General features: G+C 60.7%; 54 protein-coding genes and 1 pseudogene (1 of these 55 only partly in view). 30 read left to right on the forward strand and 25 right to left on the reverse strand.

Going from position 1 to position 51,755, the window contains the following annotated elements; translation table 11 throughout:
* From BMY36_RS07155 to BMY36_RS07185, 7 genes are all read right to left on the reverse strand, one after another.
* Window positions 1–307 carry the beginning of a fatty acid desaturase gene (locus tag BMY36_RS07155; protein ID WP_050520488.1) on the reverse strand. 590 nt of this gene lie to the left of the window's left edge, so only the first 307 of its 897 coding nucleotides appear in the window; it begins with the start codon at window positions 305–307; the stop codon falls past the left edge of the window.
* 60 nt (window positions 308–367) lie between these two features.
* The gene (locus BMY36_RS07160; RefSeq protein WP_050520489.1) at window positions 368–856 is read right to left on the reverse strand and encodes a lipocalin/fatty acid-binding family protein; all 489 of its coding nucleotides are present in this window, start codon (window positions 854–856) and stop codon (window positions 368–370) included.
* Window positions 844–1,302, reverse strand: a complete 459-nt coding sequence (locus tag BMY36_RS07165) for a hypothetical protein (RefSeq protein WP_050520490.1) — start codon at window positions 1,300–1,302, stop codon at window positions 844–846. The genes BMY36_RS07160 and BMY36_RS07165 overlap by 13 nt, the downstream gene beginning before the upstream one ends.
* A gap of 2 nt (window positions 1,303–1,304) precedes the next feature.
* Entirely contained in the window at window positions 1,305–2,348 is a 1,044-nt protein-coding gene (locus tag BMY36_RS07170) for an aldo/keto reductase (RefSeq protein WP_050520491.1), read from the reverse strand.
* 66 nt (window positions 2,349–2,414) lie between these two features.
* Window positions 2,415–3,011, reverse strand: coding sequence for a nucleoside/nucleotide kinase family protein (locus BMY36_RS07175; protein ID WP_050520492.1), 597 nt, complete (start codon window positions 3,009–3,011; stop codon window positions 2,415–2,417).
* Window positions 3,008–4,012: a type I glyceraldehyde-3-phosphate dehydrogenase gene (locus tag BMY36_RS07180; RefSeq protein WP_050520493.1), complete on the reverse strand. Its 1,005-nt coding sequence runs from the start codon at window positions 4,010–4,012 to the stop codon at window positions 3,008–3,010. Before BMY36_RS07180 ends, BMY36_RS07175 begins: the two co-directional genes overlap by 4 nt.
* 104 nt (window positions 4,013–4,116) lie before the next feature.
* Window positions 4,117–4,314 (reverse strand): heavy-metal-associated domain-containing protein, encoded by a 198-nt coding sequence (locus tag BMY36_RS07185; protein ID WP_050520494.1) that lies wholly within the window; start codon window positions 4,312–4,314, stop codon window positions 4,117–4,119.
* 142 nt (window positions 4,315–4,456) lie between these two features.
* Here BMY36_RS07185 and BMY36_RS07190 point away from each other — a divergent pair.
* Both BMY36_RS07190 and BMY36_RS07195 read left to right on the forward strand, forming a co-directional pair.
* Window positions 4,457–6,865: pseudogene (locus tag BMY36_RS07190) on the forward strand (heavy metal translocating P-type ATPase).
* Window positions 6,862–7,269, forward strand: coding sequence for a MerR family DNA-binding protein (locus BMY36_RS07195; protein WP_050520495.1), 408 nt, complete (start codon window positions 6,862–6,864; stop codon window positions 7,267–7,269). The pseudogene BMY36_RS07190 and the gene BMY36_RS07195 overlap by 4 nt, the downstream one beginning before the upstream one ends.
* Before the next feature lie 77 nt (window positions 7,270–7,346).
* Here the strand turns inward: BMY36_RS07195 and hemE are convergent, their stop codons facing one another.
* Window positions 7,347–8,378 (reverse strand): uroporphyrinogen decarboxylase, encoded by a 1,032-nt coding sequence (hemE, locus tag BMY36_RS07200; RefSeq protein ID WP_050520496.1) that lies wholly within the window; start codon window positions 8,376–8,378, stop codon window positions 7,347–7,349.
* A gap of 121 nt (window positions 8,379–8,499) precedes the next feature.
* Here hemE and hemC point away from each other — a divergent pair, with 121 nt between their 5' ends.
* Window positions 8,500–9,444, forward strand: coding sequence for a hydroxymethylbilane synthase (gene hemC / locus BMY36_RS07205; RefSeq protein WP_050520497.1), 945 nt, complete (start codon window positions 8,500–8,502; stop codon window positions 9,442–9,444).
* Window positions 9,431–10,153, forward strand: coding sequence for a BUD32 family EKC/KEOPS complex subunit (locus BMY36_RS07210; protein WP_050520498.1), 723 nt, complete (start codon window positions 9,431–9,433; stop codon window positions 10,151–10,153). The genes hemC and BMY36_RS07210 overlap by 14 nt, the downstream gene beginning before the upstream one ends.
* On the opposite strand, the gene BMY36_RS07215 is transcribed toward BMY36_RS07210, so the two are convergent.
* Together BMY36_RS07215 and BMY36_RS07220 are read right to left on the reverse strand one after the other, a co-directional pair.
* On the reverse strand, window positions 10,134–11,549 hold the full coding sequence (locus tag BMY36_RS07215) for an FAD-binding oxidoreductase (protein WP_050520499.1): 1,416 nt from the start codon (window positions 11,547–11,549) through the stop codon (window positions 10,134–10,136). The genes BMY36_RS07210 and BMY36_RS07215 overlap by 20 nt on opposite strands.
* On the reverse strand, window positions 11,546–12,181 hold the full coding sequence (locus tag BMY36_RS07220) for an arylesterase (protein ID WP_244888662.1): 636 nt from the start codon (window positions 12,179–12,181) through the stop codon (window positions 11,546–11,548). Before BMY36_RS07220 ends, BMY36_RS07215 begins: the two co-directional genes overlap by 4 nt.
* Window positions 12,182–12,233: 52 nt before the next feature.
* Between BMY36_RS07220 and BMY36_RS07225 the strand changes: the two genes are divergently transcribed.
* From BMY36_RS07225 to mnmH, 4 genes are all read left to right on the forward strand, one after another.
* On the forward strand, window positions 12,234–12,926 hold the full coding sequence (locus BMY36_RS07225; RefSeq protein ID WP_050520501.1) for an ABC transporter ATP-binding protein: 693 nt from the start codon (window positions 12,234–12,236) through the stop codon (window positions 12,924–12,926).
* On the forward strand, window positions 12,923–15,442 hold the full coding sequence (locus BMY36_RS07230; RefSeq protein ID WP_050520502.1) for an ABC transporter permease: 2,520 nt from the start codon (window positions 12,923–12,925) through the stop codon (window positions 15,440–15,442). The genes BMY36_RS07225 and BMY36_RS07230 overlap by 4 nt, the downstream gene beginning before the upstream one ends.
* A gap of 63 nt (window positions 15,443–15,505) precedes the next feature.
* Window positions 15,506–16,681: an acetylornithine deacetylase gene (argE, locus tag BMY36_RS07235; RefSeq protein ID WP_050520540.1), complete on the forward strand. Its 1,176-nt coding sequence runs from the start codon at window positions 15,506–15,508 to the stop codon at window positions 16,679–16,681.
* A gap of 111 nt (window positions 16,682–16,792) precedes the next feature.
* Window positions 16,793–17,839 carry a tRNA 2-selenouridine(34) synthase MnmH gene (mnmH, locus tag BMY36_RS07240; RefSeq protein WP_050520503.1) on the forward strand — a complete coding sequence of 349 codons (1,047 nt, stop codon included), beginning with the start codon at window positions 16,793–16,795 and terminating at the stop codon, window positions 17,837–17,839.
* 33 nt (window positions 17,840–17,872) lie between these two features.
* On the opposite strand, the gene BMY36_RS07245 is transcribed toward mnmH, so the two are convergent.
* From BMY36_RS07245 to metG, 3 genes are all read right to left on the reverse strand, one after another.
* Complete coding sequence (locus BMY36_RS07245; protein ID WP_139193962.1) at window positions 17,873–18,526, reverse strand: glycosyltransferase family protein; 654 nt, start codon at window positions 18,524–18,526, stop codon at window positions 17,873–17,875.
* 38 nt (window positions 18,527–18,564) lie between these two features.
* Window positions 18,565–19,020, reverse strand: a complete 456-nt coding sequence (locus BMY36_RS07250) for a hypothetical protein (protein ID WP_050520505.1) — start codon at window positions 19,018–19,020, stop codon at window positions 18,565–18,567.
* Between the two features lie 138 nt (window positions 19,021–19,158).
* Window positions 19,159–20,868 (reverse strand): methionine--tRNA ligase, encoded by a 1,710-nt coding sequence (gene metG, locus BMY36_RS07255; RefSeq protein WP_050520506.1) that lies wholly within the window; start codon window positions 20,866–20,868, stop codon window positions 19,159–19,161.
* A 125-nt stretch (window positions 20,869–20,993) separates the two neighbouring features.
* Between metG and BMY36_RS07260 the strand changes: the two genes are divergently transcribed.
* The 3 genes from BMY36_RS07260 to BMY36_RS07270 all read left to right on the forward strand — a co-directional run bounded on the left by BMY36_RS07260 (window position 20,994) and on the right by BMY36_RS07270 (window position 22,942).
* Entirely contained in the window at window positions 20,994–21,671 is a 678-nt protein-coding gene (locus BMY36_RS07260; protein ID WP_074818552.1) for an AzlC family ABC transporter permease, read from the forward strand.
* Window positions 21,664–21,957: a branched-chain amino acid transport AzlD family protein gene (locus BMY36_RS07265; protein WP_050520508.1), complete on the forward strand. Its 294-nt coding sequence runs from the start codon at window positions 21,664–21,666 to the stop codon at window positions 21,955–21,957. The genes BMY36_RS07260 and BMY36_RS07265 overlap by 8 nt, the downstream gene beginning before the upstream one ends.
* Window positions 21,958–22,024: 67 nt before the next feature.
* Window positions 22,025–22,942 (forward strand): DUF1963 domain-containing protein, encoded by a 918-nt coding sequence (locus tag BMY36_RS07270; protein ID WP_050520509.1) that lies wholly within the window; start codon window positions 22,025–22,027, stop codon window positions 22,940–22,942.
* Window positions 22,943–23,371: 429 nt separating this feature from the next.
* Here the strand turns inward: BMY36_RS07270 and BMY36_RS07275 are convergent, their stop codons facing one another.
* The 4 genes from BMY36_RS07275 to puuE form a co-directional block, all read right to left on the reverse strand.
* Window positions 23,372–24,859 carry a nucleobase:cation symporter-2 family protein gene (locus BMY36_RS07275; protein ID WP_050520510.1) on the reverse strand — a complete coding sequence of 496 codons (1,488 nt, stop codon included), beginning with the start codon at window positions 24,857–24,859 and terminating at the stop codon, window positions 23,372–23,374.
* Window positions 24,860–24,938: 79 nt separating this feature from the next.
* Window positions 24,939–25,463: an ureidoglycolate lyase gene (locus BMY36_RS07280; protein ID WP_050520511.1), complete on the reverse strand. Its 525-nt coding sequence runs from the start codon at window positions 25,461–25,463 to the stop codon at window positions 24,939–24,941.
* A gap of 121 nt (window positions 25,464–25,584) precedes the next feature.
* Window positions 25,585–26,418, reverse strand: coding sequence for a bifunctional allantoicase/(S)-ureidoglycine aminohydrolase (locus BMY36_RS07285; RefSeq protein WP_050520512.1), 834 nt, complete (start codon window positions 26,416–26,418; stop codon window positions 25,585–25,587).
* Entirely contained in the window at window positions 26,415–27,830 is a 1,416-nt protein-coding gene (gene puuE, locus BMY36_RS07290) for an allantoinase PuuE (RefSeq protein WP_050520513.1), read from the reverse strand. The genes BMY36_RS07285 and puuE overlap by 4 nt, the downstream gene beginning before the upstream one ends.
* 153 nt (window positions 27,831–27,983) lie before the next feature.
* On the opposite strand from puuE, the gene uraH reads away from it, so the two are divergent.
* The 10 genes from uraH to BMY36_RS07340 all read left to right on the forward strand — a co-directional run bounded on the left by uraH (window position 27,984) and on the right by BMY36_RS07340 (window position 36,741).
* Entirely contained in the window at window positions 27,984–28,343 is a 360-nt protein-coding gene (gene uraH / locus BMY36_RS07295; RefSeq protein WP_050520514.1) for a hydroxyisourate hydrolase, read from the forward strand.
* 102 nt (window positions 28,344–28,445) lie between these two features.
* Window positions 28,446–29,006 carry a NifU family protein gene (locus BMY36_RS07300; protein WP_050520515.1) on the forward strand — a complete coding sequence of 187 codons (561 nt, stop codon included), beginning with the start codon at window positions 28,446–28,448 and terminating at the stop codon, window positions 29,004–29,006.
* A complete protein-coding gene (tsaB, locus tag BMY36_RS07305) occupies window positions 28,996–29,640 on the forward strand; it encodes a tRNA (adenosine(37)-N6)-threonylcarbamoyltransferase complex dimerization subunit type 1 TsaB (protein ID WP_050520516.1) in 645 nt (214 codons plus the stop codon). The genes BMY36_RS07300 and tsaB overlap by 11 nt, the downstream gene beginning before the upstream one ends.
* The gene (locus BMY36_RS07310; RefSeq protein WP_050520517.1) at window positions 29,637–30,098 is read left to right on the forward strand and encodes a GNAT family N-acetyltransferase; all 462 of its coding nucleotides are present in this window, start codon (window positions 29,637–29,639) and stop codon (window positions 30,096–30,098) included. The genes tsaB and BMY36_RS07310 overlap by 4 nt, the downstream gene beginning before the upstream one ends.
* A gap of 139 nt (window positions 30,099–30,237) precedes the next feature.
* Entirely contained in the window at window positions 30,238–31,233 is a 996-nt protein-coding gene (locus BMY36_RS07315; protein ID WP_050520518.1) for a BMP family lipoprotein, read from the forward strand.
* Window positions 31,234–32,802: an ABC transporter ATP-binding protein gene (locus BMY36_RS07320; RefSeq protein ID WP_050520519.1), complete on the forward strand. Its 1,569-nt coding sequence runs from the start codon at window positions 31,234–31,236 to the stop codon at window positions 32,800–32,802. It abuts the gene before it with no gap.
* Entirely contained in the window at window positions 32,799–33,893 is a 1,095-nt protein-coding gene (locus BMY36_RS07325) for an ABC transporter permease (protein ID WP_050520520.1), read from the forward strand. Before BMY36_RS07320 ends, BMY36_RS07325 begins: the two co-directional genes overlap by 4 nt.
* A complete protein-coding gene (locus BMY36_RS07330) occupies window positions 33,893–34,858 on the forward strand; it encodes an ABC transporter permease (RefSeq protein WP_050520521.1) in 966 nt (321 codons plus the stop codon). The genes BMY36_RS07325 and BMY36_RS07330 overlap by 1 nt, the downstream gene beginning before the upstream one ends.
* A gap of 183 nt (window positions 34,859–35,041) precedes the next feature.
* Complete coding sequence (locus tag BMY36_RS07335) at window positions 35,042–35,962, forward strand: sulfite exporter TauE/SafE family protein (RefSeq protein ID WP_050520522.1); 921 nt, start codon at window positions 35,042–35,044, stop codon at window positions 35,960–35,962.
* The gene (locus BMY36_RS07340) at window positions 35,959–36,741 is read left to right on the forward strand and encodes a TIGR02186 family protein (RefSeq protein ID WP_082224898.1); all 783 of its coding nucleotides are present in this window, start codon (window positions 35,959–35,961) and stop codon (window positions 36,739–36,741) included. The genes BMY36_RS07335 and BMY36_RS07340 overlap by 4 nt, the downstream gene beginning before the upstream one ends.
* 95 nt (window positions 36,742–36,836) lie before the next feature.
* Here the strand turns inward: BMY36_RS07340 and BMY36_RS07345 are convergent, their stop codons facing one another.
* From BMY36_RS07345 to BMY36_RS07355, 3 genes are read right to left on the reverse strand one after another with little or no spacing between them, the layout of a single operon-like run.
* Window positions 36,837–38,147 (reverse strand): MATE family efflux transporter, encoded by a 1,311-nt coding sequence (locus BMY36_RS07345; RefSeq protein WP_050520523.1) that lies wholly within the window; start codon window positions 38,145–38,147, stop codon window positions 36,837–36,839.
* 5 nt (window positions 38,148–38,152) lie between these two features.
* On the reverse strand, window positions 38,153–38,677 hold the full coding sequence (locus tag BMY36_RS07350; RefSeq protein ID WP_050520524.1) for a PaaI family thioesterase: 525 nt from the start codon (window positions 38,675–38,677) through the stop codon (window positions 38,153–38,155).
* Window positions 38,674–39,108, reverse strand: coding sequence for a PaaI family thioesterase (locus tag BMY36_RS07355; RefSeq protein WP_050520542.1), 435 nt, complete (start codon window positions 39,106–39,108; stop codon window positions 38,674–38,676). Before BMY36_RS07355 ends, BMY36_RS07350 begins: the two co-directional genes overlap by 4 nt.
* 126 nt (window positions 39,109–39,234) lie before the next feature.
* On the opposite strand from BMY36_RS07355, the gene BMY36_RS07360 reads away from it, so the two are divergent.
* The 8 genes from BMY36_RS07360 (at window position 39,235) to BMY36_RS07395 (ending at window position 47,049) form a co-directional block, all read left to right on the forward strand.
* On the forward strand, window positions 39,235–39,600 hold the full coding sequence (locus BMY36_RS07360) for a MerR family transcriptional regulator (protein ID WP_050520525.1): 366 nt from the start codon (window positions 39,235–39,237) through the stop codon (window positions 39,598–39,600).
* 158 nt (window positions 39,601–39,758) lie between these two features.
* The gene (locus BMY36_RS07365; protein ID WP_050520543.1) at window positions 39,759–40,169 is read left to right on the forward strand and encodes a MerR family transcriptional regulator; all 411 of its coding nucleotides are present in this window, start codon (window positions 39,759–39,761) and stop codon (window positions 40,167–40,169) included.
* 27 nt (window positions 40,170–40,196) lie between these two features.
* Window positions 40,197–41,972 carry an acyl-CoA dehydrogenase C-terminal domain-containing protein gene (locus BMY36_RS07370; RefSeq protein WP_050520526.1) on the forward strand — a complete coding sequence of 592 codons (1,776 nt, stop codon included), beginning with the start codon at window positions 40,197–40,199 and terminating at the stop codon, window positions 41,970–41,972.
* A gap of 57 nt (window positions 41,973–42,029) precedes the next feature.
* Window positions 42,030–42,242, forward strand: coding sequence for a hypothetical protein (locus tag BMY36_RS07375; protein ID WP_050520527.1), 213 nt, complete (start codon window positions 42,030–42,032; stop codon window positions 42,240–42,242).
* A gap of 276 nt (window positions 42,243–42,518) precedes the next feature.
* Window positions 42,519–43,154, forward strand: a complete 636-nt coding sequence (locus BMY36_RS07380; RefSeq protein WP_050520528.1) for a glutathione S-transferase family protein — start codon at window positions 42,519–42,521, stop codon at window positions 43,152–43,154.
* An 11-nt stretch (window positions 43,155–43,165) separates the two neighbouring features.
* Window positions 43,166–44,377, forward strand: coding sequence for an acetyl-CoA C-acetyltransferase (locus tag BMY36_RS07385; RefSeq protein WP_050520529.1), 1,212 nt, complete (start codon window positions 43,166–43,168; stop codon window positions 44,375–44,377).
* Between the two features lie 36 nt (window positions 44,378–44,413).
* Complete coding sequence (locus BMY36_RS07390; RefSeq protein ID WP_050520530.1) at window positions 44,414–44,860, forward strand: hypothetical protein; 447 nt, start codon at window positions 44,414–44,416, stop codon at window positions 44,858–44,860.
* On the forward strand, window positions 44,857–47,049 hold the full coding sequence (locus BMY36_RS07395) for an FAD-dependent oxidoreductase (RefSeq protein ID WP_050520531.1): 2,193 nt from the start codon (window positions 44,857–44,859) through the stop codon (window positions 47,047–47,049). Before BMY36_RS07390 ends, BMY36_RS07395 begins: the two co-directional genes overlap by 4 nt.
* A gap of 1 nt (window position 47,050) precedes the next feature.
* Here BMY36_RS07395 and BMY36_RS07400 read toward each other — a convergent pair whose 3' ends face one another.
* Genes BMY36_RS07400 through proC form a run of 4 tightly spaced genes read right to left on the reverse strand, consistent with a single transcriptional unit; the run spans window position 47,051 to window position 49,820 of the window.
* On the reverse strand, window positions 47,051–47,734 hold the full coding sequence (locus tag BMY36_RS07400) for a sulfotransferase family 2 domain-containing protein (protein WP_050520532.1): 684 nt from the start codon (window positions 47,732–47,734) through the stop codon (window positions 47,051–47,053).
* 3 nt (window positions 47,735–47,737) lie between these two features.
* On the reverse strand, window positions 47,738–48,691 hold the full coding sequence (locus tag BMY36_RS07405; protein ID WP_050520533.1) for a 2-hydroxyacid dehydrogenase: 954 nt from the start codon (window positions 48,689–48,691) through the stop codon (window positions 47,738–47,740).
* The gene (locus BMY36_RS07410; protein ID WP_050520534.1) at window positions 48,688–49,020 is read right to left on the reverse strand and encodes a tRNA-binding protein; all 333 of its coding nucleotides are present in this window, start codon (window positions 49,018–49,020) and stop codon (window positions 48,688–48,690) included. Before BMY36_RS07410 ends, BMY36_RS07405 begins: the two co-directional genes overlap by 4 nt.
* Window positions 49,017–49,820, reverse strand: a complete 804-nt coding sequence (gene proC / locus BMY36_RS07415; protein ID WP_050520535.1) for a pyrroline-5-carboxylate reductase — start codon at window positions 49,818–49,820, stop codon at window positions 49,017–49,019. The genes BMY36_RS07410 and proC overlap by 4 nt, the downstream gene beginning before the upstream one ends.
* A gap of 90 nt (window positions 49,821–49,910) precedes the next feature.
* On the opposite strand from proC, the gene BMY36_RS07420 reads away from it, so the two are divergent.
* Window positions 49,911–50,939 carry an NADPH-dependent curcumin/dihydrocurcumin reductase gene (locus BMY36_RS07420; RefSeq protein WP_050520536.1) on the forward strand — a complete coding sequence of 343 codons (1,029 nt, stop codon included), beginning with the start codon at window positions 49,911–49,913 and terminating at the stop codon, window positions 50,937–50,939.
* Window positions 50,940–51,411: 472 nt separating this feature from the next.
* Here BMY36_RS07420 and BMY36_RS07425 read toward each other — a convergent pair.
* The coding region (locus BMY36_RS07425) for a transposase domain-containing protein (RefSeq protein WP_139193965.1) at window positions 51,412–51,755 on the reverse strand (344 nt) is incomplete at its 5' end.

Genomic DNA, 51,755 nt, shown 5'->3' on the forward strand with positions numbered 1-51,755 from the left:
GATCATCATAGGGATCGGTCAAAACCGGGTCATGGTGATGCGCCAAATGCGTATCGCGAAACCGCCCGTAAGGTACGGTTAACGTCAACGCGGGCGACACAACCGTCTCATTCAGCCAGCGAATACGGAAGGGGTGGCCGTGCAACGCCTCATGTTGCAAGGACGAAAACTGCACGATCGCCAACCCTGCCAGAACAATTCCCAAGGCAGGCGACAGCGCATAGCCCAAAGTGGTCGCCCCCCCCCACACCGCATAGGTCAGCGCCAGCAGTGCCAACGTTCCCCCTTCAATGCGCGCAATCTTCATATCGCCCCCCATTTGCGCCGATATACGCCATATCGCGGCCCACAGGCAAAAGTTTTTGCGTCATCGCAGCCGCGCCAGCGCATAGCCGTTCCAATCCAGCACCTCGCGCGCGGCGGCCAGCCTGTCGCGCGGCAGATCGCCGCCCCGGTTCAGGATGAACCCAAACCGCCCGGATGGCGTGCCAATTGCCAGCGTGAGATAGCCCATATCGGCCCACAGCACCCACCACGCCTCACCACCCGGCGTGGCAAACCGGCCCGGTCCCACCGCCGCAAGCGGCCCCGAAAACGCGGTAGCGACACCGTTCAGGCATAAATTCGCATCCACCCGCAGGCCATTTGCGGTCTGCACAATCCGCGCTTTGCCTTTGCGACAGGCGGGTGCCGCCGCCGTAGCAAATTCCGCCACTTGGACCCATTCGCCCACCAGCCCCGCGTTTTCCAGCACCGCGTTGGAATACATCTGCACCCCAGGTTTGCGAAATCCCTCGACCTGCGTGGGGGCTGCAACACAGCCTGCCAACAGCATCAGCGCCATCAATCGATACATAAGTCCACCCTGCGCCCATCGTTTTGCAACACAGCATTGCACCCCAGCAAGGGCTTCACGGGCGCGCAAGTCCTTGACCTTGCAAGGCAAACCCCATCACAATCGCTTTCGCGCTTGCATTGCTTGCCACTGTCACGGGTGGGGGTTTGGCAGGTCATCAGCCCAGACGCCCCAAAGGCCACAAAGCTGCCGCCTCGTTTTTCACAGGCAATTTGATCGGGGATTTTGCGGCCTGCAATTGGTTCAGGCTTGGGCATTGGCACGAGCGCAGCACTGGGCGCTGGCGCAGCGGCAGCGGCGGGCGGCGCGTCCAAACGCGTTACCTCCACAGTCGGGCCAATAATCGCATTGGGTGGTGCAATATCGGTTGCCGCATCAGGCCCCGCACCGCCGCCCATTTGGCATGCAGACAGGGCCACGGCCAACATCAGCCAACGAAACCCCATCGTCAAAACGGCTGCGGAAAGGCGCGGTGCGCGATGGCAATCTCCTCCATCACCTCGTCAGACAGTACCACCTTTGACGCGCCAATATTCACCTGCAACTGCTCCAAACTCGACGCGCCCAAGATCGGGATCACCGGGAACGGACGGCCCCGCGCAAAGGCCAGCGCCATCTGGTTTGGGTCCAACCCGTAGCGCGCCGCTATGCCCAGATAGGCGGCAACCGCCTCAAACACATAGGGTGTTACGCGGCCACCAAGATCGGGCGACGCAACCCGCCGCGTTCCATCCGGAATAACCCCGCCCGCATATTTACCGGACAACAGCCCAGCAGCCAGCGGCGAAAACGCTAGCAGCGGCATGTTTTCCATCGCCGCAAATTCCGCCCAATCGCTGTCAAACTGGCGGCACAGCAGCGAGTATTCGTTTTGCACCACAGCCATGCGCGGCAGGCCCAATGACTGCGCCAAGCGCAGCCAATTCGCCGCCCCCCATACGGTTTCATTCGACAGGCCGAACGCGCGCACCTTGCCTTCTGCCACCAGCTTGCCAGCCGTCAGCAAAACATCGGTCATATCGGCAAACACATCGGCGGCAGGCATTTTTCTGGGGGCAAAGTCCCAGATTTTGCGGAAATGATACGAGCCGCGGTTGGGCCAATGCAGTTGGTAAACATCAATGTAATCGGTCTGCAAGCGCACCAGCGACGCTTCCACCGCTGCGCGCAGGCTGACGCCGGTAATAGGCGCACCGTTTCGCACAAACCCATTGCCCTCACCGATAATCTTGGTGGCCAGCACAACTTTGTCGCGCCCGCCTTGCCGCGCAAACCAATTGCCGATGATCGCTTCGGTGCCGCCAATCGTTTCCGCGCGCACCGGGTTGGTCGGGTACATTTCCGCCGTGTCCCAAAAATTCAACCCATGTTCCATCGCCATGGCGATTTGGTCATGCGCCTCGGCCTGCGTGTTCTGGCTGCCCCAGGTCATCGTGCCCAGGCAATATTCCGACACCATCAGTCCGGTGGAACCAAGCGGGATTTGTTTCATGCCTTGAACCTTTCATGGGGTATGCGTGCCAAACGTCGCATCATTTCAAACCGTTCGCAAGCGGGCTTACCCCTGCTGAATGACCATATCGGCGGGCACAGACCCCGCGATCACCAAGCGTGCATTTGGAATGTCATTGCCCATCGCCCGCGCTTGCGCCGCATCCGCCGCCAGCCCGTGGTCGCGCCACCGTTGCACCAATCGCGCCTCTAGCACGGCTAGTGGCACGTCCAGCGCGATCGTCACATCCCAAAACGGGCGCAAACTGGCCCAAGGGCCGTGTTCCAACAGCAGATAATTGCCCTCCACCAACAGCACCTCTGCGTCTGGCCCAATCACCGCCGCCCCTGCCACCGCCACATCGCGCGTGCGATCAAACAGGGGGATTACCACCTCCTGCTCCACCCGCAGCCGCCCCAACAGCGCGGCAAACCCCGCCACATCATAGGTGTCGGGCGCGCCCTTGCGGTCCAACAATCCCCGTTCCATCAACACGGCATTGTCCAGATGAAACCCGTCCATCGGCACCACAACAGCGCCCGCAATCTGTGCTGCCAACCCTTCGGCCAAAGTCGATTTGCCCGACCCAGGTGCACCCACAATCGCCACGATCAACCGCCCAGACCCGCGCCGCGCTGCAATCAAATCCAGCGCCGCCTTCATGCCGCCCCCCGCAGCAGGCTGGCCACATCCAGCATCCGGTTGGAAAATCCCCATTCGTTGTCATACCAGCCAAACACCCGCAGCATCCCCCCCGCCGTTATCCGCGTTTCTGGGCAGGCCATCACAATGCTTTCGCGCCGCATCCGCAAATCGGTCGATACCAGCGCACGGTCCGTCGCCCCAATCACGCCGCCCCCGACAGAGCTGGCAGCCGCGCGAAACGCATCATTCACCGCCGCGACGCTTGGCACCCTCTGCGTCATCACCGCCAAATCCACAGCCGAGACACTGACCACAGGCACCCGCACCGCCGACCCTTCAATCCGCCCCGCCAAATCTGGCAACACATGGTCCAGCAACCGCTGCGCCGATGTGGTCGTGGGCACCATGGAAACCGCGGCCGCCCGGCTGCGCGCAAAATCGGCGGCAGGTGCATCGACCGTGGGCTGGCTGCCGGTATAGCAGTGAATGGTGGTCATCGACCCCGTCACAACCCCCCATTCGCGGTCAATCAACGCCACCAACGGGGCCAGCGCATTGGTCGTGCAGGATGCATTGGACAATATCCGGTGCGCGCGCAGATCAAGCCCCGCCTCATTCGCGCCCATCACCACCGTGTAATCCGCCGCCTGCGATGGACCCGATACCAGCACCCGTGCTGCCCCCGCCCGCAAACCCCGCGCGGCCATTTCGCGCCCATCCGCGCGGCCCGTACATTCCATCACCAAATCCACGCCCCGCAGATCAAGCGTCGAAATATCGCGCGCGCGGTGCAAGGGTATGCGCCGCCCGTCCACGTTCAGGCCCGCATCATCTAGGGAAATCACCCCGCGCCACGGCCCAAAAATGCTGTCAAATTCAAACAGATACGCGCACATATCGGCGGCGGCGATGTCATTGATCCCCACCACTTCCAGCCCCGGCCAACGGTCCGGCCCCTGCAAAAACGCCCGCAACACCGACCGCCCGATACGCCCGAACCCGTTGATGAATATCCGCATAGGATTGCCCCCCGTTTGGCGCAGTCTGACCACGCGGGGGGCAGGGGTTCAACTGGCGATACGCGCAAAACTTGTATCAGTCACAATTCGCCTGAACCGCCGCCCTAAACCACCTCTGCCGGAAATCCCACCTTGGCCAGCGCCGCAATCACGGCGGCATCGGCCACCGCCGATGTCACATCCGCCCGCCGCGCCGCCATATCCACCACAACAACCGCCTGCGGGTCCAGCGTAAAAACCGCCCCTTCCACTGCCGCTTTGCAATGTCCACAACTCATATCGGGAATCGAGAATTCTGTCATATCGCCTCCTGTTTCGCCCCTTACTGCACCTTCCCGCCATGGGAAGATCAAGCGCAAAATGGGCCGCCGAAATTAGCCCCTTGACCTTCGTGTGACTGGAACCCCCAAGGTGCAAGGTGAAAGTGAGGGCGCAATCGCCACAATGACATTCTCGGTGCAAGGCATGACCTGCGGCGCTTGCGTGGACCGGGTGGAACACATCTTGTCAGGGGTTGATGGGGCGGGCCGCGCCACCACCAACCTTGCCAATAACACCGCCACCGTGGCGGGCGGCGCCGCCCCTGCCATTGCGGACGCCTTGGCAAATGCAGGCTTTGCCGCCGCCGCCGACACCGTAACGCTGCATATCGACGGGATGACCTGCGCATCCTGCGTTGGCCGGGTGGAACGCGCCGTCACCAGCCTGCCGGGCGTGCTGACATCACAGGTCAACCTTGCCACCGAAACCGCACAGGTGCAATTTCTGCACGGGGGCACTGACACCAGCACCCTGATCGCCGCGATTGCAGGCCAAGGATATGCAGCGAAATCCCAAACCCAAACCACGGCCAAAACCGACACCATCACGCGGCTGCAGACCCAACTCCTCATTGCCATCACCCTCGCGCTGCCGGTGTTTATATTGGAAATGGGCGGCCACGCCGTTCCCGCATTTCACCATTACATCATGGCCACCATTGGCATGCAGACCAGCTGGTTGATCCAATTTGCCCTAACCACCGCCATCCTGCTTGGGCCGGGCCGAGTGTTTTATACCCGTGGCTAGGCGTCCTTGCGCCACAAAGCGCCCGACATGAACGCTTTGGTTATGATCGGCACCGCTGCCGCCTACAGCTTCTCGCTGATCGCCACCTTCCTGCCCCATCTTTTGCCCGCCCCAGCCCACGCGGTGTATTTTGAGGCGGCAGCCGTCATCGTCACCCTCATCTTGATGGGCCGCTGGATGGAAGCGCGGGCCAAAGGCCGCACTTGGGCCGCGATCGCCCGCCTGATAGGCCTTTCCCCCAAAACCGCCCGCGTTGAACGGGATGGCGAAATCCTGGATCTGCCATTGGCCGAGGTTGTAGTCGGTGACATCTTGCACCTGCGCCCTGGTGAGAAAATCGCGGTCGATGGCACGGTCACAGATGGCCAGAGCTATGTCGACGAAAGCATGTTGACCGTAGAGGCAGCAGCGATCGCCAAAAACACCGGCGACACCACTACCGGCGGCACGGTCAACGGCACGGGCGCGCTGACCTATCGCGCGATGCGGGTTGGGGGCGACATGATGTTGGCCCAGATCATCCGCATGGTGGAACAGGCCCAAGGCGCGCGCTTGCCCGTCCAAGACCTTGTGAACCGCATCACCGGCTGGTTTATTCCCGCCGTCCTTGCCGCCGCCGCCTTGACCGTGGCGGTCTGGGTCATCTTTGGCCCCGCCCCCGCGCTGACCCATGCCTTGGTCGCGGGCGTTGCGGTCCTCATCATCGCCTACCCCCGTGCGATGGGCTTTGCGGTGCCCGTCTCCATCATGGTCGGCACCGGGCGCGCCGCCGATCTGGGCGTGCTGTTTCGGCGCGGTGACGCCCTGCAATCGCTGCAATCGGTAGATATTATCGCGTTTGATAAAACTGGCACACTCACCGTTGGCCGCCCGGAAATGACCGATTTCATCCTCGCGCAGGGGTTTGATGGCAATACCGTCCTGGCGCGCATCGCCGCCGTAGAGGCGAAATCCGAACACCCTATAGCCACCGCAATCACGCGCGCCGCCACCGACCGCGGCCTCGACCTGCCGCCCGCGTTTGATTTCACCTCTCACACCGGGTTGGGCATCGCGGCCCAAGTCGCAGGGCAGCGTATCCTCATCGGTTCCGCCCGCTTTATGACCAGCGAAGGGGTTGATCCCGCCCCGCTTGGCAAAGCCGCCGAAACCCTTGCCAATGACGGTAAACCCCCAATTTTTGCCGCGCTTAACGGCCAAATCGCCGCTGTGATCGGTGTCGCCGACCCCATAAAACCCGGCACGGTAGAGGCGATTGCGCAACTGCGCGCAATGGGCCTGAGGTTGGTCATGATATCGGGTGATAACAAGGCCACCGCCCACATCATCGCCGCCACGCTGAGCATCACTGAAGTGGTCGCCGAAGTTCTCCCCGCTGGCAAAGTCGCCGCCTTGGACGCTTTGCGCGCAACAGGCGAAAGCCTTGCCTTTGTTGGGGATGGCATTAATGACGCCCCCGCCCTTGCCGCCGCAGATGTCGGTGTGGCCATCGGCACCGGCACCGATGTCGCAATTGAAGCGGCGGATGTGGTCCTTATGTCGGGCGATCTGCGCGGCGTTGTCGGGGCGCTGGCGATCAGCCGCGCCACCATGCGTAACATCAAACAAAACCTGTTCTGGGCCTTCGGCTATAACGCCGCGCTGATCCCGGTTGCGGCGGGCGCGCTATACCCGATTTGGGGCCTTCAATTGTCGCCCATGCTGGCGGCGGGGGCGATGGCGCTGTCATCAGTGTTCGTCCTTACCAACGCGCTGCGTCTGCGCTGGGTCGGGGGGCCGACATGAACATCAAAGACGCCGTCGGCCGCGCAAACCTGCCCGCCAAAATCATCCACTATTATGAGGATGTGGGCCTAATCCGCCCCCTGCGCGACCCCAACGGCTACCGCGTTTCCCGCGACAGCGACGTTCACAAACTTGGCTTTCTGGGCCGCGCCCGCGCGCTTGGCTTCACGATTAAAGATTGCCGCGTGCTGTTATCATTGTATGAGGACAAAGCCCGCGCCAGTGCCGATGTCAAAGACATCGCGCAACGCCACCTCGATCAAATCACTCAAAAAATCAACGCGTTACAAGCTATGCAAGACACCCTGTCGCATCTGGTGACCACTTGCCACGGCGACACCCGCCCCGAGTGTCCCATCCTCGCCGATCTGGCACCCGCAATCCCCTCGGGCCAAAACAGGTAGGTATTTAAGCCAAGACGAATGGCAGGGCACACGTCCTTTGCCCATTCGTCTTGGTCCAAATACCTAACTTGCCGCCTTCAGCCGCCGCGCACCGCGTCAATCATGCGCGACACGTTGTCGGGGTCCGCCTCAGGCGTGATCCCGTGCCCAAGGTTGAAAATATGCGGCCCTTTGGAAAACGCTTTCACAATCCGGCGGGTTTCATCGACCAAATCCTGGCCGCCCGTCACCATATGATGCGATGCAAGGTTGCCCTGCACGCATCCATCTACCTGCACATGCTGCGCCGCCCATTCCGGCGTCACTGAATTGTCCAGCGCCACGCAATCGGCCCCGGTTGCGCGGGCAAAGCCGATATAGCCGTCGCCACCTTCGCGCGGAAACGCGATGATCGGCAAATTGGGGTGGCGTGCTTTCAACTCTGCGATAATCCGCTTGGCAGGTAGCAGCGCGAAATCGTGGAAATCGGCACCCTTCAGGCTGCCTGCCCAACTGTCAAACAGCTTTACCACTTCGGCCCCGGCGCGCACTTGGGCATCCAAATACTCAATCGTGCCGTCGGTAATCCGGTCAATCAGTGCCACAAACGCCACGCGGTCGGTGTCTTTCAACTTATGCGCGGGCGCTTGGTCCGGGGTGCCGCGCCCGGCGACCATATAGGTGGCAACCGTCCACGGCGCACCTGCAAACCCGATCAGGGTCGTTTGCGGCGGCAATTCGCGCGCCAAAATCTTGACGGTTTCATACACCGGGGCCAACGTCTCGTGGATATCGCTGGTGGGCCGCAGCGCCTGCACCCCCGCCATATCGGTGATGGTCGACAGGCGCGGCCCCTCGCCGGTCACAAACCACAAATCCGCGCCCATCGCTTGGGGCAACAGCAAAATATCGGCAAACAAAATCGCCGCATCAAACCCATAACGCCGGATCGGCTGCAACGTCACCTCGGCCGCCAATTCGGGGTTATAGCACAGCTTCAAAAAATCCCCCGCTTGCGCCCGCGTCGCGCGATATTCCGGCAAATAGCGCCCTGCTTGCCGCATCATCCAGATCGGCGGCGTTGCTTGTGTTTCGCCGCGCAGCGCACGCAGGATGGTTTTCTCGGTCATTTGCTTCTCCCTTATCATCCTCCCTTGACTTCCAACTTGGCGCGCGCTTGTCAATATGACATGACACATCGCTGCCAATCTATCGTTGAAAACGTCCCGCCGTGCCGCTAGGAACCTGACCATGACACATCCGCTTCCCTCCCCCACCCGCCCGCTGCGCATCGGCACCCGCGGCTCCCCCCTCGCCCTATGGCAAGCACATGAGGTGCGGCGCTGCCTGATGGCCGCCCATGATTTGCCCATGGACGCGTTTGATGTGGTGGTGATCAAGGTCACTGGCGACATGATCCAAGACCGCGCGTTAAAAGATATTGGCGGCAAGGGCCTGTTCACCCGCGAGATCGAGGAGGCCCTGCTGGACGGTGGCATCGACATCGCCGTTCATTCGGTGAAAGACATGCCGACCCAGCAGCCTGCGGGCCTTACGCTGAACTGCTACCTGCCGCGCCAAGACGTGCGTGATGCCTTCGTCTCCCCCGGTGTCGCCGCGCTGGCCGATCTGCCGCGCGGCGCCACTGTCGGCTCCAGCAGTTTGCGCCGCCGCGCGCAACTGGCGCTCAAGCGGCCCGACCTCAATCTGGTCGAATTTCGCGGCAACGTGCAAACCCGCATGAAAAAGCTGGAGGATGGCGTGGCTGTGGCCACCTTCCTTGCCATGGCCGGCCTGAACCGGTTGGAAATGTCCCACGTCGCCCGCCACGCCGTGGCACCAGAGGATATGCTGCCCGCCGTGGCCCAAGGGGCCATTGGCATTGAACGCCGCGACAATGATGCCCCCGTGATTGCCTTGCTCGACGCCATTCACTGCACCCCCACCGGCCAGCGCGTCACGGCGGAACGTGCGTTTCTGGCCGAACTCGATGGGTCTTGCGAAACCCCCATTGCCGCGCTGGCAATCCTCGAAGGTGATCAAATCTGGCTGCGCGGCGAAATCCTGCGCCCCGATGGCTCGCAATCGCTGGCAGATGATATTCGCGGTCCCATCGCAGAAGGCCCCGAACTGGGCCGCACTCTTGCCAAACGTTTGAAATCCCGCGCCCCGGCAGGTTTTTTTGATTGGCATTGACCCCAAATTGCAGGCCGCCATTCGCGCGGCACTGAACGGCCCCTATGCCCGCGTGCAACCGCTGGACCTGCCCACAGGCCGCGTCTGGCTGAAACAGGCCGAACGCCTTACGGGTCGGATGCGGTTGCAAAAAGGTGATGGTGCCAAAGGCTTCGCGCGCGAAGTGGCGGGGCTGCACCTCCTAGGCCACCTCGGCCTGCCCGCAGCCCCCGTGTTGGCCGAAGGCGACGATTGGGTCGCCACCCCCGATCTTGGCCCCACCTTGCGCGAACTGATGTGGCATGATGCCCGCGACCTTACCCCGGTTTTCGCCGCCGCAGGCACCGCGCTGGCCAACCTGCACCTTGCCAGCTACCGCCATGGTCGCCCCGCCATTCGCGATCTGTGCTGGAATGGCGAAGCGATCCATTTCATTGATCTGGAACGGTTTTCGCCTATAAAATCCGACCCGCGCGGGTTGGCGATTGACCTGATGATCTTCGTCCACAGCCTTTACGCCGACAGCCTGCTAGCCCCTGAAAAAGCGCCCCAACTGCGTGAGGCTGCAATTGCCGCCTACCGCAAACTTGCCCCCGGCATCTGGGCGCACGCGCGTGTGACCGCAAGCTGGCTGGGGTGGCTCCCCACCATCACCCGCCTGCGCCCCAATTCCCGCGATTGGCAAGCGCTTGCGCCCACCCTGACGCGCTTTAGGTCAGATCAGGAATAACCTTACCGGGGTTCATCCGCCCATCCGGGTCCAGCGCCGCCTTGATACTGCGCATCACGCCCAGCGCCACCGGGTCTTTGCGCCGCGCCATGGAGGCGCGTTTCGACAATCCCACGCCATGTTCCGCCGAAAAACTGCCGCGCAGGGCCTGCACCTCATCCTCTACCGCGGCCACCACAGCATCATACAGCATGGGGTCATCGCGGGTCGGATAGACCGTGTAATGCACATTGCCATCGCCCAAATGCGCCACACAAATATCTTCCGCCCCGGCATCAAGCGCAGGCAACCGCGCCGCCATGCGCGCCAAAAACACATCCACCTTGTCCAGCGGCACCGCAATATCGGTATCAATCGTAGGCTCGCGCGCAAAGGTAATTTCCGCCGCCAATTCGCGCCGTTCCCACATCGCGCGCCGCTGCGCTTCCGACCGCGCGATTTCGGCGTCCAGCACGTAACCGTCCTCCATCATCTGGGCCAAAACATCCTCCAGCAGCGCCGCCACAGGCACCACACCATCCGCGCCCACAACCGCATCACGCGGAGCCACCGCCCCCATTTCCACCAAAATATTCACGGGCTGGCGCGGGGTAAACGGCTGGCGAATATCTGGCCGCGCCTCCGCCAGCCTCCGCATATAACTCTCAGGCATATACTCAAACGCCTCCACCGCGCCCCCCGTCGCCTCGCGCAAGCGGTTCAACAACACCAACGCATCGGGCAAACTGCGCACCGCCACCGTCGCCGTGGCATAAGCGCGGGGACGCGGCACCAGTTTCATCACCGCCGCCGTGATAATCCCCAGCGTGCCTTCCGCCCCAATAAACAAATCGCGCAGGTCATAGCCGGAATTGTCCTTGTGCAACTCGCTCATCAAATCAAGCACTTGCCCATCCGCCAGCACCACCTCCAGCCCCAAACACAACGCACGGGTGGAGCCGTATCGCAACACGTTCGACCCGCCCGCATTGGTGGACAACACGCCGCCAATCATCGCAGACCCGCGCGCGCCAAACCACAGCGGGAAATACAACCCCTCGGCCTCCGCCGCCGCGTGCAAACGGTCCAAGATCACCCCAGCTTCGACCACCGCAATCCGCGCATCGGGCCTGATTTCGCGAATGGCGTTCATCCGCTCCACGCTGATCATCAACCCGCCAACGGTCATCGCGCCACCCACCAACCCCGTGCGCCCCGACACCGGCACCACGGCCACGCCATGCGCCGCCGCGACCCGCAAACAGGCCGCCACTTGCGCCGTATCGCCGGGCCGCACCACCGCCACCGGGTCGGCGGTAAACTTACCCGTCCAATCGGACATATGTGCCGCGCGGTCCGCACCCGTCAAAACATGCGCATCACCAACGACCGCCGCCAAATCCAAAAGCAAACTCACTTCGTCAATTCCAGCAATTCCAACACCTTGGGCCCCATCGCCTCCACAATCCGCGCAACTCCGCCCGCATCGGGGTGGATGCCATCAGATTGCATAAAGGCCAAATCAATCCCCCCATCCGCCCCCGCAATCGGCGCGAAAAACGCAGGCACCAACAACACCCCAAATTGCGCCGCCAAATCCGGGTAAATCGCATCAAACTGCGCCTTGTACGCGACCCCATAATTGCCGGGCGCAATCATTCCCACCAACAACACCGGCAAACCCTGCGCGCGCGCGCCGTCCAAAATCTGCGTCAAATTGGCGCGCGCCACGCTTGGGTCCAGCCCCCGCAGCATGTCATTGCCGCCCAAATTCACAATCAACGCCTGCGCGCCCCCGTCCAGCGACCACGCCAACCGCGCCGCCCCGCCCGCCGTGGTATCCCCCGATACGCCCGCGTTCACCACCTGCGCCACCGCCCCATTCGCGTCCAGCCACGCTTGCAACTGCGGCACAAACCCATCGCTTGCCGGCAAACCATACCCCGCCGTCAAACTGTCCCCCAGCGCCACAATCCGCGGCACATCCGCCGCAAATGCCGCACCAGCAGCTATAATCCCCACCCCAAACGCAAATACCGTGTTGCGCATTACGCGCGCAGCCCCATATCCAAGGGCAAGAGCAGACCGAAAGGCAATTTTCATGACGACACCTATTTTGGGGCTGCAAAACGCTGGCCTGACACTGGCAGGCAACGCAGGCCCGGTAAACATATTGCGCGCGATCACCCTGAACGTCCAGCGCGGCGAAAGCCTTGGGTTGATCGGGCCGTCGGGGTCTGGCAAATCGTCGCTCCTGATGATCATGGGCGGTTTGGAACAGGCCACCTCGGGTCGCGTGATGGCTTTGGGCCACGACCTTACCGCGATGGATGAGGATCAACTGGCCCGCTTTCGTAGGGATAATATGGGGGTGGTGTTCCAATCTTTCCACCTTATCCCCACAATGACCGCGCTGGAAAACGTGGCCCTGCCTTTGGAGCTTGGCGGGGTGCAGGATGCGTTTGGCCGTGCATCGGCCGAACTTAACGCCGTGGGCCTGGGTGCGCGGATGGATCATTACCCCAGCCAAATGTCGGGCGGCGAACAACAACGCGTGGCGCTGGCCCGCGCCGCCGCCCCCCGCCCCGCGATCCTGCTGGCGGATGAACCCACCGGAAACCTTGATGGCAAAAACGGTGAGGCGATTATGGATCTGCTGTTCGGCCTGCGCGACCGCCATGATGCCACCCTGATTATGGTCACGCATGCGCCGGAACTCGCTGCGCGCTGCTCCCGCATCATCCGCCTGAAAGATGGCGAAATCGACGGCGAAGGCCTGGAGGCCGCTGCATGAGCCTGTCTCTCGCCGCCCGTCTGGCCAAACGCGAATTGCGTGGCGGCCTGCGCGGTTTCCGCGTTTTCCTCGCCTGCCTCACCCTTGGTGTGGCCGCGATTGCCGCCGTCGGCATGGTCCGCGCCGCGATCGAAGGGGGCCTGTCCTCCCAAGGGGCCGCCCTTCTGGGGGGCGATGCGCAAATGGAATTCACCTATCGCCGCGCCACCGTTGATGAGCGCGCCTTCATGGACACCATGTCCACCGACACGTCCGAGGTGGTCGATTTCCGGTCCATGGCCGTGGTCGGTGATGACCGCGCGCTGACCCAAGTCAAATCTGTCGATGCCGCCTATCCCCTTGTGGGCGAAGTGGTTCTCGACCCCCAAATCCCGCTGGCAGACGCGCTGAATGGCCAAAAAGGTTTGCCCGGTGCCGTGATGGACCGCGTGTTGGTTGACCGTCTGGGCCTGCAAATCGGCGATCCCTTTACCATGGGCACCCAAAACTTCGCCCTCTCCGCCGTGCTGGTCACTGAACCCGACAGCGCCACGGGCGGCTTTGGCCTTGGCCCCCGCACCATGATCCGCACCGATGATCTGGCCAATTCCGGCCTCCTCAGCCCCGGCAGCCTGTACGAATCCGAATACCGCCTCATGCTGCCCCCCGGCACCGATTTCGATGTCGCCAAAGCAACGGCCGAGGATGCGTTTCGCGACACCGGCCTGCGCTGGTCCGACAGCCGCCGCGCCACTCCCGGCGTGGCCCGCTTTGTCGAGCGCATCAGCTCGTTTTTGGTCCTCGTCGGCCTTGCGGGCCTCGCCGTGGGCGGGGTTGGCGTCTCCGCCGCCGTACGCGCCTATCTTGACGGTAAAATCACGACCATCGCCACGCTGAAAACCCTTGGCGCATCCGGGGCGACCATTTTCCAAACTTACCTGATGCAAATCGGCATCCTCACAGCACTTGGCGTCACCATGGGCCTTATCCTTGGCGCGGGCGTCCCCCTCGCGTTGTCCCCTCTGATAAAAGCATCCCTCCCCTTCCCGGTCGCTTTCGGCCTCTACCCGGCACCTTTGGCCGAGGCTGCGTTTTACGGCGTCACCACCGCATTATTGTTCACCCTGTGGCCACTGGCCCGCGTCCAAAACGTCCGCGTGGCCGTCCTCTATCGCGGCGGCGCGGGCAAGGTCGCATGGCCCAGCTGGCCCATGTGGTTGGCGATGGGCGTCCTCATCGCGCTGCTGATCGGCGGGGCCGCCTACCTTTCCGGCCTCGCCTTCCTCGCGCTTTGGGCCGCTGCGGGCGTGGTGGCCAGCCTCGCCATTCTCTGGCTCGCGGCGTTCGCCTTGCGCGCCGCTGCCCGCAAACTGGCCCGCTCCGGCCTTGCGCGGGGCCGCGTTGGCCTGCGCGCCGCATTGGCAGCCATTGGGGGACCACGGGATGAGGCGGCCTCGGTCATCCTCTCCCTCGGCCTCGGCCTTACCGTGCTGGCCGCCGTAGGCCAGATTGACAGCAACCTACGCGCCGCCATTGACCGCGACCTGCCCGCCATCGCCCCGTCTTACTTTTTCGTCGACATTCAAAACGACCAAATCGACGGGTTCCTGACCCGCACGCGCGAAAACCCAAGCGTCAGCAAAGTCGAAAGCTCGCCCATGCTGCGCGGCGTTGTGACCCAAATCAACGGCGTCGATGCGCGGACGGTTGCTGGCGAACATTGGGTGGTGCGCGGGGATCGCGGCGTCACCTATTCCGCCATGGTTCCACCCGGCACCACGCTCACCGCAGGCACCTTTTGGGACGCGGATTACACAGGCCCGCCCCAACTCTCCTTTGCCCAAGAAGAAGCGGATGAAATTGGCCTGAAGCTGGGCGATACCATGACCGTCAACATCCTTGGCCGCGACATCACCGCCGAGATCACCAGCCTGCGCGAGGTGGATTTCTCTACAGGCGGAATGGGGTTTGTGATGATGCTGAACCCCGCCTCCGTGGCAGGGGCCCCCCACACCCATATCGCCACCGTTTATGCGACACCGGACGCGGAGGCGGCGATTCTGCGCGATGTCGCCACCGCCTATCCCAACATCACCGCCGTGCGGGTGCGTGACGCGATCAACCGCGTGTCCGATGCGCTGTCGGCGATCGCCACCGCCACCGCTTGGGCCGCAGGCGCCACCTTGCTGACAGGTTTTGTGGTGCTGATTGGTGCTGCCGCCGCAGGCGAACGTGCAAGGGTGTATGAGGCGGCAATCCTGAAAACCCTTGGGGCATCGCGCGCGCAAATCATGGGCAGTTTCGCCTTGCGCGCAGCCCTTACTGGGGCGGCGGCGGGCGTGGTCGCCATTGCCGCAGGCGGCGGGGCGGCGTGGGCCGTGATGCGATTTGTGATGGAAACCGAATTTGTGTTCGAACCCCTCTCGGCGCTGGCCATTGTGGGCGGTGGGGTGCTGGCCACCTTGCTGGCAGGCCTAGCTTTTGTCTGGCGACCGCTAAAGGCACGCCCGGCACAAGTGCTGCGTGCCTCCGATTGACGCGTTAAGGGCGTGCCAAGCGCACGCCCTTGCGATACGATGAGCACAAAAAAGGAATCCAAAATGCCCGTCGCCCCAACGACCCCATCCGCCCGCGACATCCTTGAACGCCTCATCGCGTTTGACACCACCAGCGCCAACTCCAACCTCGCGCTGACGCACTATGTCCAATCCCTGCTGGCGGATGCTGGCATCACCAGCCACCTTATCCCCGATGCCTCAGGCCAAAAGGCCAACCTTTGGGCGCAAACCGGCCCCGAAAACACCCCCGGCGTTATCCTGTCCGGCCATGTCGATACTGTTCCCGTTGAAGGGCAGACATGGACCAAACCTCCGTTCCAACTGACCACCGAAGGCACCCGCCTTTATGGTCGCGGCACCACCGATATGAAAGGCTTTGACGCCTGCGCCATCGCCTGCATGATCGCAGCCGCCCGCGACGATCTGCGCGTGCCGATCATCCTTGCGCTGTCGTATGATGAGGAAATCGGTTGTCGCGGCGTTGGCCCCATGATCGACGCGATGGCGGGGTGGCCCACCAAACCCCGCCTGTGCATCGTCGGCGAACCCACCAGCATGGAGGCGGCGATTGGCCACAAAGGCAAAGTCGCCCTGCGCGTCACCTGCACCGGGCGCAGCGCCCATTCATCCTCCGCCCCCCACGCGCTGAATGCCATTCATTTGGCGATGGATTTCGGCGCAGCGGTGCGGGCCTTGCAAACAGATATCGCGCAATCCGGCCCGTTTGATGCCGATTATGATGTTCCTTATTCCACCCTGCACATCGGCAAAATCAATGGTGGCGTGCAGGTGAACGTGGTCGCCAATACCTGCGTGATTGATATGGAAATTCGAAGCCTCGCGGGCCACGACCCAGCCCACCTGATCGCGCACCTGCAAACCGCCGCTGACGTCATCACCGCCCCGCACCGCGCAGATTTCCCCGAGGCCGGGATTGGGATAGAACGTTTGTGGGACTATCCCGGCCTTGGCACCCCCCCCGATGCGGATGTGGTCAGCTTTGTCAAAAGATTGACGGGTGGCAATGCCCACCTAAAGGTCGCTTACGGCACCGAAGGCGGCATATTCGCGCAAACTCTTGGCCTGCCAACTGTGGTCTGCGGGCCGGGCGCAATGGCCCAAGGCCATATGCCGGATGAGTATATTGAAATCGCACAATTGGACTGCTGCACGGCCATGCTGGACGCGCTGCGGGCTCAGTGCGTGGCAGGGTTCTGACAGCCCTTTGTGGGCCAGCACAGGTAGGTATTTAAGCCAAGACGAAACCACCAGCGCATGTCGCGACGATGCGCACTTTCCGCCACGGTCCACTTGCGCTATGCACGCGCTATGGCAACCACCCTCACCTCGCTTGCGCAACTGGCAACCCTTGGGTTCGACGACATCATTGATGTGCGCAGCCCGGCGGAATTTGCCGAGGACCACATAGCGGGCGCGATAAACCTGCCCGTGCTGAACGATGCCGAACGCGCGGAAGTGGGCACGATTTACAAACAAGACAGCCCGTTTCGCGCCCGCAAAGTGGGGGCCGCATTGGTCGCCGCCAATGCGGCACGCCATTTGCAAGGGCCACTGGCGGACAAGCCGGGGGGCTGGCAGCCGCTGGTCTATTGTTGGCGCGGGGGGCAAAGATCAGGGTCGTTTGCGTCGATCTTGTCCCAAGTGGGTTGGCGCACTGAACTGGTCGCTGGCGGGTACAAGGCCTACCGCGCGCTGGTGGTGGCAGCACTTTATGACACGCCATTTCCTTGCCCCGTGATCTTGCTGGATGGCAACACAGGGTCCGCCAAAACCGACATCCTGCACCGGTTGGCCGCGCGCGGCGTTCAAATGCTGGATCTTGAAGGGTTGGCGCAGCATCGCGGCAGCCTGTTTGGGGCCATGCCGGGCGGCCAACCCAGCCAAAAAGCCTTTGAATCCGCGCTTGCAATGGCCATCAGCCGCCTTGACCCCGCCCGCGTGGTGGTGGTGGAGGCTGAAAGCTCCAAAGTGGGGAATTGCCGCCTGCCGCCGGGCCTGTGGAAAGCGATGGCATCTGCAAAACGGCTGGAAATTTGCGCGCCGCTGTCCGCGCGCGCGCGCTATCTGGTCACCGCCTACGCCGATATGATCGCCGACCCCGCGCGCCTGTCAACCACCATCGACCGCCTGCGCCCAGCCCATGCTGCCGACCAAATCGACCTTTGGCAAAGCATGGCTGCAGCGGGTGATTTTCAATCCCTAGCCGCTGGCCTGATGGCGCAGCATTATGACCCCCGCTATGGCAAACACCGCGCAAGGCTGGGTCACGGCGTCACCACGTTTGCGGTGGATGATTTGGGCCCAGACGCATTAGAGACAGTGGCAGCAAAAATTGCGACCTTTGTGGCGCCGTAAACCACGCATCCACAGCAGGCGCCAAAGATCAGGTCAGACCTTGCCAGCGCTGATCTTTTCAAACCCTTGCGCAAGGTCCGGCATCAACATATCGCGCACACCATTGCCCTGCAAATAGGCCAAAAATTCCGTTATCCGCTTGGGCATCCCCGCCCAATAAGCGTCATAACTGCACTGGCCCGCAAGGTCTTGGATCGACTTGATGCCCGGCAATTTCGCATGCGCAATCGACGGCAAGTTCAAATGTTCACACAATTCCTTGGTGCGCATATCATGTTCGACCCACAGGGCGGGCACCCCGGCCTGCAACGCCACCATATTGCCGTAAAACCGCGTGCCCAAGCAAAAATCAAACTTTTCCGCCATATAGGCGCGCCATGATGGCACTGTGAAAAACTTGGCAAAATGCTTTTGCACATAGTCGTAATAAGCGCCGCGCCCCAGCTTTCCCTCTTTTAACAAGGTCGAAACGGTCGCTTGGTTCCATTCCGCCGGGTCCGCGTTGACATAAGCCTCGCGCGTGATCGTGCCTGCGGCGATTTCCACCTCGACATGGTCGCCTTGGCCGATGATGCCCGCATCACTTACCATCGCCAGCCGCAAAATTTCACGGTCGTCCGAACTGTAGGACAGGTTCACCACCGGACGCTCCGCTTTGCTGGTCAAGGCGCGATTGTCATCATTCATGTCCCCGGCGATATAGGCAGACTGGCAGCCCACAACCGTCACGTTCTTAACGCCGTACTTGGCGCATAGATCGGCGGTGAACGCACCCCGCCCCCCCCCACGGTATCGGCATGATCCGCGATCACCCGCAACAGACGAACCGTGCGCGGGTCCACATTCGCCGCACCGACCGTGTCTTTCAAAAACGCATGGCAGCCAAAGCCAAAAGACGTAACCGGAAGCCCCAATTTCTCAATAAAATCAGCCTGTTTTTCGTGCCCGGCGGCATAGGCAGGCGGTTTGCGCATATGCATCATTGTGGCCGCGACAAAGCCCAGATGCGATATCTTTTCGCGCAACGCAGCAATGCTCGCATCATCCAACGCAATGGACACCGGCATGCCATTTTGAAACATTGTCCGCGCCGCATGGCCGTGAATGGCATTGCCGGTGTTTTCACGCGCGCCCAGCGCAAAACTGGCTTGGTTTCCGATAAACCCAATGCGTTTTGGCATGTGTTCGCTCCGCAATTTTTGCCGAAAGGGACGGCATATTAAAAATCAGGCGCATCGTGTCAAAATCGCTGGCACCTTGGTTGAGCCCGACCATGCGTGATTTCATTATGGCACGCAAGGGCGGGCCAGATCGCAGCTCTAGTCCCGCACCCCCGCAAATTGCACTTGCCAGGCCTCGCGCTCTGCATCGGTGATCTTGGCAAACAGCACCTCGGGCACGTCAAACGCATGGCCCACAGGCAACGCAGTCAAGGCGCTGCGCACATCGTCGGGCCACGTCCAATCGTCGGTGCGCATCCCGGTCATCATCGACGCCGCCGCTGTGGGGATAAAGGGCTGCGAAATCACCGCATAAACCCGGATCAAATTCAGCGCCAAACGGATTTGCGCCGCCGCCTGCGCAGGGTCGGTTTTCACCACAGTCCAAGGGGCGCTTGCCTGCAAATACTCATTGCCCGCCACCCAAATGCTGCGCAATTCAATTGCCGCTTTGCGCACCTCCATCGCCTCCATATGGGTGCTATAGGCGACCAAACGCCCTTCCACCTCAGCAATCAACGCCTCCTCAGCCGCACCCCAGGCGCCACCATCGGGCACCACGGCACCAAACTTGGCATTGCAAAACTTGGTCACCCGGCTCACCAAATTGCCCAGCACATCGGCCAAATCCTTATTGGTCGATTGCTGAAAATTCTCCCATGTAAACTCCGCGTCCGAGCTTTCTGGCGCGTGCGACAGCAACCACCAGCGCCAATAATCGGCGGGCAACAGCGACAGCGCTTGGTCCATAAACACCCCCCGCCCGCGCGAGGTGGAAAACTGCCCACCATCATAATTCAGATAGTTGAACGACTTGATGTAATCGACCAGCTTCCACGGCTCATTAGACCCCAAAATCGTCGCAGGAAAGCTAAGCGTGTGAAACGGCACGTTATCCTTGCCCATAAACTGGGTATAGGTCACATCCTCCGCGCCTTTGTCCGTGCGCCACCAGCGTTCCCAATCGCCGCCCGTGGCCGCCGCCCATTCCTGCGCGCAGGCGATATATTCAATCGGCGCATCGAACCAGACATAGAAAACCTTGCCGTCCATCCCCGCCCACGGCGCGCCTTCAAACTGCACAGGCACCCCCCATGACAGATCGCGCGTGATGCCCCGGTCTTGCAACCCATCGCCGTCATTCAGCCATTTTTTGGCGATCGACGTGGTCAAAATTGGCCAATCCTGCTTGCCCTCAATCCATTCCGCCAATGCACCCTTCATCTCTGACTGGCGCAAATACAAATGCTTGGTTTCGCGCAATTCCAACTCGGTGGACCCTGAAACGGTCGACCGGGGGTTGATCAAATCCACCGGGTCCAGCTGTTTCGTGCAATTGTCGCATTGGTCACCGCGCGCAGAGTCAAACCCGCAATTCGGGCAAGTCCCCTCGATGTAGCGGTCCGGCAAAAAACGCCCGTCGGCGACCGAATACATCTGCTTTTCGGTAACCTCACGGATCAACCCTTGGTCGGCCAACCGCGCCGCAAACGCTTGGGTCAACACCCGGTTTTGGGCCGATGATGACCGCCCGAAATGGTCAAACGACAGCGAAAACCCTTGGGCAATTTCCGCCTGCACCGCGTGCATTTCGGCGCAATAGGCGTCCACAGGTTTGCCCGCTTTGGCGGCGGCCAGCTCCGCTGGGGTGCCATGTTCATCGGTCGCGCATAAAAACAGCACCTCATGCCCCCGGGCGCGCAGGTAGCGTGCGTATAAATCGGCGGGCAATTGGCTGCCCACAAGGTTGCCCAGATGCTTGATGCCGTTGATATAGGGTATGGCGGATGTGATCAGATGTCTGGCCATTGGGCGTTCCTTTGCGAAATCTCATGCCCCATTTACCCCAACCCCGCGCCAAGGGCCAGAAGTCCCTTGCACCTTGACGCGCCCCAAATCGCCTGCCACCACAGCGCAAAATCATGGGGCCCATCATGCAGTTCACATCCGGCGCACGCGACGTGCTGCCCCTGGCACTTGGGGCCGCATTATACGGCCTTGCCTTTGGCCTGCTTGCCGCGCAATCGGGCATGTCGGCGCTGCAAACCGGGGTTATGGGGGCCACCGTGTTTTCCGGTTCCGCGCAGTTTGTTGCGGTGGAACGGTTGGCGGCGGGTGCGGGTGCTGCGACGGCGCTGATCGCGGGCATCGCGCTGAACTTGCGGCTGTTGTTGATGACCGCGTCGTTGCGCGACATCCTTGCGCCCCGCCCGTTTTGGCAAAAACTGCTGGGCGTTCATATGACCACCGACGAATCTTGGGCGCTGTTTCACGGCACCCGCGCCAAGGGCGGCACCCCGAGTTATTGGTATTTGGTCGGCGCGGGTGCTTGCATGATGGTGCTGTGGGTCGCGTCCACCACTGCAGGGGCAATTTTTGCCACGGCTTTGCCCGAACCCCGCGCGCTGGGAATTGATTTCGCCTTCACTGCCGCATTTATCGCCATTTTGCGCGGGCTTTGGGGTGGCAGGCGCGATCTTGTGCCGTGGGTCGCCTCTGCCGCGACGGTGGCGGGCCTGGCCACCTTGACCCCGATGGAGCCGTCATGGGCGCTGGTTGTGGGCGGCATGTTAGGTGCGATTATTGCAGGGATAACACCGTCTGATGCGTGATATTGCCTTGATCACCTTGGGCCTTGCCGCCGCCAATATCGCGATTCGTTTGGGCGGGTATTACCTTGGGGCTGCCTTGCCGCAAACGGGTGCTTGGGCGCGGGGGTTAAAGGCGCTGCCCGGCACGCTGATCACCGCTTTGGTCACTTTGCAATTGATCAACGGTGGGCCGCAGGAATGGCTGGCGGGGGCCGCGGCCCTTGGGGCGGCCATTGTCACGCGGTCTTTGCCCCTGACCATGCTGGTTGGGATTGTCACGATTTATCTGCTGCGCCTATGGTCCTAGCCTTCTTGCGGCATACCTGCGCATATGGAGGAACGGGCGGCCATGACGATCGGGGACGGGGTACAGAATGATAAAGCTGGTTCTACTTTTGGGCATTGTCGTGGCGGTGATGCTGGCCCGCCGCATGTTGTTTCCCCGCCTGCCCAAACCGCAGCCCCCCCCCCCCGTCCTTGCCCTGCCCAAATCTGTCCGCGCGCCCACAGCGGCCGATATTGCGCAGCGCACCGCCCCTTTGATTGCCCTCGGCCTGCGCGGCACGATCAGCCCGATGCCTGCCGCCCTGACCGACAGCCGCATCGGGGGGCCGTTGATTTGGCCTGCGGGACAGACCCCGCCCACGGACAAATCTGGCGCGCCGTTGGTGTTGCTGGCCCAGATTGATTTGGCCCGCTTGCCCGCCCCGCTGGACCTGCCCCGCGCGGGGATTTTGCAAATGTTGATCGCGCCGTTTGATGGGTGGGGGTGCGCATTTCCGTCGGCCCAAGGCAATGGGTTTGTGTTGGCACTGCACCCGCCGGGCACGGATTTTGCGGCCCCCATCCCCCCCGCTGAGGGGGCGGGCCCGTTCCGGCGGCGCGGCCCGTCGGGCAAGACCCATGCAAAAGATGGGGCGGCGATCACTTGGGTATTAGTCAATTGCCCGCCCACCCCCGCCGATTATCGGCTGGCGGATTTGGCCCATGCCGGGCAGCGCCCCAGCCAAGCGGAGGAGGAGGAAATTGACATCCTGTATTCCGACCTGAGCCTGCAACGCGGCACCTATGATATTATGCTGCGGGGCAACCCTGATTTCACCCAAAATGACGTGCGAGAGGACCCGCGATTTGCGGGGATGATCAATTTGATGGCGTTTTCGTCCAGCGGGGGGGCGTTTATGTGGGGCGATGCGGGGGAGGCGTGCGTGTTGATACCGCCTGCCGATTTGGGGGCGAATTTGGCCGCGCCAGACCTGTCGCGGGCGGTTTATTACTGGGATTGCTGTTAGGGATTGCGCGTGCGATTTACGGGGTGCATCGCGCGCGATACTTTGGCCAATATATTGTTTTAAATAGGTTTTGTTTTTTTGTTAACCAAATTTTAAGGAAATAGATCGCGACAAATCGCGGTTTTGGTCGCGATTTTGGTAGCGCGGGCCTTCGCGCCCTTTGCCAAGCGGGCGGCCCATCCAACACGAGAGTGGCGGTTCATACATAGCGGCGGTTTTGCGCTTGGGCGCGAGGCGGGCGCGGGTTAGGCGATGCCGAATCGGGTGAGGGCCATAGAGGCGCTTGCGATCATTAGGGCCATCGCTGTGGGGCGGTTGCGGGCCCAGATTCCACCCCTTTGCCCTGTTGCGTCTACGCCAAAAGGGGGCGGCGTTGGAAATGAAAACGGGGGGCGCTTGGCCCCCCGCATCAAGGTTTTTAAGGCAATATTAGTGGTCAGCCTGCGCTGCAGCTTTGCGTGCGTCCGCTTCCGACCCGCTGGCCCCGTTGAAAAACAGGTTCAGCAAAACAGCCGCGATGGAGGCGAGCAAGATGCCGCTTTCGATCAACGGGTGGATGACATGGGGCAGCCACATCATGTAATTTGGCGCGATCAAGGGGATCATGCCAAAGCCCAGCGATACGGCGACGATGAACAGGTTAAAGCGGTTGCCCGCAAAATCCACGCCTGCGGCCAGAATACGGATGCCCGTGGCTGCAACCATACCAAACATCACAAGGCCAGCACCGCCAAGGATTGCTGTTGGCAACGCCTCTACCAGCACGGCCATTTTTGGGGTGAGGCCCAAAACGATCAGGATAAGACCACCGGCCACCGCGATGTAACGGCTTTTGATGCCTGTCACGCCCACAAGCCCTACGTTTTGCGAAAAGCTGGTATAGGGGAAGGTGTTGAAGATGCCGCCGATGATGGTGCCCAAACCGTCGACGCGCAGGCCAGCGGCCAGACGTTCTTGGGTGATTTTGCGGCCTGTCATGTCACCAAGCGCCAAGAACATACCGGTGGATTCGATCATCACCACGATCATCACCAAAGTCATTGTGATAATCATGACCGGGTCAAACACGGGCATGCCGAAGTGGAACGGGGTGATCAACGCGAACCATTGCGCATCGGCCACTTTGTCGAAATGCATCAGGCCCAAGGCGGCGGCCATAACGCCACCGATCACAATGCCCAAAAGCACGGCGATGTTGGACACGAAGCCTTTGCCAAACTTGGCGATCATCAGGATGGACAGCAACACCACGGCAGAAATGCTCATGTTTTGCAGGCTGGCGTAGTTGGGGTTGTTGACGGTGGGCGACAGGCCCAGACCCGCTGGAATTGGCGGGATGGTGGAGCCTGCGGCGGCGGCCAGATCCTTGACCTGCGTTAGCCAAGCGGCGTGTTCAGGGTTCACGATTTTGACGGCTGTTGGACCGACGGGGACGCCGAAAATCCAGTTAATCCCGATGCGCATCAAGGTGACGCCGATGACCAAAATGATGGTGCCGGTGACGACGGGTGGGAAAAAGCGCAGCATTTTGGAGACAATCGGCGCTATCAACAACGCGATGATACCCGCCCCGATGATAGACCCGAAGATAAGTTGCGCGCCGGCGTAACCGGGGTTTTGGGCGCCGATGGCGACCATTGGACCGACGGAAGCGAAGGTGACGCCCATCATCACGGGCATTTGGATGCCGAAAAAGCGGGTCGCGCCCAAGGATTGGATGATGGTCACGATACCGCAGACAAAAAGGTCAGCGGAGATCAGGAACGCCACGTCTTTGGGTTCGAGTTGCAGGACGCGGCCGACGATCAGGGGCACAGCGATTGCGCCCGCATACATCACCAGCACATGTTGCAGGCCCAACGTAAACAGCACGGGGGTTGGTAGAATCTCATCTACCGGTTTTACGTCTTTGGTCACTTTATGGTTCCTCCCATCAAGGGTTTGGGGTTTGTTTTTTCAAGCTGCGTGCCGCCCCAACCGCACCGCCCGTCCGTCATCACGGCGCCCGGCCTCCTCCGGTCGCGGGCGCCGTGGGGGAAATACCCGGGGCCGTGACGACCCAAGGCAATGCGAATATGTGTTCTTCAAGGTTTGGCGTGGGGCCAATCCGGTCCACCACGGCAAAAAGGCCGGGGGCGTGGAGGGGGGTGAGGACGCCGTGCCACGTGCCGCGGTGCAGGTTGATGCCTTGCGCGCCGTTGGTGATAAAAGCGCGGGGGGGGGCATCGGGGGCGGTGGTGACGATGACGAGGAACGGGTGCTGGGTCATCGGCAGGAACGCTTGGGAACCGTCGGGGTGACGTTCGACCAGATCGAGCGTGTAGGGGAAGCTACGCGCCTGCGCGTGGAAGATGGAGATGCCGGTGCGCGCGTCGCCCACGTCGATTTGGGCGCGGTCATGGAAGCGGCCGCACAGCCCTTGGTTGATCATCTTGTCGGGGGTGCCTGTAGCGTCCAGCACATCGCCAAAGGGGGCGAAGGCATGGGCGGTGAGGGGTTCTGGGGTGATGATGCGTGTCATTGCGGCCTTTGGGTTTGGTGGCGGGCAGCCGGGGGTTTCACGTCCCCGCGCCGGCTGGTTCTTGAACCAGTGGCGAACAAGCCGCCGCCCCTGTGAGGTATTTTTACCAAGATGAATTGGATTAGCGGGGGTTCAGGGGGCCGCGCAGGTTGGCGTGGCGGTTTACGTCTTTGTACAGCAGGTAGCGGAAGGGGCCGGGGCCTGCGGCGTAGCAGGCTTGGGGGCAGAACGCGCGCAGCCACATGAAATCGCCGCCTTCCACCTCCACCCAGTCTTGGTTGAGTTTGTAGACCGCTTTGCCTTCGAGGACGTAAAGCCCGTGTTCCATGACATGGGTTTCTTCAAACGGGATGACGCCGCCGGGTTGGAAGGTGACGACGGTGACGTGCATGTCGTGGCGCAGATCGTTCGGATCCACAAAGCGGGTGGTGGCCCATGCGCCGTTGGTGTCGGGCATTGGGGTGGGGGCGATGTCGTGGTCGTTCAGGATGAGGGGGGTGGGTTTTTCAATGCCGGGGGCGGGTTCCCAGATTTTGCGGATCCAGTGGAAGCAGGCGTTTTGGGTGCCCATGTTGTGGAGCGACCAGTCGCTGCCTGCGGGGATGTATGCGTAGCTGCCTGCTGTTAGGGTGTGGGTTTGCCCTTGGAGCGTCAGCGTGGCGCTGCCTTGGGTGAAGAACAGCACGGATTGCACGGAGGGGTCGTTTTCGGGGGCGGAGGCGCCGCCGCCGGGGGCCACCTCCATCACATATTGGCTGAAGGTTTCGGAAAATCCAGTCATGGGGCGGGCGATGATCCACAGGCGGGTTTTGTCCCATCCCGGCAGGAAGCTGGTCACGATATCGGAAAATACGCCGCGCGGGATGAAGGCGTAGGCGTCGGTGAACACTGCGCGGCCTGTCATCAATTGCGTTTGCGGTGGCAAGCCGCCTGTGGGGGCGAAATAATCGGTCATGGCAGCATATCCTTTAGGCGCAGGTCTGCGATGCGTTCGACTTGCGCGCAGGCGGTGGTGAATTCGGTTTGGGTGTCGTTGCCGATGCGGGTTTTGAAGGCGGCGAGGATGCTGTCCTTGGTTTGATCGCGCACGGCGATGATGAAGGGAAAGCCGTGTTTGGCGACGTAATCGGTGTTGAGCGATTGGAAGGTGGCGCGTTCGGCATCGGTGAGGCTGTCCAGCGCTGCGCTGGCCTGCTCGGCGGTGCTTTCGGCAGTCAGGCGTTTGGCGGCGGCGAGCTTGCCTGCGAGGTCGGGGTGGGCGGCCAGGACGCCCATACGCTCGGCCGGGGTGGCGGAACGGAACATGCGACACAGGGCGTTGTGCAGGCCCACGGCGCTGTCATGGGCTGGGCCGAGTTCCAGCGCGTGGGCGCGGTCGGCAATCCATGGGGAGTGTTCAAAAATGGAGCCAAATTTAGCGGTGAAGGTGGCGCGGTCCATTTGGCTGGGGCGGTCGCGGCGGGTGTGGGCGTGGTGGGCGGCCCAATGTGCCGCGATATCCATGCGGCGGGGGAACCAGACGCCCTCAAAGCCTTGGGCGTAATCCAAGAACCGCATCAGGCCCGCGATTTTGCCGGGACGCCCGATGAGGCGGCAATGCAGGCCGATGGAGAACATCTTGGCCGCCCCTGCCCCGCCTTCGGCATAGAGCACGTCAAAGCTGTCTTTGAGGTATTGGAAGAACTGCTGCCCTTCAATGTAACCCGGCGCGGTGGCGAAACGCATATCATTCGCCTCCAGCGTATAGGGGATGATGAGTTGGTCGCGCATCCCAAATTCCATCCAATGCGGCAGATCATCGTCGTAAGTGTCTGAAATCCAATCAAAACCGCCTTCTTCGGCCACCAAGCGCACGGTGTTGACGGAACAGCGGCCCGTGTACCAGCCGCGCGGGCGGGTGCCGACGACTTCGGTGTGCAGGCGCACGGCTTCGGCTATCGATGCGCGCTCTTCCGCCTCGGGCATGTCTTTGTGTTCGACCCATTTCAGACCGTGAGAGGCGATTTCCCAATCGGCGGCTTTCATGGCCGCGACCTGTTCGGGATTGCGCGCAAGGGCGGTGGCGACGCCGTAAACGGTGACCGGAATGGCGCGGGAAGTGAAAAGTTGGTGCAAGCGCCAGAAGCCTGCGCGCGCGCCGTAATCGTAAAGCGATTCCATGTTCCAGTGGCGTTTGCCGGGCCAAGGGGCAGCGCCTGCGATGTCGGACAAGAACGCCTCGGACGCCGCATCGCCATGTAGGACGTTGTTTTCGCCGCCTTCTTCATAATTCAGGACCAGCGATATCGCAATTTTAGCATCATTGGGCCAGCGGGCATCGGGCGGGTTGGCGCCATAGCCTGTCATATTGCGGGGGTATCTGTTCACGCTGGCCTCCTACATTTGGGCTTTTGCTTGTTTATGCCGAACAACCTGCAAAATTTTACAAATAAATTTTGAAAGACTTACAACGCAAGTAAGAGGTCGCCAGAGAGGCGCGAATACGGCAGGATTGGGCGAAATTGACCAAGGAGGCAAGCGATGGCTGCGGGAAAATTGACGACGCATGTGTTGGATACGGCGCGGGGCAAACCTGCGGCGGGGGTGACGATCACGCTGTTTCGGGTGACGGATGCGGGTTTGGTGCGGGTGACGCAGACGGTGACCAATGCGGACGGGCGCACGGATGCGCCGATGCTGGCGGGCGCAGATTTGACCGTTGGCGTGTATGAATTGTTGTTTGAGGCGGGGAATTACCTGCGCGAAAGCGGCCAAGCGGCAGGGGATGTGTTGTTTTTGGACGCGATTCCCATTCGGTTTGGTGTGCCGGATGCGGGCGCGCATTACCATGTGCCGTTGTTGATTAGCCCGTTTGCCTATTCGACCTATCGCGGGAGTTGAGTTTGGGCGGCCGGGTTTGGGCGGGTGGATTTAGAACGACTCTAAACCTTGACTTTGCAGGGCGTGGGGCGCATATCAGAGTAGAATTGTCGGAGATAGAGAATGTTCATCCAGACCGAATCCACCCCGAACCCCGCCACGCTGAAATTCCTGCCCGGCCAGACCGTGCTGGAGATGGGGACAGCCGATTTTCCAAGCCGTGAGGCAGGGGACGCATCGCCACTGGCGCGCCGTATTTTTGCAACGGGCGATGTGGCAGGTGTGTTTTTTGGTAATGATTTTGTCACCGTGACCAAGGTGGAAAGCGCGGATTGGGACCATATTAAGCCCGCCATTTTGGGCGCGATTATGGAGCATTACCAGTCGGGTGCTGCGGTGCTGGACGGGGAGCCTGTGGCATCGGGGCATGCCGAGCATACGGGCGAGCATGGTGATATTGTGGCCCAGATCAAAGAGCTGCTGGACACCCGCGTGCGCCCTGCGGTGGCGCAAGATGGTGGCGATATTACGTTCCACGGGTTTGACCGGGGTGTGGTTTATTTGCACATGCAAGGGGCCTGTGCGGGCTGCCCATCATCAACCTTGACCCTGAAGATGGGGATTGAGAATTTGCTGCGCCATTATATCCCCGAGGTGCTGGAGGTGCGGCCCGTTGCCGCCTGAACAGCCCTTGCTGGCGTTTGACACATCGGCCGCACATTGTGCGGCCGCTTTGTTGTGGCGCGGCGACATTGTGGCGCAGGTGCGCGAACCGATGGCCAAAGGGCAGGTCGAACGCCTGATGCCGATGATCGAGGAGATGTTGGCGGGCGTGGGCCTGCACTGGCGCGATTTGGGGGCGATTGCGGTGGGTGTGGGGCCGGGGAATTTTACCGGAATTCGGATTTCGGTGGCGGCGGCGCGGGGGCTTGCGTTGGGGTTGGGCGTGCCTGCGGTGGGCGTGACCGGGCCAGAAGCGTTGGCGTATGGCCGCGGCGGGTTGCTGCGGGTGGCGACCCCTGCGGCGCGCGGGGCTTTGTATTTGCAGGATTTTGGTGGAGAGGCACCGCTGGGGCCAATCCGAGAGGGGCATGTGGACGGCGCTGAATTTTGGCCCGGCCCCGGTGTAGCGATGATTGGCGATTGGCCAGAGGGGCGGGGTGCTGTTTGCCCGGACCCTGCGGCGCGCGTGTGCGCGATTGCCTTTGTAGGCGCGCGCAAGGTGACGGCGGGCGCGGGATTGCCTGCGCCGTTTTACTTGCGGGCGGCCGATGCCGCCCCACCAAGCGACCCGCCGCCCGTGATCCTTGACGCATGACACCGGACGCATTGGCCAGCCTGCATGCGCGCTGTTTTATCACACCTGCACCGTGGTCTGCGGCGGCGTTTGCCGGGCTGCAAGACAGCTTTGGCGCCTTTACCCTTGGCGATGCGCGCGGGTTTGTGATGGGCCGCGTGGTGCTGGAGGTGGCGGAGGTGTTGACGCTGGCCGTGGACCCGGAGGCGCGGCGGGTGGGGGTGGCGCGGGCGCTGATGCTGGGGTTTCATGACGTGGCGCGCGGTATGGGGGCGCAAGAGGCGTTTTTGGAGGTGGCGGCGGATAACGTGGCGGCGATTACCCTTTATCAATCATTGGGATATGCGCAGGTTGGGCGGCGGCGCGGGTATTACGCGGTTGCGGGCGCTGTGGCATTGGACGGGTTGGTGATGCAGCGCGCGCTGTCTGGCCAGCGTTTGCCGCAAGGGCAAGATTTGGGCGGGGCGGGCAAAACTTGACCGCTTGGCCGAATTACGCCGGACCGGGGCAATTGCCTATTGACCCTTTGCCCCAATCCCGCCCAAATTTGGGCAGGACCCACCGCCCCCAAAGGGGGATTCTGTAAGGTGGCAAAAATATAACCGGGAGACGATACACATGAGCCTGATGAAACACCTGACTGCGGCGACGGCCACGATTGCGCTGACCGCTGGCATGGCCGCGGCCGAGCCTGCGCTGATTTTCGACCTTGGCGGCAAGTTTGACAAATCGTTTAACGAGGCCGCCTATGAGGGGGCGCAGCGTTGGGCCAAAGAAACTGGCGGGACGTATAAAGAGCTGGAAATGCAGTCCGAAGCCCAGCGCGAGCAGGCGTTACGCCGTTTGGCAGAATCGGGCGCGAACCCGGTTGTGATGACCGGTTTCGCGTTTGGTGATGTGTTGGCGCAGGTTGCCCCAGATTTTCCAGACACCAAATTTGCGATCATCGACATGGTGGTGGACCAGCCCAACGTGAAATCGGTGGTCTTCACCGAGGAGCAGGGGTCGTTTTTGGTGGGCATGATGGCCGCGATGGCATCCAAAACCAACACTGTTGGGTTTATCGGCGGCATGGACATTCCGTTGATCCGTAAATTCGCTTGCGGTTATGCCCAAGGCGTGAAAGCGGCGAACCCGGATGCGACCGTGATTGCCAACATGACAGGCACAACGCCTGCCGCATGGAATGACCCGGTAAAGGGTGGCGAATTGGCCAAAGCGCAGAAAAGCCAAGGCGCTGACGTGATTTATGCGGCAGCGGGCGGCACTGGTTTGGGCGTGTTGCAAGCGGCGGCTGATGAAGGGATTTTGGCGGTTGGTGTTGACAGCAACCAAAACCATTTGCAGCCCGGCACCGTTTTGACATCCATGCTGAAGCGTGTGGATAACGCTGTTTACGCAGCCTTCACCGAAGGTACGGAAATGACCGCTGGCGTCAATGTTATGGACCTTGCCGCAGGTGGCGTGGGCTATGCGATGGATGACAACAACGCAGCACTGGTTTCGGATGAGATGAAAGCAGCGGTTGAGGCGGCATCGGCGGCGATCATCGCGGGCACGACCGTGGTTCACGACTATATGTCTGACGAAACCTGTCCGGCGTTGACGTTCTAAATGACGGATACGGGACATACGGGGCGGCAGGAAACTGCCGCCCCAACCGATTTGCCGCTGGCGATTGAGCTGCGCGGGATTTCGAAATCGTTTGGTTCGGTGCAGGCCAACAAGGATATTTCGATCAAAGTTGCCAAAGGGTCGATCCACGGGATTATCGGGGAAAATGGCGCGGGCAAGTCGACGTTGATGTCGATCCTTTACGGGTTTTACAAGGCGGACGCGGGCGAGATTTATATCGCAGGCCGTTTGACCCCTATTCCCGACAGCCAAAGCGCCATTCGGGCGGGCATTGGCATGGTGTTCCAGCATTTCAAACTGGTGCAGAATTTTACGGTGCTGGAAAACGTGATTTTGGGGGCCGAAGGCGGCGCCATGCTGCGCAAGGCAATGGCCAAAGCGCGCGAGACATTGGCCGCACTGGCCCGCGATTATGAATTGGACGTGGACCCCGATGCGGTGGTGGAGGACCTGTCGGTCGGCCACCAGCAGCGCGTGGAGATTTTGAAAGCGCTGTACCGGCAGGCCGATATTTTGATCTTGGACGAGCCGACGGGGGTTTTGACCCCTGCCGAAGCCGACCAATTGTTTCGCATTTTGAACGGCTTGCGCGATCAGGGCAAAACGGTGATCTTGATCACCCACAAGCTGCGCGAGATTATGGAAATTACGGATACCGTATCCGTGATGCGGCGCGGGCAGATGACGGCGACGGTGAAAACGCGCGACACATCGCCTGAGGAATTGGCCGAGTTGATGGTGGGCCGCAAGGTGTTGCTGGCGGTGGAAAAACAGGCGGCAGCCCCCGGTGCGATGGTGCTGGAGGTGGAAAACCTGCGCGTGCGCGATGAGGCGGGGGTGGAGCGGCTGAAAGGCATTAGCCTGACCATTCGCGCGGGCGAGATTTTGGGCATTGCAGGCGTTGCCGGTAATGGCCAGTCGGAATTGCTGGAGGCGCTGGCGGGCATTGCGCGCGGTACGGGAACCGTGCGCCTGAACGGGGTGGAAATTGCGCTGACAGCCAGTGCGGACGGGCAAAGCAGACGGGCGCGCGGCATTGCGCATGTGCCCGAGGACCGCCAACATCTGGGCCTAATTATGGATTTTACGGCGTGGGAGAATGTGGCGTTTGGATACCATCACGCGCCGGAATATCAGCATGGCCTGATTTTAATGAACAATGACGCCATTCGCGCCGATACCGTGTCCAAGATGGAACGCTACGATGTGCGCCCGCCCATTCCCACATTGGCGGCCAAAAGTTTTTCGGGCGGCAACCAGCAAAAGATTGTGGTGGCGCGGGAAATGGACCGCAATCCGGATTTGTTGCTGGTGGGGCAGCCGACGCGCGGTGTGGATATTGGCGCGATTGAATTTATCCACAAACAGATCGTGGCGTTGCGCGATACGGGCAAGGCGGTGCTGTTGGTGTCCGTGGAATTGGACGAGATTATGAGCCTGTCGGACCGGATTGCCGTGATGTTTGACGGGCAGATTATGGGGGAACGTGACCCCGCCACCACGAATGAACGCGAATTGGGATTGTTGATGGCGGGGGTTGCCGAATGACTGCGATGCCGAAATGGGCCGATGCGGTTTTGGTGCCTTTGATCAGCCTGCTGATTGCGTTTGTAATTTCCGGCCTTGTGATTTTTGCGATTGGTGAAGACCCGATTGCGGCGATGAAGCTGATGGTTTCGGGCGCGCTGGGGTCCACCTATGGCTGGGGCTATACGCTGTATTATGCGACCAATTTTATCTTTACCGGGTTGGCAGTGTCGATCGCGTTTCAAGCGGGATTGTTCAATATTGGCGGTGAGGGGCAAGCGAGCATTGGCGGGCTGGGGGTTGCGCTGTGTTGTTTGTACATTCCCTGGCCGCATTGGTCGCTGGCGTTGATGGGGGCGGTGGTTGCGGCGGCGGTGTTTGGGGCGGCCTGGGCGGCGATTCCCGCGTATTTGCAGGCCAAACGCGGCAGCCATATTGTGATCACCACGATCATGTTCAACTTCATCGCATCCGCGGTGTTGGTTTATGTTTTGGTGAATGTTCTGCGGCCCACGGGGTCGATGGACAGTTCCAGCGCGCGGTTTGATGAGGTGATGCACCTGCCCAGCCTGCATGATGTTTTGGCGCTGGTTGGGATACCGTTTAACAACCGCAATCCGGCGAATATCAGTTTGGTGATTGCGCTGGTGGCCTGCGTGGGCGTGTGGATTTTGATGTGGCGCACGCGGTTGGGGTATCAGTTGCGCGCCTTTGGCAAGTCGGAAAAAGCCAGTGTTTACGCAGGGATAAACCCGGTGCGCATCACCATGTATGCCATGCTGCTGTCGGGCGGATTGGCGGGGATGATGGCCGTGAACACGGTGATGGGCGAAGGGCAGCGGTTGATCTTGAACTCGGTCGAGGGGGCGGGGTTTATTGGCATCGCGGTGGCCTTGATGGGGCGCAGCCACCCGGTGGGCGTGCTGTTGGCCGCAATTTTGTTTGGGTTTTTGTACCAAGGTGGCGCGGAACTGGCGCTGTGGACGAAAATTCCGCGCGAATTGATTGTGGTTATTCAAGCGCTGGTGATTTTGTTCACAGGCGCGCTGGATGACATGGTGCGCCGCCCGGTGGAACGGGTGTTTGTGATGCTGCAAAAGGGGAAAACCTGATGGATTTCGCCACCCTGATCCAGATTTTGGACAGCACGGTGCGGCTGGCCACGCCGTTGTTGTTTGCCTGTTTGGCTGGGTTGTTTTCCGAACGCGCCGGGATTTTCGACATCGGGCTGGAAGGCAAAATGCTGGCGGCCGCATTTTTATCGGCGGCGGCGGCGGCGGTGACGGGGTCGGTTTGGCTGGGCGTGGGGGCGGGGATTTTCGCGTCGTTGATGCTGTCGGGGATCCATGGGTTAGCGTCGATCACGTTCCGGGGCAACCAGTTGATTTCGGGGGTGGCGATTAATTTTTTGGCGTCTGGGTTGACGGTTTTGTTGGGGCAGACGTGGTTTGGGCTGGGAGGGCGGACGCCGCCGCTGACCGGAGATGCGCGGTTTGGGCCAATCACCCTGCCCTTTGCCGATGCGCTGGCGCCGGTGCCGTTTATTGGCCCGATCTATGCAGAATTGATTTCGGGCCATTCCGCGCTGGTCTATTTGGCGATTGCGTGCGTGCCTGCCAGTGCGTGGATTTTGTACCGCACGCGGTTTGGGTTGCGACTTCGCGCGGTGGGGGAAAACCCGGCGGCGGTAGATACGGCGGGGGTGTCGGTGAACGGTATCCGCTTTGCCGCCGTGGCAATTTGCGGGGTGTTGTGCGGGCTGGCGGGGGCGTATTTGGCGTTGGGGCTGGCGGCAGGGTTTGGTAAGGAAATGACGGCGGGGCGCGGATATATTGCGCTGGCCGCGTTGATTTTCGCCAAATGGCGGCCGTGGTATGCGTTGGGGGCCACGATGCTGTTCGGGTTTTTGGAGGCGGTGGGCAACCGCTTTCCCAACATTGATCTGGGCCTGTTTGTGCTGCCTTCGCAGTTCATGCAAGCGCTGCCCTATGTGCTGACCGTGGTGATTTTGGCCGGGTTTATTGGCAAGGCGGTGCCGCCGCGCGCGGGTGGCCAGCCTTATGTGAAAGAGCGGTAACACCCCAAGTTTGCGGGCGAAATTGTAACCTATGTGGCAAAGCGTGTGCAGCGCGCGCCTATGGGGGTTTGACTTCACCGCGCAAGGCGCGCAATCCTTGGGGCAATCGGTCCCGTCCTTCGCCCTGCGCCATTGCGGCGTTGCCTGTCCTTATTGCACGTTCCGCGCAGATCGCCCTTTTTTATGCAGCTTTACCTTCCCATTGCTGAACTTTCGGTCAACGCCTTTGCCCTGTTGGGGCTGGGCGGGATTGTGGGTGTGATGTCGGGGATGTTTGGCGTGGGCGGTGGGTTTATCATCACGCCCTTGCTGTTTTTCATGGGCATCCCGCCTGCGGTGGCGGTGGCGACCGGGGCCAATTTGGTGGTCGCGTCGTCGGTGTCCGGCGTGCTGGCGCAGTTAAAGCGCAAGGCGGTCGATTTTCGCATGGGGATGGTGCTACTGATTGGCGGTTTGCTGGGGTCTGCGGGCGGGATTTGGGTGTTTTCTTGGCTGACCACGCTGGGGCAAATCGATTTGTTTGTGCAGCTGTGCTATGTTTTGTTTTTGGGCATTGTTGGCGCGATGATGTTCAAGGAAAGCCTTGGGGCGTTGTTGCGCGCGCGCAAACCCGGGGGGCCAATCCGGCGGTCGCATGTGCATTATTCGGTGCATAAACTGCCGTTGAAAATGAAATTTCGCGCGTCTGGCCTGTATATTTCCGTTATCCCGCCGATGCTGGCGGGGGCGGGCGTTGGGTTTTTATCGGCGATTATGGGCGTGGGTGGCGGGTTCATCATGGTGCCTGTGATGATTTATTTGCTGGGGATGCCGACCAAGGTTGTGGTGGGCACATCGCTGTTTCAGATTATTTTTGTGACCGCCTTCACCACCGTGATGCATGCCGTGACCAGCCAAACGGTGGATATGGTGTTGGCGCTGGTGTTGATTATTGGTGGAGTGATTGGCGCGCAGATCGGGTCGCGCATTGGGTTGATGCTGCGCGCCGAACAGTTGCGGATTTTGCTGGCGCTGATGGTGTTGGGGGTGTGTTTGCGCATCGCCCTTGGCCTGCTGTTGACCCCGGATGAGCTGTATTCCATTGCGCCGGGGCGGTTGCCATGACAGTGCGCGCGCTGATGTTCCTGTTTGCGTTGGGGATGCCTGTGCAAGCGCAGGAGGTGCCTGTTGCGGGCGGCGAGACGATTGTCGCGGGGTTGAGCCAGAATTTGGTCGCGATCACCACAAATTTCACCGGGTCCGAGATTTTGATCTATGGCGCTGTGAAACGCGATGCCCCGATCCCGCAAGGCGCGCCGTTGGAGGTGGTGGTGACGGTGCAAGGCCCGTCGCGGCCCGTGACCGTGCGGCGCAAGGAACGCCAATTTGGGATTTGGATGAACACGCAGGCCGTGTCGATCAGTGCGGCCCCCAGTTTTTACGCCATCGCATCATCGGTGCCGTTGGAACAAGCGCTGTCGGCGACTGAGGATTTGCGCCACCAAGTGACGATTCCCAGCGCCATTCGCGCTGTGGGCATTGCCGCTGAGGCCGAGGATGCGCCCGTTTTCCTAGAGGCGTTGATTCGGTTGGAGGGGGAAGCGGGCGATTATTCGCTGGCTGAGGGCAGCGTGACGTTAGCCGAATCCACCTTGTTTCGCGCAGACGTGGCCCTGCCCGCCAACTTGACCGAAGGGGCGTATAAGGTGCGTTTGTTCATCACCCGCGACGGGCAAGTTGTGGACAGCCATGAGGAATTGATCACGGTGAACAAGGATGGGTTGGAGCGCTGGATCTATAACCTCGCGCATGCGCAGCCGTTGATTTATGGGCTGTTGTCGTTGGTTTTGGCGGTTGCGGCGGGTTGGGGCGCATCGGCGGGGTTTGGGTTGTTGCGGCGCTAAGCGCCAAGCCGTTTAGGGGTATTGCGGCGCTAAGCGCCAAGCCGTTTAGGGGTATTGCGGCGCTAAGCGCCAAGCCGTTTAGGGGTATTGCGGCGCTAAGCGCCGCGGGCCTTACCCTCTACCAACTGCCATTTCAGGCCCATTGAAATGCCGCGTGTGATGTTCAAAACCATCAGCGCCGCCCACAGCCCGTGATTGCCCCACAGCGGGACCAAAACCAGCAGCGCGATGCCATAAGCGATGACCGAGAGCAGCATGGTTTGGCGCATCACGCGGGCCAGGGTGGCCCCGATAAAGATACCATCCAGCATCCATGCCCAGACGCCGATGATGGGGGCGGCGACCAGCCACGGCAGGAATTCGCGGGCCATAAGGCGGACTTGGGGGGCGGTGGTCATCAGATCAATCAGCGCGGGGCCGGCGGCGAGGTAGACGAGCGACAAGCAAGCGACCGCGCCCGCCCCCCATTGCGTGCTAACGATGGAGGCGCGGCGGGTGGCGGTGACGGAGCGTGCGCCGACCGCTTGGCCCACCAACGCCTCGGCGGCAAAGGCGAAACCGTCGAGGAAAAAGGCGGCGATGGTGAGAAATTGCATCAGGACTTGGTTGGCGGCCAGCGTGACATCGCCCTGCCCCGCGCCCAGAAACAAAAAGCTGGTAAAGCTGATTTGCAACAGGATGGACCGGATCATGATATCGCCGTTGACCACCGCCATATGGCGCAGGGCGGCGGCATCGCGCAACCGGGCCAGACCGGGGGCCAGCGCCGCGCCAAAGGCACTGCGACACAGCCAAAGGCCATAAGCAAGCCCGGTCCATTCCGCGATGAGAGTGGCGATTGCCACGCCTTGGACGCCCCAACCTAGGCCCAGCACGAACCACAAATCCAGTGTGATGTTCACGCCGTTGATCCACAGCTGCAGGATAAGCACCGCGCGGGTGCGTTCCGTTGCGATCAACCAGCCGGTGACAGCATACAGCGCGATGGTGGCGGGGGCGCCCCAGATGCGGATGTGCAGATAGGATTGCGCAAGGGTTTCCACCGCCTCGCTGCCCGGTGACAGCCATAATGCGCCTGCAAACAAGGGAATTTGCACAAGGATGAAAAACACGCCTGCTGCCGCCCCGATCAACAAAGCGCGCAGCAAGATCGCCGTCACCTCGGCCGGGTTATTCGCGCCAACGGCTTGTGCCGTAAGGCCGGTGGTGCCCATGCGCAAAAAGCCGAAAATCCAGTAGACGGAGGCCAGAATGATCGCGCCGATGCCCACAGCGCCGATCGGGGCGGGCAGGCCCATTTGGCCCACCACCGCCGTATCGACCGCCCCCAGCAGCGGCACGGTGACATTGGCCAGAACGATGGGCACAGCCACGCGCATGACGCGGGCATGGGTGATGGGTTGCATCGCTGTCAGCCAGCGCCCCCCGCATCATCATCGCGGCTGGGCATCAAGAAATGCCCGGTTGCTTGGGCAAACAGGCGGCTGCGATTGTCTTGCCACGCCTCAACATGTACGCTTGCGTAGCGCCGCCCGGAGCGGTTGATGCGCGCGCGGGCGTAAGCATCGCGCGGCAGGCCGGAGCGCAGGTAATCCACGGAAAAGTCGATGGTTTTGGGCAGGGCGATAAGGCCCGCCCCCTCTGCCGGGTCAAGGCGACCTTCTTCCATCTCCTCCCACAGCATGGACCAGCTTAGGTTGATGATCGCCGCCACCTCTAGGAACGCGGCGGTGACGCCCCCGTGGATGGCGGGCAGCATGGGGTTGCCGATCAGTTTGTCATCAAAGGGCAGAATGGCGGTGAGTTCGTCACCACGGCGATCAAACTGGATGCCCAGAAATTTGATGTAGGGCACGCCCCCCACCAACCGCGCGAGGGCGGCGTCGCGGCGTTGTTTGATGACTTGGACGGGTTCGGGGCGCGCGCGGGGGGTCATGGCTTTGCCCCTTTTGACGGCTCGATGGAAAAGGCCCCAGAGGCGGTGGCGACGGGGCGCGCGGTGTCGGCATCGGTGGTGGTGACGCGCACGAAGGCAACCGACCGGGTGACGTGGTAACATTCCGCCCGCGCGGTGATGCGTTGGCCGGGGGTGGCGGGGCGCATGTAATCAATGCGCAAATCCAGCGTGGCGGTGGATGCGGGCTGGCTGGGGTGGCACATCACCGCCGCGCCCGATGCCGTGTCCATCAGCGCAGATACTGCGCCGCCGTGGATAACGCCCGTGGCCGGGTCGCCGATAAACCGGGCGTCATAAGGCATCGACACCACGGCAACCCCATCTTGCAGCGCGTCCAATTCCATGCCCAATGCGACCGAATGGGGCAGTGCCGAAATGAACTGGCGGATGATTTTTGTGCTGTCTGTCATAAGCCACCTTTTGCTGCCCCTCATGTTCCCCATCACGGCGCGCGGCGCAAGCCCTTGCGTCATGGCGGCAAGTGATTGCAACGCGGGGCGCATCGGCCTAACCTTTGCGCAAAGGGGATACTTGCGATGACCGACGCCCGGCTGAGTTTTAAGGAAATGTGCGCGAAGTTTGATGTGACCCCGCGCACGCTGCGATATTACGAATATATCGAGTTGCTGGAACCTGAAAAGGATGGCCGCGCGCGCTGGTATGGCCCGCGTGAAGTGGCGCGCATGACCCTGATTTTGCGGGGCCGCCGCTTTGGGTTCAGCCTGGAGGAAATTCGGCAATGGCTGCTGATTTACCGCAAGGATGGGACCAAACCGCAGCTTGCCGCATGGCAGGCGTTGGCGGATAGGCAGTTGGCGGAATTGGAAAAACAGCGCAGCGAATTGGATTTGACCATCGCCGATCTGCGCGCATTGCGCGACACGGCCTTGAAAGAAGTGTAACCCCGCGCGGGTCATTTCTTGCCTAACATTACGTCACCCAAAATTTGACGCCACGTTACAGTGACGCGCACGTCAATTGATCTGGTAAGCTGATATCAACACCTCCATGTGACGTTGCGACAGGGGCCGATCCCCGCCCCGCAATGATGAGAGATATGATGACCAGTGATGACCAGATGACCATTCGCCAAATGTGTGACGCTTATGATGTTACGCCGCGCACCTTGCGATTTTATGAGGCGAAAGAGCTGATTTTTCCGCAGCGCGACGGCACCAAGCGGCTGTTCAATCGCCGCGACCGTGTGCGATTGGCGTTGATTTTGCGCGGCAAACGCTTTGGTTTCAGCCTGGAGGATATTCGGCAACTGCTGGACATGTACGACCTTGAAGGGTCAGAGCGCAGCCAGTTTGTGCGCACCTATACGCTGGCCCAAACCCGTTTGGCCCAGATGGAACAACAGCGCGATGAGATGATTGAGGCGATTGCGGAGTTGAAATCTGAACTTAGCGCCGCCGCCCCGCAATTTGACGCTTATGCGACGCCAGACGGGGCGAAATCCGCCGCCTGATACCACTGCAATTCAAGGGAGAAACCGATGCCCATTTATAACGCCCCCGTCCAAGATATTCAGTTCCTGCTGCAAGATGTGCTGCACGTCAGCGAAAGTGGCGTGCCGGGGTATGAGGATCTGGAGGCCGATTTCACCAGCGCCGTGCTGGAAGAAGCGGGCAAAGTGGCGCGTGATGTGTTGGCCCCTTTGAACGCGTCGGGCGATGCCGAGGGCTGCGTTTTGGAAAACGGCGTGGTGCGCACCCCCAAAGGGTTTGATGCCGCGTTCAAGGCGATGAAGGACGGCGGCTGGACCGCGCTGGATTGCGACCCTGCCTATGGTGGCCAAGGCCTGCCCTATGTCATGGGCACCGCCGTGGGTGAGATTTTTGTGGCCGCCAATATGGCGTTCAACATGTATCAAGGCCTGACGCATGGCGCCTATTCCGCGATCCATACCCATGGCACGGATGCGCAAAAGGCGATGTATTTGCCCAAAATGGTGTCGTGTGACTGGACCGGCACAATGAACCTGACGGAACCGCATTGCGGTACCGATTTGGGGTTGATGCGCACCAAAGCAGAGCCGCAAGACGATGGCAGTTACCTGATCACCGGACAAAAGATTTTCATTTCGGCGGGTGAGCATGATTTGGCGGAAAACATCATCCATCTGGTGTTGGCCAAGGCCCCCGGCGGCGGTGAAGGCACGCGGGGCGTGAGCCTGTTCATTGTGCCCAAGTTTTTGGTGGGGGATGATGGCGCTTTGGGCGCGCGCAATGGCGTGGCCGTCGGGTCGATTGAACGCAAGATGGGTATTCACGGCAACGCGACCTGCGTGATGAATTATGACGGGGCAAAGGGCTGGCTGCTGGGTGATTTGCACAAGGGCATGAAGGCCATGTTTACCATGATGAACGAGGCGCGGCTGGGTGTGGGCCTGCAAGGCTATGCGGTGGCCGAAGCGGCGTATCAAAACGCAGTGGTTTATGCGCGCGACCGGTTGCAGGGGCGCGATGTGACGGGGGCGAAAAACCCAACCGGCCCCGCCGACCCGCTGATCGTGCATCCCGATATTCGCCGCAGCCTGATGGACCAAAAAAGTTTTGTCGAAGGGGCGCGGGCGTTTACGTTCTGGGGCGCGCATCTGATCGACCGTTCGGTGCGGGCGGGGGATGCGGATGCCGAGGGGTTAATCTCACTGCTGACCCCGGTGATCAAAGGCTTTTTGACCGACAAAGGGTTTGAAATGGCCGTGCAAGCGCAACAGGTTTGGGGCGGCCACGGATATATTGAGGAAAACGGCATGAGCCAGTTTGTCCGTGATGCCCGGATTGCCCAGATTTATGAAGGCGCGAACGGGGTGCAGGCGCTGGACCTTGTGGGGCGCAAACTGGCGCAAGACGGCGGCAAGCATGTGATGGCGTTTTTTGAGATGATCAAAGGGTTCATCAAGGAAAACCAAGAGGATGCGCGGATGACACCGTTCACCGACCCGTTGAAAGCAGCGTCAAAGGATGTGCAGGCGGCGGCGATGTATTTCATGCAAAACGGGGTGAAAAACCCCAACAACGCGCTGGCCGGCTCAACCGACTTTTTGCACATGATGGGGCATGTTTGCCTTGGCCTGATGTGGGCGCGGATTGCCAAAGAGGCCTATGCGGGCTTAGATGCGGGAACGGGCGATGCCGGTTTCTTGAACACCAAAATTGCGACAGGGCAGTATTACATGGCACGACAGCTGCCCGCGACCGGTCTGCATTTGGCGCGGATCGAAACTGGGGCGGCACCGGTGATGGCGCTGGCGGCGGATGCGTTCTAAGATAAGGTAGCGGTGGGTTAAAACCCACCCTACCCCATGCGCCAACGGAGGATATTCATGCCCAAACGGTTTCGCCTGACCCGCCGCTTTCCTGTCGCAATGACGGAAGATGGGTATCGCAAACTGAAAAAGTTCGCGTCCGAGGCGGGGCTGGATGAGGGGGAGGCGCTGTCGTTTTTGTTCGAAAACTTTGAGTCCGTCATAAATGAGGATAACCTGACCCACCGCTTGCGCTTGTTCAACGCCGCTCTGGACGCGCGCAAAAGCTGAGACATACTGGGGGGAAACACAGGATTAGGTATTTTTACCAAGCCGAAACTGTAACCGAGTTGCCCCAGTTCAGGGCATTGGCGAACCTAAAAAGGGGAGCCGCAACCGAAACCGGGGCAATTTCGCCTTGGACGGTCATCGGCTCCTCAGCCTGTACCGCGTATACGAGCCTATCTAACCAAGGTTAATAAAACCTTATTCGTCTTGGTCAAAATACCTCACGGGGGTGCGGGGGTGTGAAACCCCCGCTCTGTCCGTCAACAGGAGACGCATTTGATGACCGCGCAACTTTATTGCTTTGGCGAAAGTGGCAATGCCTACAAGGCCGCTTTGGCGCTGACTTTGGCCGATATGGACTGGCAGCCTGTTTACGTGGACTTTTTCAACGGCGGTGCGCGCACCCCCGAATTTCGGGCGCTCAATGAGATGGGCGAGGTGCCTGTGTTGATTGATGGCGACACCACGTTGACGCAATCTGGGGTTATCTTGGATTACATCAGTTCAAAAACCGGCAAGATGGGCGGGCGGTCAGCTGCGGAACGGCGCGAGGTGTTGCGCTGGTTGTTTTGGGACAATCACAAGCTGTCGACATTGGTCGGGCAGACTCGGTTTTTGATGAATTTCCTGCCTGCGGACAAGCGGCCTGAAGCGGTGATTGCGTTCAATCTTGCGCGATTGAAGGGGTCTTATACCACGCTGAACGATCATCTTGCGGGGGCCAATTGGATGGTTGGGGACCAAGTGACCATCGCGGATTTGTCCTGTGCGGGCTACCTTTATTACCCCGAACCGTTTGGGTTTGATCGCAAGGATTGGCCCCATATCGACCGCTGGCTAGACCAGATCGCCACCCTGCCCGGCTGGCAAGCGCCCTATGACATGATGCCCGGCAATCCATCCGACCGCGCCTGAAGGAGATCACGATGACCGACGCCTATATCTATGACGCCATTCGTTCGCCGCGTGGCAAGGGCCGCGCGGATGGCGCGTTGCACGAGCTGACATCGGTCGCGCTGTCGGCCAAGATGCTGAATGCGGTCGCTGTGCGCAACGGGTTGCAAGGTCACGCGGTGGAGGATGTTATTTGGGGCAATGTGACCCAAGTGGGCGAGCAGGGCGGCTGTTTGGCGCGGTCTGCCGTTTTGGCGTCGAATCTTGACCAATCCATCCCCGGTTTGGCCATCAACCGCTTTTGTGCGTCAGGGATGGAGGCGGTGAATTTGGCCGCCAACCAAGTGCGCGGCGGGGCGGGCATGGCCTATATCGCGGGCGGGGTGGAAATGATGGGCCGTGTGGCGATGGGCAGTGACGGCGCCGCGATTGCCGTGGACCCGACCCTGACCATGAAAACCTATTTCGTGCCGCAGGGGATTTCGGCCGATATTATCGCCACGGAATACGGGTTTACCCGCGACATGGCCGATGCGTTGGCGGTGGAAAGCCAGCGGCGCGCGGCGCAGGCCTGGGCAGAAGGGCGGTTTGACGGGTCCATCGTTGCTGTCACCGACCAAAACGGGCTGACCATTTTGGACCGCGATGAATACATGCGCCCCGGCACAAATATGCAGACCCTTGGCGGGTTAAAACCCGCGTTCAAGGATATGGGCGAGGTGATGCCCGGTTTTGATAAAATCGCCATGATGAAATACCCGCATTTGGCGCAGATTGACCATATTCACCATGCGGGCAATTCATCGGGCATCGTCGATGGGGCCGCCGCCGTGTTGATTGGTAACAAGGAATTCGGCATCAAGCATGGGTTGAGGCCCCGCGCCCGTATTCGGGCCACGGCCAAAATTGGCACCGACCCCACGATCATGCTGACAGGCCCGGTGCCTGTGACGCATAAAATTTTGGCCGATCACGGCCTGACGATTGGCGATATTGATCTGTTTGAGGTGAATGAGGCGTTTGCATCGGTCGTGTTGCGGTTTCAACAAGCGTTCAACGTTGACCCAGCGCGCGTGAACGTCAATGGCGGATCGATTGCGATGGGGCATCCGCTGGGGGCCACGGGCGCGATCATTATCGGCACGCTGTTGGATGAATTGGAACGCCAAGACAAACAGATGGGCCTTGCAACCTTGTGCATCGCATCCGGTATGGGGGCCGCCACGATTATTGAGCGGGTGTAGCCATGCCACAGCACCCGAAACCGGAGGGAGCCGCCGATGCAAGCCGCTGAAGCCATCTTACAAGCCTATCTGGATAAGGTGGCAGATGCGGTTATGCACGATGATTGGCCGCGCTACCTTGCGGCCATGACGCTGCCGTTTCATCTGGTCACCCACAACGGCAACATCGCCTTGACCACTGAGGCGGATTTGCGCGCGACCTATGATGGGTTTCGCCAAACGTTGCAGGTGCAACGCGTCACCGATTACATCCGGCTGGTTCAAACCGCCAAGCAGATCGACGATGATTTGATCACCGGCAGTTATATCACGCATTTGCTGTCGGGCGGGCAGCGGTTGCTGGACCCGTTCACATCCCAAATCACGTTGCGGCGCAGCGAAAGCGTTTGGTGCGCTGTGTCGATCACCAATGCGCTGGTCAGTTCTCGCTGGCCGCTTTTGCTGCACCCCAGCCCTTCACAGATCAAAGGACCTGACCAATGACCGATTTTAAGTATGCTGTTGATGCGGATGGTGTGGCGACCCTGACATGGGACACCGCCGGAAAATCCATGAACGTCATGTCGCAAGAGGCGTTTTTGACGCTGGAGGGGATGGTGGACCGCGCGCTGGCCGATGCGGGGGTGAAGGGGATCATCATTACATCCGCGAAAAAGGATTTTGCCGGCGGGATGGATTTGAACGTGATCGCCGCGATGCGGGACGCGGGCGGCGCGCAGGGGATTTTTGACGGCGTGATGGGGATGCATGCCATTTTGCGCAAGATTGAGCGCGCAGGCATGGACCCCAAAACCCTGAAAGGCGGCAAGCCGATTGTGGCAGCATTGCCCGGCACCGCGCTGGGGATTGGGTTGGAAATTCCGCTGGCCTGTCACCGCATCATTGCGGCGGACAATCCGCGCGCCAAAATCGGTTTGCCCGAGATTATGGTCGGTATTTTTCCGGGTGCGGGTGGGACCACGCGACTGGTGCGCAAGATGGGCGCGATGATGGCCGCCCCATTTTTGCTGGAAGGGAAATTGAGCGACCCCAAAGCGGCAAAAGCAGCCGGGTTGATTGATGAGGTGGTGGCCCCTGAGGATTTGTTGGCCCGCGCCAAGGAGTGGGTTTTGGCGGCAGCATCTGCCGATTTGGTGAAACCCTGGGATGCAAAAGGCTATAAAATGCCCGGTGGCGCGCCCTATCACCCCGCTGGGTTTCTGACCTTTGTCGGCGCATCTGCGATGGTGCATGGCAAAACGATGGGGGTCTATCCGGCCGCCAAGGCGTTGCTTTCTGCCGTGTATGAAGGGGCGTTGGTGCCGTTTGATGTGGCGTTAAAGATTGAGGCGCGGTGGTTTACCTCCGTTTTGATGAACCCATCATCATCCGCGATGATCCGCAGCCTGTTCATTAACAAAGAGGCGTTGGAAAAAGGCGCTGTGCGGCCTGCAGTGCCGGACCAATCGGTGCAAAAGCTGGGCGTGATTGGTGCGGGCATGATGGGGGCTGGCATCGCCTATGTCGCCGCAAATGCGGGGATTGAGGTGGTGCTGATCGACGCGCAGCAGGACGCTGCTGACCGTGGAAAATCCTATTCCGCAGGGATTTTGGACAAGGGCATTTCGCGCCGCAAAGTGACCGAGGATCAGAAGGCCGAAGTGTTGGCCCGCATCACCGCCACGACCGATTATGCCGCGTTGGCAGGCTGTGATTTGGTGGTGGAGGCGGTGTTTGAGGATATGAAGGTGAAGGCCGATGTGACCGCCAAGGTGGAAGCGGTGGTGGGCCCCGATTGCATTTTTGCGACCAACACATCGACACTGCCGATCAGCGATTTGGCCAAAGCCTCCCAGCGGGCCGCGCAGTTTATCGGTATTCATTTCTTTTCCCCCGTTGATAAAATGCTGTTGGTGGAAATTATTCGTGGTCGCGAAACGGGCGACCGTGCGGTGGCCAAAGCGCTTGATTTCGTGCGCCAAATTCGCAAAACGCCGATTGTGGTGAATGATGCCCGCTTCTTTTACGCCAACCGCTGCATCATTCCCTATATCAACGAAGGGATCCGCATGGTTGCCGAAGGGGTGGAACCGGTGCTGGTGGAAAACGCCGCAAAACTGGTCGGGATGCCGTTGGGGCCGCTGCAATTGGTCGATGAAACCTCCATTGATTTGGGCGTGAAAATTGCCAAGGCAACGCGGTTGGCGATGGGGGATGCGTACCCGGATGGCGCCGTGGATGTGGTGCTGTTTGCGATGTCCGATCAAGGGCGGCTGGGCAAAAAAGCCAATGCTGGCTTTTATGCCTATGACGAAAAGGGCAAGCGGTTGGGCCTGTGGGATGGCTTGGAGGCTGCCTATCCGGTGGCGGATGTGCAGCCGGAATTGGGCGATGTGCAGCACCGCCTGTTGATGGCGCAAGTGCTGGAGGCGGTGCGCGCGCTGGAAGACGGGGTGTTGATGGACATTCGCGAAGGCGATGTGGGTGCGATTTTGGGCTGGGGCTTTGCGCCGTGGTCGGGCGGGCCCTTGTCATGGCTGGATATGATCGGGGCGGCGCGGGCCGTGGCGATTTGCGATGATCTGACCGCGCGGTTTGGTGAGCGGTTCAAAACCCCTGCCTTGCTGCGCGATATGGCGGCCAAGGGCGATGGGTTTTACACCCGCTTTGCGCCGCACCGAAAAGCGGCGTGATTTACGGCGGCGCGTGGGTTTCCCCGTGCGCCGCATCATCGAACCCATAGCCGAATTGTGCGATATCGGGGCCGCAGCAATCGGCGATTATGGCGGCATCAGCATCGGTGTAATACCCCCGCCAGTCGCGCGCGCGGTTCGATGCGTTGGCCCGAGCAAGGGGGGTTAAGGCAAAGCCCAGATGCGCTGCAAACGGGGCGATATCGGCGTCCAGATGTTCCAAGCGCAGGTACAGGTTGCAGCGTTCCACACCACCCGCATCGCGCATATAGGCGCGGGCGGGCCAGTTGCGGTACGCCATTTGGGTTTGGGGATGGTGCAAAAACGCGCTGAAATCCAGCGTTTGCGCCAAAGCAACCGCCGGATGGTCGAACCGTTGTGCCCGCAGCCAGTGGTAATAGCTGACAGCACGGTCCCACGGGTTGCGGACCAGCGTGACGGTAAACATCTGCGCAAGGTCTGCGCCGCTGATCACCCCGTCAATATCGGCCAAGGTGGAGTGTTTCCACAGCCGCCCTTTGGCCCCTAACCCTGCCAGCCGCCCTTTGCGCGCCCGCGCTTTGGGGGTGTCACCGATCAAAATATCATCCTTCATCGCGCGGAATTCCAGCGCCTGCGTCAATGCTGTGCCCCCGGTTTTGGGGATATGCACAAAGATATACCCCCGCCCGCGCGAGATAATCATAGGTCAGACCTGATTGGGCAAAGGTTTGCCGTCAAAAAATGCCCGCAGATTATCGACGGCCATCAGGCCCATCGCCTCGCGCACCTCCAGCGCGGCGGTGCCCAGATGGGGCAGCAAGGTGACGTTTTCCATTGTCAGCAAAGCCGGGGCGACCTTGGGTTCATGTTCATACACGTCCAAGCCCGCGCCTGCGATGGTGCCCCTGTTCAAGGCGTCGATCAACGCGGATTCGCGCACAATATCGCCGCGTGCGATGTTGATCAGGAACGCCGATGGCTGCATATGGGCAAGCGCATCTGCATCAATCAAGTGGCGTGTGGCGGGGCCGCCGGGCACGGCAATGACCACGAAATCAGCACCCAGTGCTGCGTGCAAATCCACCTGCGCGGCGGGAACACCGGGGGCGGCGACGGGCGATCGGTTGTAAAACCGCACATCCATGCCAAAGCCATGATGGCAGCGTTTGGCAATCGCTTTGCCGATGCGCCCCATCCCGATGATGCCAAGGGTTTTGCCCGACATATGCGTGCCCAACAGCTGCGTTGGGTGCCAACCCCGCCACGCACCCGCGCGCACCATCCGTTCGCCTTCGCCTGCGCGGCGCGCGATCATCAACATCAGGGTCAATGCGATATCGGCGGTGGCATCGGTCACAGCGCCGGGGGTGTTGGTGACGATAACACCTGCCGTTTTGGCCGCGGCCACGTCAATATGGTTGTAGCCGACGCCGAAATTTGCCAGCAAGCGGCAGCGCTGAGCTGGGTTTTTTTCAAATATATCCGCGGTATAAAAGTCGCCCAAGGTGGGCAGCACGGCATCATAGCGGTGCAGGCTGTCTGCGCAGTCTTGCGGCGTCATTGGTGTGGTATCTTCGCGGATGGTCAGCGAAAAATGCGCAATCGCTTCGGCAATAACTTTGCCGGGCAGCGGGCGGGTTATCAGGATTTCGGGTTTCAAAACAATTTTCCTCCGTTGGGGACTGCATGGCCGGGGCCGATCAACACCACTTCGCCTGCGGCATCGGGCATGCCCAAAACCAGCACCTCGGACATGACTTTGCCAATTTGGCGCGGCGGGAAATTGACTACAGCCAGCACTTGGCGGCCCACCAACCCTTCGGGGGTGTAATGCGCGGTCAGTTGCGCGGAGGACCTTTTTTCGCCAATATCGCCGCCGAAATCGACCCAAAGTTTAATCGCGGGTTTGCGCGCCTCGGGGAAAGGTTCGGCGCGGGTGATGGTGCCCACGCGAATATCAACGCGTTCAAAATCATCATAGGTGATCATTTTCCCAGCTCCCGTCCCCGGTCGGTGGCGGCCTGTACGGTGCGCGCCATAAGGTCGGGCAAGATGGCCATCAGCACGGCCAGCCCCGCCGCCGTTGTGCCATTTGGTGAGGTGACATTGACGCGCAATTGTTCCGCCGTGTCGGGCGATTGATGCGCCAATTCGCCTGCACCGCAAACGGTTGCGCGGGCCAGTTGCATCGCAAGATCGGGGGCAAGGCCCACGGCGACACCCGCTGCTGCCATCGCCTCGATCATATGGAACACATAGGCGGGGCCGGAGCCGGAGAGGCCGGTGACCGCGTCGATCTGATGCTCCCCCTCCAGCCGCACGACTTGGCCGACTGCCTGCAAAAGCGCCTGCGCCAAATCCAGATGTGCGGGGGTGGCGACCGCGTTGCCACAAATTGCCGTAATACCGCGCGATACGGCGGCGGGGGTGTTGGGCATGGCGCGGATGATGGGCGTTTGTGCGCCCAAAACCCGTTCATAATGTGCAATTGTGGTGCCTGCGGCGACGGATACAAACAGCGTGGTGCCATTGCCAAGGGCTGCCAATGTGGGCAGGGCATCGGCCATCATTTGCGGTTTCACCGCGACCAGCACAATCGCGGGATTTGGCGGCAAGGTGGTGTTCAACTGCACCCCGGTGCCTTGCAGCCACGCGCTGGGATGCGGATCGTTGACCCAGACGGAGGCAGGTGCGACACCTTGCGCCAGCCACCCTTCCAGCATCGCAGACCCCATTTTGCCGCAGCCCAGCAGCACCAGCCCGCGCGTGTTCACCAATGACAGATCCATCCGCAATCCTTTCCCAATCGTGGCAGGCGCAACCCTAGCAAAAACAAGCCCGCCCTGTTAGGAACCAACCATAATTGAACGGAGGATACCATGCCCCAAAACACCCAAACCAACCGTCAAATCGTTTTGGCGCAGCGCCCCAAGGGTGCGCCGGATGCAAACACCTTGCGGATGGACACGACCGCCATTCCCAGCCCCGGCCCCGGCCAAATGCTGCTGCGCACGGTGTTTTTGTCGCTGGACCCCTATATGCGGGGGCGGATGAATGATGCCAAATCCTATGCCACGCCGGTGGCTATTGGGGGCGTGATGACAGGGCAAGTGGTGGCGGAGGTGATGGTGTCAAACTTGGATGCTTTTGCGCCGGGCGATCATGTGTTGGCGGGCAGCGGTTGGCAAGATTACGCGCTGTCGGACGGGGTGGAGGTGTTGAACCTGGGGCCAGCGCCCGCGCGCGCCTCGTGGTCACTGGGGGTTATGGGGATGCCCGGCTATACCGCCTATGCCGGATTGTTGAAGATCGGCGCGCCGAAAGTGGGGGAAACGGTCGTGGTTGCCGCCGCATCCGGCCCTGTGGGGGCGACGGTGGGGCAGATTGCCAAGCTGAAAGGCGCGCGCGCGGTAGGCATCGCGGGGGGGGGCGCCAAATGCAAACATGTGGTGGAGGTTTTGGGGTTTGACGCCTGCATCGACCACACTGCGCCCGATTTTGTCGATCAGTTGCGCGCCGCCTGCCCGGCGGGGATTGATGTTTATTTTGAAAACGTGGGCGGCAAGGTGCTGTATGCCGTGCTGCCCTTGCTGAACGCCTTTGCGCGGATGCCCGTGTGCGGGGTGGCGTCGTGGTACAACTTGCCCGGCCTGCCGGATGGTCCCGATATGGGCCCTGCGATTATGGGCACCATCTTGCGGATGAAGGTGAAAGTGCAGGGGTTCATCATTTTCGACAGCTTCGCGCGCAGCCTGTATGCCGAATTTGTGCGCGATATGACCGGGTGGCTGGAGGCGGGCCAGATGCAGTATACCGAAGAGGTGATTGACGGGTTGGAAAACGCGCCCGACGGGCTTTACGGCCTGCTGGAGGGGCGGAGTTTTGGGAAACGGGTGGTTAGGGTTTAGGGGCGGGGGGGGCCAGAAACGGTGGTTTTTGGCAGGGTCATGCAGCTCTCTTGATCTCGCGACATGGGTTATGCCACCGCACCAACAGGTTGCATCTTGCCTCAAATGATCGCCCAAGGTCGGAAACCATGACGATCGAACACCGCGCCTGATTTGATGCGATCAGCTCAATAGAAAAATGAGCATTCAAAACCCAATCGGGTTGCATCTTGTGGCCCGCCATCAAGTTGTAAAGCATTCTGGCGAAGCGCTCAGACACCTCTGAAAATTGAGGCAAGATCTTCGTATTTTTTCACATATTAGGGGAATATTCAGCGCATTCCCTCCACTGTCCTCAACCCAGTTTATGAACTGACCAATCGCCCAGTATCCGCAGAGATCATTATTGCGGCTACTAAACGCTGAAAGCATGTCGTGACAAATGCCGCGAAGTTCGGTTCGTCTGTATCCGTCTGGTGTGACTGGCGTTGACTTATTGAGCCGGCCAGTTCCATGGTATGAGGTCATCAAGGCGGTTCATTTTGTGATCAGCGATGCGGGCCAGAACCCAACGAAGCCACGCTTCAGGATCGACCTTATTCATGCGACAGGTTTCGATAAGCGTATATGCAATGGCGGCAGCGTCACCACCGCCCTTTGACCCCATGAACAGATAATTCTTGCGCCCGAGGGTCACCGGTCTGATTGAGCGCTCACATATATTGTTGTCCAGCTCCAGCTTGCCGTCGTCGAGATATGCCCCTGCCTTTGGTATACGGCCAAGCGCATAGCGGATGGCTGCTGCCACGTTCGACTTGCCAGAGATTTTGCGCAATT

The sequence above is a fragment of the Pseudorhodobacter antarcticus genome (assembly GCF_900110135.1).
GTDB classification, from domain to species: Bacteria; Pseudomonadota; Alphaproteobacteria; order Rhodobacterales; family Rhodobacteraceae; genus Pseudorhodobacter; species Pseudorhodobacter antarcticus.

What these genes read in the sequence shown, in the direction of transcription:
- BMY36_RS07160 (WP_050520489.1), bottom strand. Translation starts at nt 856, where the DNA reads ATGTATCGATTGATGGCGCTGATGCTGTTGGCAGGCTGTGTTGCAGCC.
- BMY36_RS07165 (WP_050520490.1), bottom strand. Translation starts at nt 1,302, where the DNA reads ATGGGGTTTCGTTGGCTGATGTTGGCCGTGGCCCTGTCTGCATGCCAA.
- BMY36_RS07170 (WP_050520491.1), bottom strand. Translation starts at nt 2,348, where the DNA reads ATGAAACAAATCCCGCTTGGTTCCACCGGACTGATGGTGTCGGAATAT.
- BMY36_RS07175 (WP_050520492.1), bottom strand. Translation starts at nt 3,011, where the DNA reads ATGAAGGCGGCGCTGGATTTGATTGCAGCGCGGCGCGGGTCTGGGCGG.
- BMY36_RS07180 (WP_050520493.1), bottom strand. Translation starts at nt 4,012, where the DNA reads ATGCGGATATTCATCAACGGGTTCGGGCGTATCGGGCGGTCGGTGTTG.
- BMY36_RS07185 (WP_050520494.1), bottom strand. Translation starts at nt 4,314, where the DNA reads ATGACAGAATTCTCGATTCCCGATATGAGTTGTGGACATTGCAAAGCG.
- BMY36_RS07195 (WP_050520495.1), top strand. Translation starts at nt 6,862, where the DNA reads ATGAACATCAAAGACGCCGTCGGCCGCGCAAACCTGCCCGCCAAAATC.
- hemE (WP_050520496.1), bottom strand. Translation starts at nt 8,378, where the DNA reads ATGACCGAGAAAACCATCCTGCGTGCGCTGCGCGGCGAAACACAAGCA.
- hemC (WP_050520497.1), top strand. Translation starts at nt 8,500, where the DNA reads ATGACACATCCGCTTCCCTCCCCCACCCGCCCGCTGCGCATCGGCACC.
- BMY36_RS07220 (WP_244888662.1), bottom strand. Translation starts at nt 12,181, where the DNA reads ATGCGCAACACGGTATTTGCGTTTGGGGTGGGGATTATAGCTGCTGGT.
- BMY36_RS07225 (WP_050520501.1), top strand. Translation starts at nt 12,234, where the DNA reads ATGACGACACCTATTTTGGGGCTGCAAAACGCTGGCCTGACACTGGCA.
- BMY36_RS07230 (WP_050520502.1), top strand. Translation starts at nt 12,923, where the DNA reads ATGAGCCTGTCTCTCGCCGCCCGTCTGGCCAAACGCGAATTGCGTGGC.
- argE (WP_050520540.1), top strand. Translation starts at nt 15,506, where the DNA reads ATGCCCGTCGCCCCAACGACCCCATCCGCCCGCGACATCCTTGAACGC.
- mnmH (WP_050520503.1), top strand. Translation starts at nt 16,793, where the DNA reads ATGGCAACCACCCTCACCTCGCTTGCGCAACTGGCAACCCTTGGGTTC.
- BMY36_RS07245 (WP_139193962.1), bottom strand. Translation starts at nt 18,526, where the DNA reads ATGAATGATGACAATCGCGCCTTGACCAGCAAAGCGGAGCGTCCGGTG.
- BMY36_RS07250 (WP_050520505.1), bottom strand. Translation starts at nt 19,020, where the DNA reads ATGCCAAAACGCATTGGGTTTATCGGAAACCAAGCCAGTTTTGCGCTG.
- metG (WP_050520506.1), bottom strand. Translation starts at nt 20,868, where the DNA reads ATGGCCAGACATCTGATCACATCCGCCATACCCTATATCAACGGCATC.
- BMY36_RS07260 (WP_074818552.1), top strand. Translation starts at nt 20,994, where the DNA reads ATGCAGTTCACATCCGGCGCACGCGACGTGCTGCCCCTGGCACTTGGG.
- BMY36_RS07265 (WP_050520508.1), top strand. Translation starts at nt 21,664, where the DNA reads ATGCGTGATATTGCCTTGATCACCTTGGGCCTTGCCGCCGCCAATATC.
- BMY36_RS07270 (WP_050520509.1), top strand. Translation starts at nt 22,025, where the DNA reads ATGATAAAGCTGGTTCTACTTTTGGGCATTGTCGTGGCGGTGATGCTG.
- BMY36_RS07280 (WP_050520511.1), bottom strand. Translation starts at nt 25,463, where the DNA reads ATGACACGCATCATCACCCCAGAACCCCTCACCGCCCATGCCTTCGCC.
- BMY36_RS07285 (WP_050520512.1), bottom strand. Translation starts at nt 26,418, where the DNA reads ATGACCGATTATTTCGCCCCCACAGGCGGCTTGCCACCGCAAACGCAA.
- uraH (WP_050520514.1), top strand. Translation starts at nt 27,984, where the DNA reads ATGGCTGCGGGAAAATTGACGACGCATGTGTTGGATACGGCGCGGGGC.
- BMY36_RS07300 (WP_050520515.1), top strand. Translation starts at nt 28,446, where the DNA reads ATGTTCATCCAGACCGAATCCACCCCGAACCCCGCCACGCTGAAATTC.
- BMY36_RS07310 (WP_050520517.1), top strand. Translation starts at nt 29,637, where the DNA reads ATGACACCGGACGCATTGGCCAGCCTGCATGCGCGCTGTTTTATCACA.
- BMY36_RS07315 (WP_050520518.1), top strand. Translation starts at nt 30,238, where the DNA reads ATGAGCCTGATGAAACACCTGACTGCGGCGACGGCCACGATTGCGCTG.
- BMY36_RS07320 (WP_050520519.1), top strand. Translation starts at nt 31,234, where the DNA reads ATGACGGATACGGGACATACGGGGCGGCAGGAAACTGCCGCCCCAACC.
- BMY36_RS07325 (WP_050520520.1), top strand. Translation starts at nt 32,799, where the DNA reads ATGACTGCGATGCCGAAATGGGCCGATGCGGTTTTGGTGCCTTTGATC.
- BMY36_RS07330 (WP_050520521.1), top strand. Translation starts at nt 33,893, where the DNA reads ATGGATTTCGCCACCCTGATCCAGATTTTGGACAGCACGGTGCGGCTG.
- BMY36_RS07335 (WP_050520522.1), top strand. Translation starts at nt 35,042, where the DNA reads ATGCAGCTTTACCTTCCCATTGCTGAACTTTCGGTCAACGCCTTTGCC.
- BMY36_RS07340 (WP_082224898.1), top strand. Translation starts at nt 35,959, where the DNA reads ATGACAGTGCGCGCGCTGATGTTCCTGTTTGCGTTGGGGATGCCTGTG.
- BMY36_RS07345 (WP_050520523.1), bottom strand. Translation starts at nt 38,147, where the DNA reads ATGCAACCCATCACCCATGCCCGCGTCATGCGCGTGGCTGTGCCCATC.
- BMY36_RS07350 (WP_050520524.1), bottom strand. Translation starts at nt 38,677, where the DNA reads ATGACCCCCCGCGCGCGCCCCGAACCCGTCCAAGTCATCAAACAACGC.
- BMY36_RS07355 (WP_050520542.1), bottom strand. Translation starts at nt 39,108, where the DNA reads ATGACAGACAGCACAAAAATCATCCGCCAGTTCATTTCGGCACTGCCC.
- BMY36_RS07360 (WP_050520525.1), top strand. Translation starts at nt 39,235, where the DNA reads ATGACCGACGCCCGGCTGAGTTTTAAGGAAATGTGCGCGAAGTTTGAT.
- BMY36_RS07365 (WP_050520543.1), top strand. Translation starts at nt 39,759, where the DNA reads ATGACCAGTGATGACCAGATGACCATTCGCCAAATGTGTGACGCTTAT.
- BMY36_RS07370 (WP_050520526.1), top strand. Translation starts at nt 40,197, where the DNA reads ATGCCCATTTATAACGCCCCCGTCCAAGATATTCAGTTCCTGCTGCAA.
- BMY36_RS07375 (WP_050520527.1), top strand. Translation starts at nt 42,030, where the DNA reads ATGCCCAAACGGTTTCGCCTGACCCGCCGCTTTCCTGTCGCAATGACG.
- BMY36_RS07380 (WP_050520528.1), top strand. Translation starts at nt 42,519, where the DNA reads ATGACCGCGCAACTTTATTGCTTTGGCGAAAGTGGCAATGCCTACAAG.
- BMY36_RS07385 (WP_050520529.1), top strand. Translation starts at nt 43,166, where the DNA reads ATGACCGACGCCTATATCTATGACGCCATTCGTTCGCCGCGTGGCAAG.
- BMY36_RS07390 (WP_050520530.1), top strand. Translation starts at nt 44,414, where the DNA reads ATGCAAGCCGCTGAAGCCATCTTACAAGCCTATCTGGATAAGGTGGCA.
- BMY36_RS07395 (WP_050520531.1), top strand. Translation starts at nt 44,857, where the DNA reads ATGACCGATTTTAAGTATGCTGTTGATGCGGATGGTGTGGCGACCCTG.
- BMY36_RS07400 (WP_050520532.1), bottom strand. Translation starts at nt 47,734, where the DNA reads ATGATTATCTCGCGCGGGCGGGGGTATATCTTTGTGCATATCCCCAAA.
- BMY36_RS07410 (WP_050520534.1), bottom strand. Translation starts at nt 49,020, where the DNA reads ATGATCACCTATGATGATTTTGAACGCGTTGATATTCGCGTGGGCACC.
- proC (WP_050520535.1), bottom strand. Translation starts at nt 49,820, where the DNA reads ATGGATCTGTCATTGGTGAACACGCGCGGGCTGGTGCTGCTGGGCTGC.
- BMY36_RS07420 (WP_050520536.1), top strand. Translation starts at nt 49,911, where the DNA reads ATGCCCCAAAACACCCAAACCAACCGTCAAATCGTTTTGGCGCAGCGC.